Source organism: Streptomyces sp. NBC_01506, assembly GCF_045040295.1.
In the GTDB taxonomy this organism is placed as follows: Bacteria; Actinomycetota; Actinomycetes; order Streptomycetales; family Streptomycetaceae; genus Streptomyces.
This window is the reverse complement of sequence record NZ_CP109422.1, coordinates 6815484-6873154: the sequence shown is the minus strand read 5'-3', so window position 1 is coordinate 6873154 and position 57671 is coordinate 6815484. Positions and strand designations below refer to the sequence as shown.

The 57671-nt window shown below is 70.6% G+C and carries 46 protein-coding genes, 3 tRNA genes and 2 pseudogenes (1 of these 51 only partly in view); 24 read left to right on the top strand and 27 right to left on the bottom strand.

Annotation, left to right across the window (positions count from 1 at the left end; genetic code table 11):
• Window positions 1-832: the 5' end (the start) of a beta-glucosidase gene (locus OG329_RS30860; RefSeq protein ID WP_405799665.1), read on the bottom strand. 1667 nt of this gene lie to the left of the window's left edge; 832 of the gene's 2499 nt are visible here — the first part of the coding sequence; its start codon is at window positions 830-832; its stop codon lies off the left edge, out of view.
• A 158-nt stretch (window positions 833-990) separates the two neighbouring features.
• On the opposite strand from OG329_RS30860, the gene OG329_RS30855 reads away from it, so the two are divergent.
• Window positions 991-1575 carry a TetR/AcrR family transcriptional regulator gene (locus tag OG329_RS30855; RefSeq protein WP_405799664.1) on the top strand — a complete coding sequence of 195 codons (585 nt, stop codon included), beginning with the start codon at window positions 991-993 and terminating at the stop codon, window positions 1573-1575.
• Between the two features lie 52 nt (window positions 1576-1627).
• Entirely contained in the window at window positions 1628-2905 is a 1278-nt protein-coding gene (locus OG329_RS30850; RefSeq protein ID WP_405799663.1) for a pyroglutamyl peptidase, read from the top strand.
• Window positions 2906-3084: 179 nt separating this feature from the next.
• Here OG329_RS30850 and OG329_RS30845 read toward each other — a convergent pair whose 3' ends face one another.
• Entirely contained in the window at window positions 3085-3963 is an 879-nt protein-coding gene (locus OG329_RS30845; RefSeq protein WP_405799662.1) for an EI24 domain-containing protein, read from the bottom strand.
• 176 nt (window positions 3964-4139) lie between these two features.
• On the opposite strand from OG329_RS30845, the gene OG329_RS30840 reads away from it, so the two are divergent.
• A complete protein-coding gene (locus OG329_RS30840) occupies window positions 4140-6707 on the top strand; it encodes a M14 family zinc carboxypeptidase (protein ID WP_405799661.1) in 2568 nt (855 codons plus the stop codon).
• Window positions 6708-6778: 71 nt separating this feature from the next.
• Here the strand turns inward: OG329_RS30840 and OG329_RS30835 are convergent, their stop codons facing one another.
• Window positions 6779-7207, bottom strand: a complete 429-nt coding sequence (locus tag OG329_RS30835) for an organic hydroperoxide resistance protein (RefSeq protein ID WP_405799660.1) — start codon at window positions 7205-7207, stop codon at window positions 6779-6781.
• 88 nt (window positions 7208-7295) lie between these two features.
• Window positions 7296-8315, bottom strand: coding sequence for an NADP-dependent oxidoreductase (locus OG329_RS30830; protein ID WP_405799659.1), 1020 nt, complete (start codon window positions 8313-8315; stop codon window positions 7296-7298).
• Window positions 8316-8407: 92 nt separating this feature from the next.
• Here OG329_RS30830 and OG329_RS30825 point away from each other — a divergent pair, with 92 nt between their 5' ends.
• Window positions 8408-8845: a MarR family winged helix-turn-helix transcriptional regulator gene (locus OG329_RS30825; protein ID WP_405799658.1), complete on the top strand. Its 438-nt coding sequence runs from the start codon at window positions 8408-8410 to the stop codon at window positions 8843-8845.
• A gap of 43 nt (window positions 8846-8888) precedes the next feature.
• Here the strand turns inward: OG329_RS30825 and OG329_RS30820 are convergent, their stop codons facing one another.
• Window positions 8889-9623 (bottom strand): hypothetical protein, encoded by a 735-nt coding sequence (locus OG329_RS30820; RefSeq protein ID WP_405799657.1) that lies wholly within the window; start codon window positions 9621-9623, stop codon window positions 8889-8891.
• 121 nt (window positions 9624-9744) lie between these two features.
• Between OG329_RS30820 and OG329_RS30815 the strand changes: the two genes are divergently transcribed.
• The 4 genes from OG329_RS30815 to OG329_RS30800 all read left to right on the top strand — a co-directional run bounded on the left by OG329_RS30815 (window position 9745) and on the right by OG329_RS30800 (window position 13553).
• Window positions 9745-10338: a hypothetical protein gene (locus OG329_RS30815; RefSeq protein WP_405799656.1), complete on the top strand. Its 594-nt coding sequence runs from the start codon at window positions 9745-9747 to the stop codon at window positions 10336-10338.
• Window positions 10339-10546: 208 nt separating this feature from the next.
• Complete coding sequence (locus tag OG329_RS30810; protein ID WP_405799655.1) at window positions 10547-11590, top strand: rod shape-determining protein; 1044 nt, start codon at window positions 10547-10549, stop codon at window positions 11588-11590.
• Window positions 11591-11702: 112 nt separating this feature from the next.
• A complete protein-coding gene (locus tag OG329_RS30805; RefSeq protein WP_405802105.1) occupies window positions 11703-13169 on the top strand; it encodes a GAF domain-containing protein in 1467 nt (488 codons plus the stop codon).
• A 48-nt stretch (window positions 13170-13217) separates the two neighbouring features.
• Window positions 13218-13553 (top strand): ArsR/SmtB family transcription factor, encoded by a 336-nt coding sequence (locus OG329_RS30800; RefSeq protein ID WP_405799654.1) that lies wholly within the window; start codon window positions 13218-13220, stop codon window positions 13551-13553.
• Window positions 13554-13661: 108 nt separating this feature from the next.
• Here OG329_RS30800 and OG329_RS30795 read toward each other — a convergent pair whose 3' ends face one another.
• From OG329_RS30795 to OG329_RS30785, 3 genes are all read right to left on the bottom strand, one after another.
• Complete coding sequence (locus tag OG329_RS30795) at window positions 13662-15863, bottom strand: ThuA domain-containing protein (RefSeq protein WP_405799653.1); 2202 nt, start codon at window positions 15861-15863, stop codon at window positions 13662-13664.
• Window positions 15860-18355: a PQQ-dependent sugar dehydrogenase gene (locus OG329_RS30790; RefSeq protein ID WP_405799652.1), complete on the bottom strand. Its 2496-nt coding sequence runs from the start codon at window positions 18353-18355 to the stop codon at window positions 15860-15862. The genes OG329_RS30795 and OG329_RS30790 overlap by 4 nt, the downstream gene beginning before the upstream one ends.
• 448 nt (window positions 18356-18803) lie before the next feature.
• Window positions 18804-20423, bottom strand: a complete 1620-nt coding sequence (locus tag OG329_RS30785; protein WP_405799651.1) for an MFS transporter — start codon at window positions 20421-20423, stop codon at window positions 18804-18806.
• Between the two features lie 160 nt (window positions 20424-20583).
• Between OG329_RS30785 and OG329_RS30780 the strand changes: the two genes are divergently transcribed.
• The gene (locus OG329_RS30780) at window positions 20584-21096 is read left to right on the top strand and encodes a MarR family winged helix-turn-helix transcriptional regulator (RefSeq protein ID WP_405799650.1); all 513 of its coding nucleotides are present in this window, start codon (window positions 20584-20586) and stop codon (window positions 21094-21096) included.
• A gap of 15 nt (window positions 21097-21111) precedes the next feature.
• Here OG329_RS30780 and OG329_RS30775 read toward each other — a convergent pair whose 3' ends face one another.
• The gene (locus tag OG329_RS30775; protein WP_405799649.1) at window positions 21112-21498 is read right to left on the bottom strand and encodes a hypothetical protein; all 387 of its coding nucleotides are present in this window, start codon (window positions 21496-21498) and stop codon (window positions 21112-21114) included.
• A gap of 148 nt (window positions 21499-21646) precedes the next feature.
• Here OG329_RS30775 and OG329_RS30770 point away from each other — a divergent pair, with 148 nt between their 5' ends.
• Complete coding sequence (locus tag OG329_RS30770) at window positions 21647-22315, top strand: NAD(P)H oxidoreductase (RefSeq protein ID WP_405799648.1); 669 nt, start codon at window positions 21647-21649, stop codon at window positions 22313-22315.
• Between the two features lie 181 nt (window positions 22316-22496).
• On the top strand, window positions 22497-23621 hold the full coding sequence (locus OG329_RS30765; protein ID WP_405799647.1) for a methyltransferase: 1125 nt from the start codon (window positions 22497-22499) through the stop codon (window positions 23619-23621).
• Here the strand turns inward: OG329_RS30765 and OG329_RS30760 are convergent.
• From OG329_RS30760 to OG329_RS30735, 6 genes are all read right to left on the bottom strand, one after another.
• Window positions 23593-24744, bottom strand: coding sequence for an MFS transporter (locus OG329_RS30760; RefSeq protein ID WP_405799646.1), 1152 nt, complete (start codon window positions 24742-24744; stop codon window positions 23593-23595). The genes OG329_RS30765 and OG329_RS30760 overlap by 29 nt on opposite strands.
• Before the next feature lie 129 nt (window positions 24745-24873).
• Window positions 24874-25740, bottom strand: coding sequence for a hypothetical protein (locus tag OG329_RS30755; RefSeq protein ID WP_405799645.1), 867 nt, complete (start codon window positions 25738-25740; stop codon window positions 24874-24876).
• A 101-nt stretch (window positions 25741-25841) separates the two neighbouring features.
• Complete coding sequence (locus OG329_RS30750) at window positions 25842-27821, bottom strand: ABC transporter permease (protein WP_405799644.1); 1980 nt, start codon at window positions 27819-27821, stop codon at window positions 25842-25844.
• Between the two features lie 113 nt (window positions 27822-27934).
• Window positions 27935-28768: a molybdate ABC transporter substrate-binding protein gene (gene modA, locus OG329_RS30745; protein WP_405799643.1), complete on the bottom strand. Its 834-nt coding sequence runs from the start codon at window positions 28766-28768 to the stop codon at window positions 27935-27937.
• 39 nt (window positions 28769-28807) lie between these two features.
• Window positions 28808-29203 carry a molybdopterin-binding protein gene (locus tag OG329_RS30740; RefSeq protein ID WP_405799642.1) on the bottom strand — a complete coding sequence of 132 codons (396 nt, stop codon included), beginning with the start codon at window positions 29201-29203 and terminating at the stop codon, window positions 28808-28810.
• Between the two features lie 104 nt (window positions 29204-29307).
• Window positions 29308-29811: a molybdopterin-dependent oxidoreductase gene (locus OG329_RS30735; RefSeq protein WP_405799641.1), complete on the bottom strand. Its 504-nt coding sequence runs from the start codon at window positions 29809-29811 to the stop codon at window positions 29308-29310.
• A gap of 208 nt (window positions 29812-30019) precedes the next feature.
• Here OG329_RS30735 and OG329_RS30730 point away from each other — a divergent pair, with 208 nt between their 5' ends.
• From OG329_RS30730 to OG329_RS30720, 3 genes and pseudogenes are all read left to right on the top strand, one after another.
• Complete coding sequence (locus OG329_RS30730; protein ID WP_405799640.1) at window positions 30020-30523, top strand: GNAT family N-acetyltransferase; 504 nt, start codon at window positions 30020-30022, stop codon at window positions 30521-30523.
• 1491 nt (window positions 30524-32014) lie between these two features.
• A complete protein-coding gene (locus OG329_RS30725; RefSeq protein WP_405799639.1) occupies window positions 32015-32236 on the top strand; it encodes a hypothetical protein in 222 nt (73 codons plus the stop codon).
• An 84-nt stretch (window positions 32237-32320) separates the two neighbouring features.
• Window positions 32321-32602, top strand: a pseudogene (locus OG329_RS30720) (tyrosine-type recombinase/integrase); the annotation flags it as partial.
• 163 nt (window positions 32603-32765) lie between these two features.
• Here OG329_RS30720 and OG329_RS30715 read toward each other — a convergent pair.
• The 3 genes from OG329_RS30715 to OG329_RS30705 all read right to left on the bottom strand — a co-directional run bounded on the left by OG329_RS30715 (window position 32766) and on the right by OG329_RS30705 (window position 33238).
• Window positions 32766-32842, bottom strand: a tRNA-Ile gene (locus OG329_RS30715).
• A 245-nt stretch (window positions 32843-33087) separates the two neighbouring features.
• Window positions 33088-33160: transfer RNA gene (locus tag OG329_RS30710), tRNA-Asn, on the bottom strand.
• 5 nt (window positions 33161-33165) lie between these two features.
• Window positions 33166-33238: transfer RNA gene (locus OG329_RS30705), tRNA-Asn, on the bottom strand.
• A 202-nt stretch (window positions 33239-33440) separates the two neighbouring features.
• Here OG329_RS30705 and OG329_RS30700 point away from each other — a divergent pair.
• From OG329_RS30700 to OG329_RS30685, 4 genes are all read left to right on the top strand, one after another.
• Complete coding sequence (locus OG329_RS30700; RefSeq protein WP_405799638.1) at window positions 33441-33725, top strand: YtxH domain-containing protein; 285 nt, start codon at window positions 33441-33443, stop codon at window positions 33723-33725.
• Window positions 33726-33819: 94 nt separating this feature from the next.
• Window positions 33820-35271, top strand: coding sequence for an FGGY-family carbohydrate kinase (locus tag OG329_RS30695; protein ID WP_405799637.1), 1452 nt, complete (start codon window positions 33820-33822; stop codon window positions 35269-35271).
• 124 nt (window positions 35272-35395) lie between these two features.
• Window positions 35396-37129, top strand: a complete 1734-nt coding sequence (locus tag OG329_RS30690; protein WP_405799636.1) for an ABC transporter ATP-binding protein — start codon at window positions 35396-35398, stop codon at window positions 37127-37129.
• On the top strand, window positions 37129-39063 hold the full coding sequence (locus tag OG329_RS30685) for an ABC transporter ATP-binding protein (RefSeq protein WP_405799635.1): 1935 nt from the start codon (window positions 37129-37131) through the stop codon (window positions 39061-39063). Before OG329_RS30690 ends, OG329_RS30685 begins: the two co-directional genes overlap by 1 nt.
• Before the next feature lie 71 nt (window positions 39064-39134).
• On the opposite strand, the gene OG329_RS30680 is transcribed toward OG329_RS30685, so the two are convergent.
• The 5 genes and pseudogenes from OG329_RS30680 to OG329_RS30660 form a co-directional block, all read right to left on the bottom strand.
• Window positions 39135-40460, bottom strand: coding sequence for an RNA polymerase sigma factor (locus OG329_RS30680; protein WP_405799634.1), 1326 nt, complete (start codon window positions 40458-40460; stop codon window positions 39135-39137).
• Window positions 40461-40624: 164 nt separating this feature from the next.
• Complete coding sequence (dnaG, locus tag OG329_RS30675; protein ID WP_405799633.1) at window positions 40625-42547, bottom strand: DNA primase; 1923 nt, start codon at window positions 42545-42547, stop codon at window positions 40625-40627.
• A 100-nt stretch (window positions 42548-42647) separates the two neighbouring features.
• Window positions 42648-43925, bottom strand: coding sequence for an NAD(P)/FAD-dependent oxidoreductase (locus OG329_RS30670; RefSeq protein ID WP_405799632.1), 1278 nt, complete (start codon window positions 43923-43925; stop codon window positions 42648-42650).
• A gap of 233 nt (window positions 43926-44158) precedes the next feature.
• Window positions 44159-45538, bottom strand: coding sequence for a deoxyguanosinetriphosphate triphosphohydrolase (locus tag OG329_RS30665; protein ID WP_405799631.1), 1380 nt, complete (start codon window positions 45536-45538; stop codon window positions 44159-44161).
• A gap of 23 nt (window positions 45539-45561) precedes the next feature.
• Window positions 45562-46287: pseudogene (locus OG329_RS30660) on the bottom strand (sirohydrochlorin chelatase); the annotation flags it as partial.
• Window positions 46288-46427: 140 nt separating this feature from the next.
• Between OG329_RS30660 and OG329_RS30655 the strand changes: the two are divergent.
• From OG329_RS30655 to OG329_RS30645, 3 genes are all read left to right on the top strand, one after another.
• Complete coding sequence (locus OG329_RS30655; protein WP_405799630.1) at window positions 46428-47189, top strand: vancomycin high temperature exclusion protein; 762 nt, start codon at window positions 46428-46430, stop codon at window positions 47187-47189.
• A 101-nt stretch (window positions 47190-47290) separates the two neighbouring features.
• The gene (locus tag OG329_RS30650) at window positions 47291-49390 is read left to right on the top strand and encodes a molybdopterin oxidoreductase family protein (RefSeq protein ID WP_405799629.1); all 2100 of its coding nucleotides are present in this window, start codon (window positions 47291-47293) and stop codon (window positions 49388-49390) included.
• Between the two features lie 100 nt (window positions 49391-49490).
• A complete protein-coding gene (locus OG329_RS30645) occupies window positions 49491-50444 on the top strand; it encodes an IS481 family transposase (RefSeq protein ID WP_405802104.1) in 954 nt (317 codons plus the stop codon).
• Between the two features lie 383 nt (window positions 50445-50827).
• On the opposite strand, the gene cutA is transcribed toward OG329_RS30645, so the two are convergent.
• From cutA to OG329_RS30625, 4 genes are read right to left on the bottom strand one after another with little or no spacing between them, the layout of a single operon-like run.
• A complete protein-coding gene (gene cutA / locus OG329_RS30640; RefSeq protein WP_405799628.1) occupies window positions 50828-51166 on the bottom strand; it encodes a divalent-cation tolerance protein CutA in 339 nt (112 codons plus the stop codon).
• A gap of 20 nt (window positions 51167-51186) precedes the next feature.
• Window positions 51187-53067 (bottom strand): ABC transporter ATP-binding protein, encoded by a 1881-nt coding sequence (locus OG329_RS30635; RefSeq protein ID WP_405799627.1) that lies wholly within the window; start codon window positions 53065-53067, stop codon window positions 51187-51189.
• A complete protein-coding gene (locus OG329_RS30630) occupies window positions 53064-54827 on the bottom strand; it encodes an ABC transporter ATP-binding protein (RefSeq protein WP_405799626.1) in 1764 nt (587 codons plus the stop codon). The genes OG329_RS30635 and OG329_RS30630 overlap by 4 nt, the downstream gene beginning before the upstream one ends.
• Window positions 54828-54839: 12 nt before the next feature.
• Window positions 54840-55523 carry an NADPH-dependent FMN reductase gene (locus OG329_RS30625; protein ID WP_405799625.1) on the bottom strand — a complete coding sequence of 228 codons (684 nt, stop codon included), beginning with the start codon at window positions 55521-55523 and terminating at the stop codon, window positions 54840-54842.
• Window positions 55524-55576: 53 nt separating this feature from the next.
• Here OG329_RS30625 and soxR point away from each other — a divergent pair, with 53 nt between their 5' ends.
• From soxR to OG329_RS30610, 3 genes are all read left to right on the top strand, one after another.
• Window positions 55577-56032, top strand: a complete 456-nt coding sequence (gene soxR / locus OG329_RS30620; protein ID WP_405799624.1) for a redox-sensitive transcriptional activator SoxR — start codon at window positions 55577-55579, stop codon at window positions 56030-56032.
• A gap of 19 nt (window positions 56033-56051) precedes the next feature.
• On the top strand, window positions 56052-56825 hold the full coding sequence (locus OG329_RS30615; RefSeq protein WP_405799623.1) for an aminotransferase class IV: 774 nt from the start codon (window positions 56052-56054) through the stop codon (window positions 56823-56825).
• 300 nt (window positions 56826-57125) lie between these two features.
• Window positions 57126-57647: a hypothetical protein gene (locus OG329_RS30610; RefSeq protein ID WP_405799622.1), complete on the top strand. Its 522-nt coding sequence runs from the start codon at window positions 57126-57128 to the stop codon at window positions 57645-57647.
• Window positions 57648-57671 lie beyond the last annotated feature (24 nt).

Here is a 57671-nt window from a genome sequence, read left to right as displayed (position 1 = left end):
ACGGCGCCACCTCGCCGGCCCGGACGGCGGCGGCGAGAGCGGGGCCGTACACGGTCCTGGGGCCGGGCATCGCGACGTCGAGGCCGCCGAGGAGGGCGCCGGTGGTGGAGCGGGCGGCCAGCCAGTCGGAGACGACAAGGCCGTCGAATCCCCATTCGCCGCGCAGGACTTCGTTCTGGAGCCGGCGGTGCTCGGTCATCGAGGCGCCGTTGACCTGGTTGTAGGCGGCCATGATGCCCCAGGGGTGGGCGTCTTTGACGATGGCCTCGAACGGGGCGAGATACAGCTCGCGCAGCGGGCGCGGGGCGACGATGTTGTCGACGGTGAAGCGGTCGGTCTCGGCGTCGTTGGCGACGAAGTGCTTGACGGTCGTGCCGACGCCGCCGTCCTGTACGCCGAGGACATAGCCGGTGCCGATCTCGCCGGTGAGGTACGGGTCTTCGCTGTACGCCTCGAAGTGCCGCCCGCCGAGCGGGGACCGGTGCAGATTGACGGTCGGCGCGAGCAGGACGTGCACGCCCTTGCGGCGGGCCTCCTGGGCGAGCAACCGGCCTGCCCTGCGGGCCAGTTCGGGGTCCCAGGTGGCGGCGAGCGCGGTGGGCGACGGGAGCGCGACCGACGGGTCGTCGGCGGTCCAGCGCACGCCCCTGACGCCGACCGGGCCGTCGGACATGACGAGCGAGGCAAGACCGATCTCCGGGAGCGGGGGCAGCGACCAGTTGTCCTGGCCCGCCAGGAGCCGCGCCTTGTCGTCCAGATCCAGCTTGCCGAGCGCCGCGTCGACGGCGGCTTCGCGTGCTTGGTCGGCCCGGGTGATGGGTGCGCCGGTCACGGCGGTACCTCCTCGTCAGTGCCCCGCGTCGTGCGGACGGTTACATGGTGACCCGCCATCCTGTAGGCAAGTAGGTTTCGTTATTGGTTTGTTACTCATGTACGGTCCGGACAGACGGTCGGTGAGCGGACAGGTGCGAGGCGAGAGGAACCGGTTGGATGGTCAGGCCCAGAGGCGCGGAGCGCCGGGCGGAGATTCTTCGCGCCACGATCGAGGTGATCGCCGAACGCGGCTACCGCGGCACGACGTTGGGCGCGGTGGCCGAGCGGGTGGGGCTCACCCAGCAGGGACTGCTGCACTACTTCCCCACGAAGGAGGCGCTGCTCCTCGCCGTCATGGACGAGCGCGACCAATGGGACACCGGGGGCGGCAGCCGGGGCGCGGACGGCTGGCGGCTGGAGCTGCTGACCTCGATGGTCGACTACAACGCGATGCGGCCCGGCATCGTACAGACCTTCTCGGCGCTGCTCGGCGAGAGTGTGACGGAGGGTCACCCGGCGGGCGAGTTCTTCACCCGCCGGTATGTCCAGGTGCGGCACAACATGGCGGGGGTGCTGCGCGACGAGTTCGGCGACCGGCTGCCGAGCGGGCTGACCCCCGAGCAGACGGCGCCGCTGCTGGTGGCGGTGATGGACGGGCTCCAGTACCAGTGGCTGCTCGCGCCGGAGTCGGTGGACATGCCCGAGGCGTTCCGGGCGTTCGTGACGCTGCTGCGGGGCGGCGCTCAGGGGCCGGAGCGGTAGCGGCCGGCGGGCGGGGGAGGTGATACTTCCGCCACCCGACGGAAGGACTCCCGTGAGACTCGTGCGCACCACCGGCAACACCGCCGCGGGCCGGTTCGGACTCGTACTGCTCGCGTCGGCCGCCCTGGTCGCCGTGGCGCCTCCCCCACAGGCCACGGCCGCCGCCCCCGCCCCGGCGGTCACCGTCGAGGAGCGGCGCCTGGACGGGGACGTACCGCGGCGGATACTCGACGACAGCGGCTTCGACTCGGTGGCACCGGAGTTCGCGCGGTCGCTGCGCGGCGCCGGCTCGTACGCGCAGGCGGAGCGCGCGGCCGTACGGCATGGCGAACGGCTCTGGCAGCGCGCGGTGGACCGCGCGCAGGGGCGGGGCCCCGCGGGCGGTGAACTGAGCCGCGACGACGACCGGCCGCTGTACTGGGCGCGCCTCGCCATGACGCGTGAACTGCGCGCCTGGCACACGGAGTCGGGGCTCTCCGAGGCGGCGGGCGTACGGCTGCTGGAGCGACTGGAGAGCGCGTCGCGCGGCCAGGACTCGATGACGGTCGGCGGCGATGACCGGGCGAAGGGCGTCAAGCGGGTCGTGGTGAGCGGCTTCGACCCGTTCACGCTCGACCGGGACATCCGCATCAGCAACCCGTCCGGGGCGCTCGCGCTCGCGCTGGACGGCACGGTGATCCGTACGGCCGACGGACCGGCGCGCGTCGAGACCGCCGTGTTCCCGGTCCGCTGGGGGGACTTCGCCGACGGTACGGTCGAACGCGCCCTGAGCCGTGCGCTGCCGCGCGCCGATCTGTTCATGACGGTCAGTCAGGGACGGGTGGGCCGTATCGACGTCGAGCGGTACAACGGCGCGTGGCGCGGCGGCTTCGGCGACAACGAGAACGTGTCCGACACCGGGCTCGTACCGGTGAAGGACCCGGCCACCCAGCCGCAGTGGACGGCCACGACCCTGCCCTACGCGGGCATCGTGGCCGCCGACACGGGGCGCTTCCCGGTGTACGACAACACGTCGGTCACCGAGATCCCGGCGGGCGGCACCGCGCCCGTCGTACGGCCCGAGGGACCGACAGCGGGCTCGGCGGCCCGTGCCGGTGGCGGCGGGGACTATCTGTCGAACGAGATCGCCTACCGGGCGACGCTGCTGCGCGACCGGCTCGGGCTCGACATCCCGGGCGGCCATGTCCACACACCGGTGCTCCAGTTCGGGCCGGGCAACACCGACCCGGCGACGGGGACGGTGTCGGATCCGGTCTTCGTCCAGAACAGACTGGACATCACGGCCCAACTGCGCACGATCGTGCGGGTGGCGGTGGAGGAGTCCCTTTGAGCCCGCCCGGCGGGCCGGTTCGTCCTCAATCGCCGGACGGGCTCTTTTGAGCCCGTCCGGCGATTGAGGACACCACCCACCGGCCCGGCGCCGTGAGGACGACCCCGGCCACATCAAGCCCGTCCGGCGATTGAGGACAAGCGCGGCCCACGACCGCGCGACCCGGCGGGCGACCGCGTTCACCAGTCGCGCGGGACGCCCGCCGCGGGGCCCGAGCCACCGGGCGCCGGAGCCGTACCCCCGGCGGCCGGGGGCGAACCCGGGTCCGCCCCACCGGCACCGGCACCGGAACCCGCACCGGACCCGGCACCCGCACCCGCACCCGCCTCCGTCAGGTCCCGGGCCATCAGCGTCGCCCCCGCCACCGCCCCCGGCATCAGGAACACCGCGACGAACGGCACCAGGAAGGCCAGCGTCAGCGGGACCCCGAAGCCCAGCGTGAGCAGCCGGCGGCCCCGCAACAGCGCGAGGCGTTCCTTCAGTTCGATACCGCGCCGCTGCATCGCGACCGCGTTCAGCTCCTCGGCGAGGAAGAAGCCGGACACACAGAAGCCGAGCACGGGGACGACCGTCTGTCCGACGACGGGGATGAACCCGAGGGCGAACAGCAGCACGCCGTACAGCACCACCCGCGACAGCACCCGCACACTGTCCCGCGCGGAGATCCACAGCTCGCGCCAGAGCGTCAGTCCCGACTCCGGTACGTCCCCGCCCTCCGACCGGTCCACGGCCTCGGACAGCGATTCGTAGAAGGGCTGCCCGACCAGCAGGGTCACGGCCGTGAACATGATCACGGCGAGGAACAGCACGAGCGCCACGAGCAGCGCGGTGAGGAAGCCGCGGAACAGCCCCTGCCACGGCGAGGACCAGTCGTCGGCGAACGGCGTCGCCCAGGCCGTCAGATCGTCGGCGCCGTAGAAGAGGCCGACGAGCGCCGCCGCGTACAGAACGAGGGTCACCAGACCGGGCAGCAGTCCGAAGCCCAGCCATCTGCCGTGCGCGCCGACCCAGCGCTGGCCCTTCACCAAGTACCCGAAGCCCACACCGAGATCACCCATGCGCTCACCCTATCCGGGTTGTTCCACGGCTGTTTCGGGGCCGTTTTCGGCGGGTTCCATGAGGCGGGTGGGACGGACGAGAGTCGATCCACCTCTTGTTGTTGACACGTTCAACCGGTATGACCTGCCTATTGAACCGAACGATCGCCCCCCGCACGACCCGGAGGTACATCCGCATGGGGATGCCCAGACCCGTCCTGCTCGCGACCGCCACCGCCACCGCCGCCCTGATGCTCGCACCGCTGCCCGCGCTCGCCGTTCCCGGCGCCGACGGCGACCGGTCGTCGCACCCGGTCAGGGACGGCGGCACCACGGACTCCCGCGTCGCGTCGGCCGCGCTTCCGTCGGCCGGCGCCGCGGCGCTCTCCTCCGTGGGCACGACCTCGCTCGGTCTGCGCAAGGACGGCGGCTACCCGCGCCGCAACGTCCTTGAGACGCTGCCCGAGAACCCGGCCGACAAGGCCATCAAGCTGGGGCTGGCGCCGTACCATTCACTCGCCCCGCGCCTCAACGCCCTCCAGGAGCTGGGCAATCGGGTCAGCGTCGAGGTCACGGGGCGGTCGGCCGGCGGGCACGATCTGTACCTCGTCACGGTCACGGCGCCGGAGAGCGCGAAGGAGGCCGCCGAGCAGGAGCGGATGCGCGAGCGCATCGAGAACTCCCCCGCGTCGGCCGCCAAGGACAAGCGCATCAAGGAGAGTTACAAGACTCCGGTCTTCATCAACAACAACATCCACGGCAACGAGTGGGAGGGCACCGACGCGGCCCTGAAGCTCATCGAGGAGCTGGCGAAGGCCAAGGACAGCCGTACGAAGGAGCTGCTGTCCACGAGCCGGATCCATCTCAACGTGACGGCCAACCCGGACGGCCGAATAGCCGGAACGCGCGCCAACGGCAACGGAATCGACCTCAACCGGGACTTCATCACCGCCTCGCAGCCGGAGGCGCGCGCGATCCGGCAGATAGCCGTCGACAAGCAGCCCGCGGTCATGCTCGACCTGCACGGTTATGTCAACGGGACGCTGATCGAGCCCACGACGCCGCCGCACGGCGAGAACTACGAGTACGACCTGTTCCTCAAGAACTCCTACGCCAACGCCCTCGGTATGGAGGAGGCGGTCAACGACCTCGGTTACACCGCCGAGAAGGACGGGGTGGAGCCGCCCGTCATCCCCTTCCGTGACCAGGAGGAGGGCTGGGACGACTGGCCGCCGATCTTCACCCCGCAGTACATGGCGTTCCAGGGCGCGGTCGCCTCGCACACCATCGAGATCCCGATGCGGGTCAACAACAACGACTACAACAACCTGCCCGTCGAGGAGTTGCGCCGCAGGTCCGCGATCAACACGGCTGTCGCGGGCGCGACGATGCGCTCCACGCTCGACTTCGCACTCGACAACCGCAAGACCCTGATCGCCGACCAGATCGAGACGTTCCGGCGCGGTGTCGCGGGCGAGGAGCAGCGGGTCATCTCCGAGGAGACGGTGCCCGGTGTGCCCGGCATCGGTCCGGAGGACATCTACACGACCGACTTCCCGCGCGCGTACGTGATCCCGGCCGGTGACGGCCAGCGCTCGGCGTCGGCCGCCGCGCGGCTCGTCGACCACCTCATCGCCAACGACGTGAAGGTCGAGCAGGCGCGTAAGAGCTTCAAGCTGGCGGGGCGTACGTATCCGGCCGGTTCGTACGTGGTGGACATGGAGCAGGCCAAGCGCGGTATCGCCAACGTCATCCTGGACGAGGGCCGGGACATCAGCGCGGACGTGTCCTCGATGTACGACATCTCGGGCTGGAGCCTGGGGCTGCTGTGGGGTGCGAACGTCACCAAGGTCCAGCGGGGCTCCCTGAACTTCTCCGGGCGCGCGGTCAACGCCGCCGCGCCTGTCGGCTCGGTGGCCCGTAGCGGCGATCTGGAGCTGCGGCTGGACGACCCGAAGGAGTTCGCCGCCCTCAACTCGCTTCTCGCGCAGGGCGTTCAGGTGCGCAGGACGGCGGACGGCGCGGCGATCGTGCCGTCGTCGGCGCGTAGGAAGGCCGAGATCCTGGCCGACCGGTACGGGGTCGTCTTCGCCGCCACGAAGGACAAGGGCGTCGCGGCGCTGCGGCGTACGACGGTCGCCGCCGCCGTGAACTCGGGCGAGCTGTTCGCGCTGCGCGAGATGGGCTTCGAGGTGCTGCCGGTGTCGACGGCGACGGCGAACGCGGGCTTCGACTGGTCGAAGGCCGACGCGCTGTACGTGTCGACGGGGCTGAGCCACAAGGCGCTCAACGAGGGCGCCCGCGCGGCGCTCGGTGAATTCCTCGCCGGGGGCGCGCCGGTGGTGGCGCTGGGCTCGGGGGGTGCGACGTTCAACGCGGAGGCCGGTCTCCTGACGGCGACGCCGGTGCGGGGCAACGGGAACGCCAACGGGGTGGTGCGGGTGGTCAACACACCCGGACCGGTCACCGGCGGCACGCAGCCCCATTCGTTCGTCTACTCGCCGATCTGGTTCACCGGGCTCGGCAAGGGCGTACGGACGGAGCAGTCGTACGCGGGCGGCAACCCGCTCGTGTCGGGCCACTGGCGCGCCAACGGCGACGGCTCGGGCGGTCCGCAGGCCGCGGCGGGACAGGCGGCGATCGTCAGCGGTACGGCGGCGGCCGGTGCGCCGGTCACACTGTTCGGTACCGAGCCGCTGTTCCGTGACCACCCGAAGGGCGCGTTCGCCCAGGTGGGCCGGGCGCTGCTGAACCGTCTTCCGTAGGAGGCGCGTTCGCGAAAGGGCCGCACCCCGCTCGCGGGGTGCGGCCCTTCACGTACGTGCGGCGCGGTCGGTCAGACGACGGACAGCTTGACCTCGATGTTGCCGCGCGTGGCGTTGGAGTACGGGCACACCTGGTGCGCCTTCTCCAGGAGGTCCTTCGCGGTGGCCGCGTCCACGTTCGGGATGGACCCCACCAGCTCGACCGCGAGTCCGAAGCCGCCGGCCTCGGTCTTGCCGAAGCTGACCTTGGCGGTCACGGTCGAGCCGGAGATGTCCGCCTTCTCCTTACGGGCGACGACGCCGAGCGCGCCCTGGAAGCAGGCGCTGTAGCCGGCGGCGAAAAGCTGCTCCGGGTTCGTGCCGGCGCCGCTGCCGCCCATCTCCTTGGGCGGGTTGACGACGACGTCGAGCTTGCCGTCGTCCGAGGCGACGCGGCCGTCACGGCCGTTCTCCGCGGTGGCGACGGCGGTGTAGAGGGTGTCGATCTTCTGAATGGCCATTCGGGGGTTCCTTCGTCTTGTACGCCGCGGCTCGCGCCCACGGACCGCGACGGCCTGGGACCGAGCCTAACGGCCCGGCGGGTGGCCGTCAGTTGAGGGTGACGACCATCTTGCCGGTGTTCTCGCCACGCAGCAGGCCGAGGAACGCGTCGAAGCCGTTCTCGATGCCTTCCACGAAGGTCTCCCGGTACTTCAGCTCGCCCGAGGCGAGCCAGCCGGCCACGTCCTTGACGAACTGCGGCTGGAGCGCCTTGTGGTCGTTCACGAGCATGCCCTGAAGGCGCAGCCGCTTGCCGATGACCAGGGCGAGGTTCTGCGGGGCTGGGGTGGGCTCGGTGCTGTTGTAGAGCGAGATCATTCCGCAGATGGTGGCGCGGCCGTGCACGTTGAACGAGGAGATCGCGGCTTCCAGGTGCTCGCCGCCGACGTTGTCGAAGTAGACGTCGATGCCGCCCGGCGCGGCTTCCTTGAGCTGTTCCTTGACCGAGCCGCCGCTCTTGTAGTTGAAGGCGGCGTCGAAGCCGTACTCCTCTTCAAGAAGCTTGACCTTGTCGTCGGATCCCGCAGAGCCGATGACCCTTGAGGCGCCCTTGATACGGGCGAGCTGGCCCACCTGGCTGCCTACGGCGCCCGCGGCGCCGGAGACGAACACGGCGTCGCCCTCTTTGAAGGAGGCGACCTCGAAAAGCCCGGCGTAGGCGGTGAGGCCCGTCATGCCGAGGACTCCGAGGTAGGCGCTGAGCGGCGCGAGCGAGGCGTCGACCTTGACCGCGTACTGGGCCGGGACCTGCGCGTACTCCCGCCAGCCGAGCCCGTGCAGCACATGGTCGCCGACCGTGAACCCTTCGGCGTTCGAGGCGATGACCTCACCGACCGCGGCGCCGTCCATGGGGTGGTCGAGCTTGTACGGCGGGGTGTACGACTTCGCCTCGTTCATCTTGCCGCGCATGTACGGGTCGACCGAGAAGTGCTTGTTGCGGACGAGGATCCGGCCCTCGCCCGGCTCGGTCACCGGGACCTCGCGCAGGGCGACGTCCTCGGCCTTCGGCCAGCCGTGCGGGCGGGCGACGAGATGCCATTCGCGGCCGGACGCGGGAAGAGCGGTCATGGGTGGGGTGCCTCCTCATAAAGCTTCACTACCTGAAACAACCATGCCCCTAGATATTTCATGTTGTCAAGCAACTGGGTACTCTGGTCCGTATGGCCACTGAGCACACGGACCCCCTGACCCTCGAAGTCGTCGAACTCATCGGCACGGTCGTGGCCCGCTACTACGAGGAGTACGACCAGGCCGCCGCCGAGCACTCGCTCACCGGCGCGCAGGCGCGCGTGCTCGGGCTGCTCTCGATTCAACCTATGCCCATGCGCCGGATCGCACAGAAGTTGAAGTGCGAGCCGTCGAACGTCACGGGGATCGTCGACCGGCTGGAGTCACGCGGCCTGGTGGAGCGGCGCCCGGACCCCTCGGACCGGCGGGTGAAGCTCGCGGCGCCCACCGAGAAGGGGCGCGACACGGCGCGCCGGCTCCGGGACGGGCTGACCTTCGCGCGCGAACCGCTCGCGGACCTGTCGGTGGACGAGCGGACGGTGCTGCGGGACCTGCTGCGGCGGATGCTGGGGGACGACGCCGGGCAGTGACCGCCGGGCCCGCCTGCCCTGGCCGCCCCGCCCCGCCCCGCCCTCAGAAGCAGAAGATCAACAGGACGCAGCCGTCGTCTGTCTTTGTGGGAGTCGGCGTCGGCGTCGGGTCGGGCCGCGACGACGGCGGACGCGGCTGGTTCGGGTTGCTCGGCTTCCCCGTCGGGCCGGTGGAGCCCGTGGGGTCGGGCGAGTCGCTGGGGTCCGCGTCGCCGCTCGGCTCGGCCGAGTCGGCCGGAGAAGCCGAGGACTCCTCGTCGGACGCCCCCGCTCCCGTACTCGTGGCCGAAGGATCGGGCGAGCCGCCCCCGCCGGGGTTCGCGGAGCCGGTCGACCTCGAGGGCGTGCCCGTCACGGGGTCCGGATCCGCGGGTTTCTCCGGGCCGGACGAGGGCTGCCCGCCGTCGATCTCGATGGCCCTGTCCTCCTGTACGGAGGTGGCGTCGCCGTCGCCGCCGGATTCCAGCGCCAGCTCGGCCAGGCTCAGCGCGCCGACCGCCAGGACGAGCCCCAGCACGGTGAGCAGGACGACTCGGCCCTTGCGCCGGTGCACACCGCGCTCGGCCCGCCTCTCTCGCCGGGACACCTTGCGCTTGCGCGAGCCGCGCTGACGGCGCGGGCCCGGTGCGGGCTCCTGGCCGTTTTCGCGCGTGGCGAGGACCACCTCCGCCTCGTGCGGGACGGGGTCGTGGAGCCGTAGCTCCTCGGCGGGCGTACCGCACCCGGCGCACGCCAGGGCGCCGTTGAGGTGCCGCCGGCAGTGATGGCAGTAGTCCATGGCGCCCTGAAGATAATCCCACCGGCCTCGGTACGGGCACCCATGACGTGAAGATCCTGTGCGGAATCGGCCTTCCCACGTTTCGTCCGTCCGACCTGCCCCGAAGGGGCACGATGTCGCTATGAATGCCACGACATCAGCCGGAGCCGGTGGAACCTCCCGCCCTTTCGGACCGCGCGACTTCCAGCTCGTACTGCTGCGCCGGATGGCCGACCACCAGCCGGAGTTGGCCGAGGACGCCCGGCGTGAGCTGGGCGCCTCGCTCGCCGAGACGCGGGAGGCCAACCGGCGCTGGCAGGCCATGGTCCGCTCGCCCCGCGCCCGCGGCACACTGTCGCGCTACCGCTCGGTGCTGGGCCCGCCGGAGACGACGTTCCCCCGGCAAGTCGGCGATCTGGCGTGCGAGGTGCTGCTGTGGCCCGTACCGCTCTGGCCCACGCTCCGCTTCGAGGTAACGGCGGCGCCCGGCGGCGGCGTGTGGAACGAGTGGCTGGTGCGCGCGCCGGGCGAGCCGGGTCCCGAGCTGCGTACGGCCGGCAATCTGCGCCCCTGGTCCTGCACGGTGGACGAGGTCGCGCGCGCGTTCGCACCGGCCAGACCGATGGAGGGTACGGCGCCGACCCGCTGGGGTCTCGCGTTCGATGTGCCGGGGACGGGGCCGTGCGTCGCGGAGTTCACGTGGGGCCTGCTCCAGCGCTGGTCGCCGAGGGGCTGAGGCGGGGTGCGCGGGGCGCGCGGGGCGTCAGGGCGGGGCGGCACGGGGCCGGTTCCTGGCGGGGCGTCAGCGCCGTACCCCTGCCCGCCCTCCCTCCCCCCGACCGGCGCATCCCAGCGCGCGCGCAACCCCTCCCGCGCCCACGATACGAAGAGGACCGGCGGCCCGCCGGTGATCCACCTCAGCGCTCCCGGGAGAAGAACCCGCCGTGACCGTCAGCCTTGAGCAGTTGCGCCGTTGCCATGTCGCCGTCGACCTCGGGGCCGCCAGGACCCGGGTCTTTGTGAAGGGAGCCGGGCTCGTCGTGGACGAGCCGAGCGTCGCCGCGGTGAACACCCGCACCGGGGCGCTCATCGCCGTCGGCGCCCTGGCCGAGCAGATGACGGGCCGTACGCCGGACTACATCCGCGTCGCCCGCCCCGTCACCGGCGGCACCGTCGTGGACATCGAGATGGCCCAGCGGATGCTGCGCCATCTCCTCGGTGAGAAGCTGCGCCGCCAGTTGCGCAGGAAGCCGCGGCTGCGGGCTGCGGCGTGCACCCCCCACGACAGCGACCCGCTCGCCCAGCGCGCGGCGATCGAGACCCTGGTCGGTCTCGGGGCCCGCCGGGTCGAGCTGGTCGACACGCTCATCGCCGCGGCGGTCGGCTGCGGGCTGCCGGTGGAGAAGCCGACCGCCACCATGATCATGGTGTGCGGGGCGGCGACCACGCAGGTCGCGGTGTTGTCGCTGGGGTCGATCGTGACGGCCCAGCGGGTCCCGGTCGGCGGCAACGCCATCGACCACGCGGTCATCCAGCATCTGCGCCACCAGCACGAGTTGATGCTGCCGAGCCAGTCCGTCCGGCCGCTCCAGCTCGCGCTGCGCGGCAACGGCATCACCCCGGACGGTCCGACCTCGACGGAGATCCACGGCCGTGATGTGGCGACGGGGCTCGCCCGGTCGGTGTTCGTGGACACCGCCGCCGTACGGCAGGCCATCCACACCCCGCTCACCGCCGTGCTCGACGGCATCGGCAAGGTGCTGCGCGACTGCCCGCCGGACCTGGTGGCCGACCTCGCCGACACCGGGATCATGATGGTCGGCGGCAGCGCGCTGCTGCCCGGCCTCGACCAGATGCTGCGCGACGCGACGGGCATGCCGGTGCATATCGCCGAGCGGCCCGACGTCTGCGCGATCCTCGGGCTCGGGGCGATGCTGGACGGGAAGATCCAGCCCCTGGTGCTCAACCCGCTGGCGCACGTCGAGTGACGTGACGGACGGCGACGACGACAGCGCCAGCGGCAGCGGCAGCGGACGGCAGGACGTCCCGGACAGCGAGCCCACCCCCGGGCGCTCGCGGGTGACGGCCCCTCGGCTGCCCATGCTGCTCGACGCGGTCCTCGACGTCGGGACCGAGGTCGAGCTGGCCGCCACCCTCCAGCACGTCGTGGACAGCGCCACCGACCTCACCGGCGCGCGCTTCGGCGCACTCGCGCTCGCAGGCCCCGCCCAGGGCCTGGGACCCGACCGGGGCCGGAGCCGTATCGCCGAACTCTTCTCCGTCGGGCTCAGCGACGACGAGCGCCGTCGCATCACCCGGCTCCCCACCGGGCACACCGGGCTGCTCGGCCACCCCGGCAGCTCCCTGAGCCTCGGCGTCCCCGTCCGGGTCCACAACGACGTACTCGGCTATCTCTGTCTGGCCCGCAAACGCCACGGACCCTTCACCGAGGAGGACTTGGCCCTGCTGCGGGTGCTCGCCTCACAGGCCGGGATCGCGATCGGCAACGCGCGCCTGTACGGGACCGCCCGCCAGCGCGCCCGGTGGATCGAGGGCGCCGCCGCCGTCACGACCGCGCTGCTCACCGGCGAGAGCGCGGAGGACGCGCTGACGACGCTCGCGAAGGCCGCGCGGATCCTGGCCGGCGCCGCCGCCGGGGTGGTGCTCCAGCCCACCGACGAGGGCGGTATGGAGATCGTCGCCGCCTCCGCGCTGGACGACCCCGGCGACATCGTCGGTACGAGCATCGCGCCCGGCTCGCCCGTACTCGTCCAACTCCTCGGCGGCGAACCGGTGTACATCGACGACTCCTCGACCGACCCCCGGATGACCACGCATGTACGGACCCGCTTCGGGCCCAGCATGATGCTGCCGCTCCAGAGCGGCGGCCGGCTGATCGGCACGCTCGCCCTCCCGCGCAAGCGGGGCGGTCGCCCGTACACCACCGCGGACCGGCTGCTGGCCACGCAGTTCGCCTCCCAGGCCGCGCTCGCGCTGGTCCTGGCCGACGCCCAGCACAACCGGGAGCGGCTGGCGGTCTTCGAGGACCGCGACCGGATCGCCCGCGATCTGCACGATCTGGTCGTACAGCGGCTGTTCGCCACCGAGATGATGCTGGAGTCGACGCGCCGGCGCGCGGGCGAAGGGGAGCTGTCCGACCTGCTGGGCCACGCCGTGGACGAGCTGGACTCCACGATCCAGGAGGTACGGACCACCATCTTCGCCCTCCAGCAGCCACCCGCCGAAGCGCCGACGAGCCTGCGCGGCAAGGTACTCCGCGAGACGGCGGGCGCGGCTGCCCTGCTGGGATTCCAGCCGTCCGTGCACTTCACCGGGGCGGTGGACACCCTGGTGGGCGGCCCGCTGCACGACGACCTGCTGGCGGCACTGCGCCGCGCACTGGCCGCCGCGCACCGCCGCGAGGGTCTGACGTCGATCAACGTGGAGGTCGACGCGACGGCCCGGCTGCCGGACGGCCGGGACGGGGTACGGCTGGTGGTCCGGGACGACGGGGAACGCGAGGACGGCGACGAGGACACGTCGGTGACCTGGGAGGCGGCGCGGTAGAGCGGTGACCCGGGAGCCCTCCTACGGACGCGGCGCGACACCGGCCTCGTGGAGCAGGGTGGCGAGGTCGTCCGGGACCGGCATGGGGGTGGTGAGGCCGGCCCCGACCCGATCCGCTGCCGCGTCCTGCTCGCCCTGCGAGAGGCGCCCGCCTACCCGGCCGATCTCGCCGACGCCCTCGGGATCTCCCGCCCCCGGCTGTCGAATCACCTGGCCTGCCTGCGGGACTGCGGGCTGGTCGTCACCGAGCCCGACGGGCGCCGCACCCGCTATGAGCTGGCCGACGAACGTCTCGGTCACGCGCTGGACGATCTGCGCACCGCCGTCCTGGCCGTCGCCGCCGACCGCACATGCGCCGACGCCGAGACCGAGGGCTGCTGCTGATGCCGGACCCGGACGCAACAGGAGGCCCGGTACGACGAGTTCGTCGTACCGGGCCCGCTGCCTCATCGCCCGGACCGGGGGACCACTGGCACCCGGCTCGGGCCGTTCTCAGCGCAGTTTGGCCGCTCGCGCCGCCTCGAACTGGTTCACCCAGTACCGCGTCCGGTCAAGATACGCCGTCTCGGCCTCGGCCCCGGTCTTCCCGTACGCGCCCGAGAAGGTCTGGTAGTCGTGGCCAGCCGGCGGGGTGCTCGACGCGGGTTCGATCGAGCTTCCCTCGTGCCATTCGTTGAAGGAGGTGACGGAGACCCAGGTGGGCGATCCGCCGATGGCCGGGTCCAGCGCGTTGTTCCACTGGTTGTCGTACGCCGCACCGTCGTCCCTGGTCACGGTGGGCGTGGTGTTGCCGGGTACGGCCCGGTCGTCGATGTAGCCCGGTGCGACCGACGGCGCCCAGACCAGATCGTTCGCCGCCGCGTAGTCCCCCGCGTTCTTCCAGCCGGGAGCGGTGGCGCCGGCGATGCCGTCGTAGGTGTAGAGGCCGTTGAAGTGCGCGATCTTCGAGGTGTCGGTGGTCTGGGCCAGCACGATGTTGTTGTCGGTCACCTGGTCCAGGGCCGACCAGTCGGGCACGTTGAGGCTCTGGAAGACGTAGAACGCGTTGCTGTTGTTGCGTTCCGCGTCGCGGAAGTACGCCGGGTGGTCGCCGTACCGCTCGTTGATGTAGTTGATGTCGTCCACCGTCGACGCGCCGGTACGACCGTTGTACGGCTCCAGGTGCCAGGCGACCTTGACGCCGTGGCGCTGGGCCGCGTCCATGACGCCGTCGACCAGGGAGTCCTCGTAACTGCCCTGTCCCCACCAGCTATAGACCAGGACGTTCGCGCCGGACTGTTTGATCCACTTCATGTGTTGTTCGACGGCGCCGGTGAAATCGCCGGAGTCGTACGCGCCGAGCTTGGGGTACAGGTCGGCGCCGATGTCCTCGGGCGGGTTCTGGCCGCCCTGCTGCCAGTGCCGCCAACTGCCGTTGACCTCGGGGCTGCCGTACCAGGGGTAGTAGAACAGGTGCACGTTGGACGAGCCCTCGGCCTTGGGCTCCTCGGGCGCGCCGGAGAGGGTGAAGCTGTCGATGTCGAACAGCGCGCCCGCTCCCCCGGTGAAGCGCAGGAACAGCGCGCCCGTGCCGGTGGCGGTCAGTGTCGTGGAGACCTCGGTGAAGGTGTCCCAACTGCCGGTCGGGGCGATGTCGACCGACCCGAGGAGCGTGCCGGTGGCCGAGCCCGAGCGGATCTCGACCGTGCCGCCCGCTCCCGCCGACGAGACGTCGGCGGTGAACTTCGTGGCGCCGGCGGTCTCGACCTGGGAGTAGCCGGCCCAGTCACCGTTCTCGATATGGCCGAGGGTCTGGCCGCCGCTCGCCGAGCCGTGGTTCGCGCGCTCCACACCCGAGCCCGAGGTGTACGCCTCACCCTCCACGGTCGCGGGCCCCGGCCCCGGGTCCTCGCCGCCGCCCGACGAGCAGTCGGCGTCGACGGCGCCAGCCGCGTACTGGATGCCGCCGAGCAGTACCTGCCGGAAGGCGGGATCGGCGTACGACTCCTGGGTGTGGCCGAGCCCGGTGTAGAAGGACCGGCCCGCGGCCTGCTCGTCGCACCAGGTGATCGGGTGGTCGCCGCCCATCTCCCCACCGTTGTAGGTGGATTCGTCCAGGCTCTGGAGCACGTGCACGCTGTTCCGCGGATTGGTGCGGTAGTTGTACCACTCGTCGGTCCTGGTCCACGTCGGGTCCAGGTGCGAGGTGGCGGGGTTGGTCCGGTCCTCGTTCTTGAGCGTCGCCTGCTGGATCGCGGGGTGGCTCTTGAACCAGGCGCCGACCAGACCCTCGTACGCCGGCCACTCGTACTCGGTGTCGGCCGCCGCGTGGACGCCGACATAGCCGCCGCCCCCGTCGACGTACGACTTCAGCGCGGTCTGCTGCGCGTCGTTGAGGACGTCACCGGTGGTGCTGAGGAAGACCACCGCCTCGTAGTTCGCGAGGTTGGCCGTGGTGAAGGCGCCGCTGTCCTCGGTCGCCGTGACGGTGAACTCGTTGGCCGCGCCCAGACCTTGGATCGTCTGGATGCCGACGGGAATCGAATCGTGCCGGAATCCCGCCGTCTTGGAGAAGACCAGCACCTCGTACGGGGCGGCTTCGGCCTGTGCGGCGGCACCGGTGGGCGCCAGAAACGCGGCGCCGAGCGTGGCGGCCACTACGCAGGTCAAGTGCCGCATGCGTCGGGCGATATGGCCCTTCTTCAGGCGTCTCATCGTTCAACTCCCTTGTCGGGCTTGGCCGCCTTGGCCGCCCCACCGGTCGAGAAGGTGAAGGCGTCCACGTCGAAGAGGTTGCCCTGGCCGGTCACGCCCTTGAAGACGAGGAACAACTCCGTTGTCCCGGCAGGGGCGTTGGTGATGTTCGCCGATACGTCGACGAAGTTCTCCCAGCCGCCGGTCGGGGCCACGGCCAGCGAGCCGAGCAGCGTGCCCGTCGCGGATCCGGCCCGTACCTCCAGCGTGCCGCCGACGCCGCCGGACGCGACGCGCGCCGAGACGCTGGTCGCGTTGTCGAGCGCGTACGGCTTGAAGGAGACCCAGTCACCGTTGTCGGTGAAGCCGACCGTGGCACCGCCCTCGGCGTTGCCGTGGTTCGCGACCTCGATGCCGGACTGGGCGCCGAAGTGCTCGCCCTGCCGGTGGCGGGGCTGGAGGATGCTGTCGCTGTGCGTGGTCAGACCGCCCGCGTCGGTGTACTCGGCGTCGAAGACCCCGTAGATGTTGGCGGCGGTGTCGTGCTCACCGTCGACGGGGACGTCGATGGTGCCGGTGCAGCCGTTCTTCGAGGTGATCTGGTGCCGGTGCTCGTCGTGGCCCAGCAGATACGTCACCTTGACCTTGGCACAGTCGATGGCGCCGTCCTCGGGGTCGCTGGCCGTCACGGTGAACGGGACGCTGTCACCCCAGGAGAACAACTCGCCGTCGGTGGGCGTCGTCAGCGTGACGGTGGGCGCGGTGTTGCCGGCGGTCACCACGAGGCTGGCTGAGCCGGTCAGTCCCTCGGGGTCGGTGACGGTGAGTGTCGGCCGGAATGTCCCGGCCTGGGTGTAGGTGTGGCTCGGGTTGGCGTCGGTGGACTTCGTACCGTCACCGAAGTCCCAGGCGTAGCTGAGCGCTCCGCCCTCGGGGTCGGCGCTGCCCGCGGACGAGAAGGAGACCGCGAGCGGGGTGGGTCCTGACGTCTTGTCGGCGGCGGCCTTGGCGACGGGGCTGCGGTTGCTGCCGGCGAGGTATTCGACGCGGTACAGCGCCTGGTTGTTGGAGCCGGTGCCGTAGTCCAGGACGTACAGCGCGCCGTCCGGGCCGAACGCCTGGTCCATCACCTGGGTGCCGGTCCACGGAAAGTTCTCGATGACGCCGGGGGAACCGTCCGCCTTGACCTCGATGGCCTTGATCCACTTGCGGCCGTACTCACCGGCGAAGAAGCGGCCGTCGAGGGACTGCGGGAACTTCACGGCGGAGTCGAGACCCGCGTCGTAGTTGTAGACCGGCCCGCCCATGGGCGATTCGGAGCCGCTGCCGAACTCGGGCGGGGAGCCCGCGTCGCCGGAGTAGCGGATCCAGGCGGCCTTGGCGGGCGGGAGCTTGTTCTGGCCGGTGTTGTGGAGCGAGTTGTTGGTGGCGCCGCCCCCGCAGTCGTACTTGCCGGCGGAGGGGCCGTTGGGGAACGCCCACTCGCCGTACGTCTCCGTGGCGGTGTTGGTCCCGGTGCAGTACGGCCAGCCGTAGTTGCCGGGAGCGGTGATGCGGTTGAACTCGACTTGGCCGCTGGGTCCTCGGTCCGCGCTCGTGGAGCCGGAGTCGGGGCCGTAGTCGCCGAGGTAGACGATGCCGGTGGCCTTGTCGACGGACATGCGGAACGGGTTGCGGAAGCCCATCGCGTAGATCTCGGGGCGCGTCTGCGCCGTGCCCGGTGCGAAGAGGTTGCCGGACGGGACGGTGTAGCCGCCGGCCGCGGTGGGCTTGATCCGCAGGACCTTGCCGCGCAGGTCGTTGGTGTTGCCCGAGGAGCGCTGGGCGTCGAACTGCGGGTTGCGGTCGGCGCGTTCGTCGATCGGCGAGTAACCGGCGGACTCGAACGGGTTCGTGTCGTCGCCCGTCGTCAGATAGAGATTCCCCGCCGCGTCGAAGTCGATGTCACCGCCGACATGGCAGCACTGGCCACGGTCGTTGGGGACCTCCAGCACGACCTTCTCGCTCGCGGTGTCGAGGGTGCCGTCCGCCTTGAGCGTGAAGCGCGAGAGGTTCAGGTGCCCCTTCCACGGCTCGAAGTCGGCGGCGCTGCCCGTCACCGGGGCGTCGCCGCCGGGGGTGTTGAGCTTGGGCGAGTAGTAGAGGTACAGGTACCGGTTCGTGGCGAAGTCCGGGTCCGCCGCGACTCCTTGGAGACCTTCCTCGTCATGCGTGTAGACGTCGAGCTTGCCCGCCGACTTCGTGTTGCCGGCGGCGTCCGTGAGGCGGACCGTGCCGTCCCTCGCGGTGTGCACGACCGAGCGGTCGGGCAGTACGGCCAGCGACATGGCCTCGCCCAATTCGGATCCACCGAGGGCGAGTTGTACCTGCTGGTAGTCCGATGCGGGTATCTCGGCGGCATGCTCCGGGTGACCGGGGTGCGCGACGGCCGCGGGAGCGGCGGTGAGACCGGCCGAGAGTACGAGGGTGAGCGCCGCGAAGATTCTGGACCACGGTGGTGGGCGTCGTGACATGGAGTTCCTTCCTGACCAGAGGTGGGGTGTGTCAGGCAAGGCGCGCGCCGTCGCGCTTTGCTGCCGAGCGGATGGTGCGGGGGTGGTTCGGGGTGACGCCGGGGTCGTACGGAGTGGTGCGTGGAGCTGGTTCATGAGCGGTGCGGGAGATGACGCGGTGGTACGCGGGGGGATGCCGTGCGTTCGACCGGGAGCCATGTCCGCAGTCCGAGCGTGTTGCATGCTGGCAACGCCGAATTAATTTGTCAAGGTCGTGTCAAAATAGAGTCCGGCCACCCACGCGCGACCTCGCGTACGCGCGTGGGTGCCAACTCGCCCCGCGTAGACCGGCCTTGGCCTGCCCCGTTCCACGGTCGATCTTCAAGCGCGAAGTACCGGCAACTGCCTACGTTTCGGACAGTGTTGTGTGACTGAACAAATTCCACGGAGGTTACGTGAAACGTCACCGTCACACACGGGAGTCCGCCTCCTTCCGTGGCGCGACGAACACCGTGGCCGCGAGCGCCAGGACCAGCAGCGCGGCGCAGACGTAACTGGAGATCGCCAGCCCGCTCGTCATCGCCTCGCGAGCGGCGTCCGCCACCGACGCGGTCCGCGGATCGGCCGACAGCGGCCCGATCGCCGAACCCGCGCTGTGCGTCACCGCGTCACCGAGCCGCTCCGCCTCCTCGCCCCGGATCCCCAGGTCCGCGAGCCGGTCGCGCAGGCCGGAGTTGAGCGTGCTGAGGAACAGCGTGGTGAGTACGGCGATTCCGAGCGCCGATCCAAGTTCGCGCGCCGCGCTCTGGATGCCCGATCCCTGGCCCGCGCTCCCGGCGGGCACGTCCACCAGAACAACGTTGGTGACCTGCGCCGTCGCGAACCCGACGCCCACGCCGTAGACGAACAGCGCGAGCGCGATCAGCCACCAGGCGCTGTCGGTGGCGGCGATCAGCCCCAGCGTCACCAGCCCGACGGCCTCCAGGACCAGACCGATCCGGACCTGCCCCAGCGCCGGGACCGACGCGGCCATCGAAAAGCTCGCGCCGCTCGCCGTGAAGCTGCCCACGGCGAGCGCGACCAGCGCGAGGCCCGCCTGGAACGCGCTGTAGTCCAGGGCGAATTGAAGCCAGAGCGGCAGCACGGCGATGATGCCGAACTCGCCGAGGCCGACAAGCACCGTCACGACATTGCCGCCCCGGAACGAGGCGACGGAGAACAGCCGCACGTCCATCAGCGGCTCGACACCCGCACCGGCGCCCGCACCGGCGCCCAGGCCCACCCGCCCCAGCGCCGCCTGCCTGCGCCAGAACGCGCGCAGGACCAGCGCCGACACGAGAAAGGCGACGAGCACGGGCGAGGGGCCGGCGCTCCACGAGAGTCCGCCGACGTTCAGCGGCTCGACGGTCAACAGCCAGCCGTACGTACGCCCTTCGATCATCGCGAACGCCAGGAGACCGAGCCCGACCGCCGACAGCACGGCCCCGACAAGGTCGACACTCCCTCGGGTACGGGGCGACGAGGGCAGAAACAGCAGGGCGCCGGCCATGATCAGGGCGACGAGCGGGATGTTGACGCCGAAGGCCCAGCGCCAGGAGAAGTCGGCGAGCCAGCCGCCCAGCAGCGGCCCGACGGCTGCGGCGGCGCCGATGGTCGACCCCCAGACGGCGAACGCCTGACCACGGGCCTTACCGGTGAACGTCGCGTTCACCAGCGCCAGCGAGGTCGGCAGGATCATGGCGCCGCCGATGCCTTGCAGGAAGCGCGCGACGATCAGCAGGCCACCGTTGGGGGCGACGGCGGCGAGCAGGCTGGTCACGCCGAAGACGGCGAGCCCGATGAGGAAGATCTTCCGCGCGCCGTGCAGGTCGGCGAGGCGTCCGGTGAGCAGGAGCAGGGCGGCGAAGACGATCGCGTACGACTCCTGCACCCACTGGGCCTCGACCGAGCCGATCGACAGGTCCTCGATGATCGGGGCGACGATCACGTTGACGATGGTCAGGTCCACAACGATCAGGGCCACACCGAGGGCTACGGCGACGAGGCCGAACCACTGGCGGGGGGAGGGGGGTTGGGCTGCGCCGTCCAACAGGACTCCATTCCGGTTCCGGTTCCGATTCCGGGTATGATTGCTTTCCCACAAAGCTAGTTAGCTTTGCGGCAAAGGTAAATTGGTCACGGTAGGTTGTCAAACAGCACGCGGACGGCCGTGCGCTGGGACGCGAGTCCAGGAGTTCGGGAAGTGGAGCATGTCGATGGAACAGCCGAAGGCGGAGCCGGCGTCCGGTGACCTGGAGGCCCAGCGCGACCGCCTCATGGACGGACTGCGCGCCTTCGGCGCCAACTACACCGAGTTCACGCACCGTTTCGCGACCTGGCTGGGACTGCACTCCACCGACGCGGCGGCGCTGACCGAGATCCTGTACGCGGAGGACACCGGCACTCCCCTGTCCCCCGCCCGGCTGAGCGAGCGCGTCTCCCTGTCGTCCGGGGCGACGACCATCCTGCTGAACCGTCTCGAACAGGCCGGACACATCGTCCGTACGCGCGAGAACACCGACCGCCGGGTCGTCACGCTACGCAGCAGCCCCGAGATCCGGCCGCGCGCCATCGAGTTCTTCGGCCCCTACTCGGCGCGCATGGCGGCGGAGATGTCGCGGTACACACCGCAGGAGCTGCGCCACTTCGAGGACTTCATCGGCAAGCTGCGCGGGACCATGAACTCACTGCTCGCGAACGAGTACCGCCCACCCGGCCCCTGATCGGGTCAGCTCAGATCAGGTCCTCGTTCCCAGCACGGCGCGCACCGTCCGCTCCGCCGCAGGCGGGTCGAGGGCCCGGCCCCGCGCGTACGCCGCCTCGAACTCCCCCTGCCCCAGCGCCTGTTGGACGCTCTCCGCGATTCGGTCCACATCACCGCGTTCCGCCGGCGGCAGCGGCGCTCCGGTCGCCGCGCGGGCGGTCGCCGCCGCGCCCAGCAGCACCGCCGCCGGTTCCGCGCGGCCCCCGGCCGCGAGCGCGCCCGCCAGCCCTTCCAGGCCGAGGGCGACGGCCCGTGGGTCGCCGGTGCCCAGGGCCGTCGTCCAGCCTTCGATGTGCAGGGCGAGCGACGCGCGGGCGTCGCCGCGCAGTTCGGCGATGAAGCCCAGCTCGGCGAGGATCAATGGCTCCGAACAGGGCCGTAACGCCGTCCGAGCCGTACCGTAGCCGCCGCGCCGCAAGGTGAGAACCGCTGACACGCCGACCGAAGCCCCGCATCAGGCCCAGCGCCAGCCCCAGCGCCAGCCCCAGCGTCAGAAGGAGACCGGCCCCATGCCCCACACCCTGCTCGTCCTCGCCCATCCCCGGTCCGACTCGCTCACCGCGCAGGTCGCCGGCCGCGTACACACCCGCCGCCGGGCGGCCGGCGGCAGCGTCGACCTGCTGGACCTGTGCGCCGAGGACTTCGACCCGCGTCTGACGCCCGCCGACGAACCGGACTGGGACAACCGCGACAAGGTCTACTCCCCCAAGGTCCGCGCCCATATGGACCGCGTCCTGGCCGCGGACGAAATCGTCGCCGTCTTCCCGGTCTGGTGGTTCGCCCCGCCCGCCGTGCTCAAGGGCTGGATCGACCGGGTGTGGAACTACGGCTTCGCCTACGGCCACAGCACCCTGCGCCTGGCGGCCAAGCGGATGCTCTGGCTGGGGCTGGCGGGCGGCACGGCTGCCGAGTACGAGGAGTTGGGCCTGGGCGCCTCGCTCGAACACCAACTACGCGCCGGTGTATCGGAGTTCTGCGGCGTCACGGACACCGCCGTCCGGTTGCTGTACGGGACGGAGCTCAGTGGCGTACAGGAGCCGCTGCGCCCGGCCAGGGTCGAGGAGATCCTGGCGGCGACGGACGACGTGCTGACCGCGTTCGACGTATCCACCGAAACGCGTTTGCCGGACCGGGAGAATCTGTGCGACTCTCCGATGTCATCTCTCCGAAAGGGCTGACCGTGACACTCGGCATGGTTCTCGGCGACATCTCCTCTCGCGCTTCGACGCGGGAGCGGTAGACCGGCCACACCTGCCCTCTCATTCGCGCCTGTGCCGTAGCACGCGGTACAGGCCGTTTCTCACGCTCCTCGTCGAAGTGCTCTTCGTGCCCCGCACGTTCGATCACGAGGAGTATGTGATGCCCACGATCCGCTGGACCGAAGACGGCCGCACCGACCGCACCGACCGCACCGCCGACTGGCACTCCGAGAGCGGGTCGCCGCCCCCGGAACGCGTCGTCGTCGCCGACGACCGGATGAAGGCGGACACCGCCTATCGACTGGCCCGCAAGGGCACCGCCCTGCTCTGGCGCGGCGACTTCCACAACGCGCGGCAACTGCTGTCGGCGATGAGCCGCCGCGTCGAACGCGAACCGACTCGGCCACGTGCGGACCCGGCCGAGTCGTTCCGTACGCACCGCCGCGCCCGTGGCCATCGGGCGCGAGTGCTCGGCAAGTTGCTCGTGACGCTGGAGGCCGACCACTCCCTCGCGCTGCGCCGAGCGCCCGATGTCCGCCTGGCGTGCGCGGAGGCGTACGGCCCGCCGTCCGGCGTCCGCGTGGTCGCGCTCAGCGAACTGCTCGGCGTCATCGGCGCACGGCAGTGGCGCGCCAAGGGAGTTGAGGTACCGGCGCTCGGCGCCCGCGTGCATCCCCACTACGGCGTGTTCTCCCCGGTCAGAGGGGAGTACGTCGACCTCGTCGCGCAGGCGCGGCTCAGCGCCCGGCCCCGTACCGCCTTCGATCTCGGCACGGGCACCGGCGTGCTCGCCGCCGTCCTGGCCGGACGCGGATTCGACCGTGTCGTGGCCACCGACATCAGCCCGCGCGCCCTCACCTGCGCCGACGACAACGTGCGCGCGCTGGGCCTCGCCGGGAAGGTCGAGATCGTGGGCCCGTGCCTGTACCCGCAGGGCCGCGCCGATCTGATCGTCTGCAACCCGCCGTGGCTTCCGGCGCGCCCGACCTCCACCGTCGAGCAGGGTGTGTACGACCCCGACAGCGCCATGCTCCACGCCTTCCTGGACGGGCTCACGAGCCATCTCGAACCGGGCGGTGAGGGCTGGCTCGTCCTGTCCGACCTGGCCGAACACCTCGGTCTGCGGACCCGGCCCGAACTGCTGTCGCGCATCGAGGCGGCGGGGCTGCGCGTGGTCGACAGGACCGACACGAAGCCCCGCCATCCCCGGGCGACGGACCTCACCGACCCCCTGCACGCGGCACGCGCCGCCGAGGTCACGTCGCTGTGGCGTCTGATGCGTTGACCGGTCCGTCCTCGATCGCCGGGACGTCCCGCAGCAGCACGACCACCAGCACCGCCGTCACCAGCGCGAACGCCACACTGACGAGGGCCGCCGCATGGAACCCGGCGGTGAACGCGTCCCGCGCGACCGCCAGCAGCTCGTCCCCCACCGTGTCCGGCAGCTTCTCCGCCGAGGCCACCGCCCCGCCGAGGGTGTCCCGCGCCGGCTCGGGCGCGGACGCGGGGATGTCTCCCCGGTAGACGGCGACGGAGAGGCTTCCGGTGACGGCGATGCCGAGCGCGAGCCCGAGGTCGTACGCCGTCTGCCCGGTGGCCGCCGCCGCGCCCGCCTTCTCGGGCGGGGCCGAGCCCACGGCGAGCGCCGTGCCGAGCACACTGACCGGCGCGACCCCGAACATGATCACGGCGGATCCGGCGGACAGCACCGGGGCGCCGGTGCCCGCCGCCGTCATCGCGTACCCGATCACCGAGATGAGCATGCCGCCGAGGAGCACGTACGCGGGCCTGATCCGCCGCGCCAGAACCGGCGTCAGTTGCGAGCCGAGGATCAGCCCCACCGCACCGGGCAGCAGCCACAGTCCGGCGGTCAGCGGCGACAGCCCGAGCACCGCCTGGAGATACCGCGGCAGCAGATACCCCACGCCGTTGAGCGCCGTCATCCCGAGCAGCAGCGTCAGCAAGGCCCCGGTGAACGCCCGGTTCCTGAACAGCCGCAGATCCAGCAGCGGGGTCGCGAGCACGGACTGCCTGCGCACGAACACCGTCCCGAAGACCGCCCCGGCCGCGAAGGCCAGGCCGGGCTCCGGGCCGAGCCCGACGCCGACGGACAGCGCCGTGACCCACATCGCGATCGCCGTCGCGCGCTGCCGGGTGTCGGCGAACATATGGCTGATCAGGGAGAGCGTGGACGGCACTACGGCGGCTCCCGACACGCCCAGCACGGCGCGCGCCACGATCAGCAGCTCGGCGCTCGGGGCGTACGCGGCGAGCAGCGAGGCGGCGACGAATCCGGCCGAGCCGAACATGAGGAGTCTGCGGCGGCCGATGCGGTCGCCGAACGTGCCCATGATCACGAGGGTGCCGGCGGTGAAGGGCGAGGCCGAGCCACTGGCGGGGACCGGCACGTCGGGCGCCGCCTTGAGCGCCCGTCATCGACTTCGTGGATACGGATGAGTTCATGGCTGGACAGTGCGACGCGCCGTCTCGGATCCGGCTCGGACGGTGTCGCGGTCCGGTTCGGACCCCGGATTCGCTCAGCTCAGCAGCGCGCGCAGCGAGACCACCGTCCGCGCGACGAACGCGTCGCGGGTCGTCTCGTCCAGCAGATGCAGCGACAGGAACGGGTTGAGGTCTTCCAACTCCATGAGCAGCAGCTCCCCGTCCGGCGTACGGCACGCGTCGACGCGCTGGATGCCGTGGTCCAGGGTGTTCCAGTCGATGAACTTCCGCGCGAAGTCCAGGTCCACGGCCTTGGCTTCGTACGGTACGAGTTCCCACCGCCGGTCCGGGTCGGGGGCGTGCAGCGCGTACTGGAAATCGTGGTCGACGAAATAGAAGGAGACCTCGTACCGGAAGGGGATACGCGGCTGTACGAGTACGTCTCCGAGTCCGAGTCCGAGTCCGGGTCCGGGTCCGAGACCGCCGGGTAGGTCGGCGATCCCGTCGCGCGCCACGAACCGCATGCCGATGGAGTCCGCCCCGTCCTTCGGCTTGACGACGTAATCGTCGGCCTCCGGCAGCCGCCCCAGGTCCTCGGCCCTGTCGACGGTCGGTATGACGGGAAACCCCTCGGCGCTCAGCTCCACCAGGTACTGCTTGCCCGCCATGTCCCCGCGCCCGGTCAACGGGTTGTAGACGCGCACGCCGTACGCCAGCGCCTGGTCACGGAAGGCTTCGTATCCCTCCCGGTAGTGGATCACCGGGCCGCTGTTGCGTACGACGACAGCGTCGAAATCGCCCATGAGCCGGGCGGCGTCGGCCGGATGGCAGGTGGCGACGGTGAAGTCACGCCGTAGCCGGGCGGAGAACATGATGTCCTCGTCGCAGTAGCGGCGTCCCTTCGCCTCGTAGGAGAAGTCGGTGACGTAGAGGATCCGGGGACGTACGGTGGCGGCGGACATGGTGCTCCTGAGAGAAACGGAGGGGGTGCCCGCAGATTACGCGGCGTGCGCGAGTGATCGACGGGCGGCCGGTAGAGCGCTCCGCTCGCCTCGCGCACACCTCACACAGCCACGACCGTCGCTTCCGTCGCCTTCACGCTCGTCCAGACCGGCACCCCGTCGGCCAGAGCGAGTTCGACGGCTGCCTGTGGCGTGATCTCGGCGACCAGGTCCGGTGCCTCGGGCGAGGTGATCAGTACGCGCAGCCGGCTGCCGCTGGAGGTGATCTCGCGTACGGTGCCGGGCCAGACGTTACGGGGGCTGCCGCTGGGACGTTCGCGGTGCACGGACACGGCCTCCGGCGCGATGATCGCCAGCGCGCGGGTGCCGGGATCCGGTGCCTCGGCGGTGACCAGCAGACCACCGCCGGTGAGCGCGAGCCCGTCCGCGGTCGCGGTGCCGGGCCAGGCGTTGCGGCCGAGCATCCGGGCCACCCACGGCGAGCGGGGGTGGCGGGTGACATCGGCGGGCGGTGCGTCCTGGACGACACGGCCCTCGTCCAGCACGAGGACCCGATCGGCCAACGACACGGCCTCCACCGGGTCATGAGTGACCATCAGACAGACTCCGCCGAAGCCGTCGAGGTGGGTACGCAGGGTGTGCCGTACGCGCGCGCGGGTCGTCTGGTCGAGCGCGGCCAGCGGTTCGTCCAGCAGCAGCAGCCGGGGGCGGGTCGCCAACGCCCGTGCCAGCGCGACCCGTTGGGCCTGTCCGCCGGAGACCTGGGCGGGCTTGCGGTGCGCGAGATGGCCCACGTCCAGTTGGTCGAGCCACAGTTGAGCGGCCCGGCGGGCCTCGGTGCGGGTGACTCCCTGGGCGCGGAGCCCGTACGCCGTGTTGCTCAGGGCGCTCAAGTGCGGAAAGAGCGCGCCGTCCTGGGGCACCCAGGCGACGCCCCGGCGGTGCGGCGGCAGCGCGGTGACGTCGAGCGCGCCGAGGCGCAGCTCGGCGTGGGCGCGTGGGGTCAGTCCGAGGAGCGCGCGCAGGAGGGTGGTCTTGCCGGCGCCGTTGGGGCCGACGACGGCGATGGTGGTGCCGGGTTCGGCGTCGAGGACGAGACGGGTGAAACCGGTGACGTCGGCGTGCAGGGCCCAGCGCTCGTCGACGGTCGTCGGCTCGCGGTCTTTCAAGAGAACGACGGGCGGGGCCCCGACCTCGTCGCCGCCGCCGTCGCCGCCGGGCGAAGTGTCCCGGCCCCGGCCTCTGTTGGGGTCATGGCTCGCGTCCCGTGGCGTACCGGTCCAGCGCCCGCGCAGCGCGATGAGCACGGCCATGGCGATGACGAGCAGCAGCAGTGAGACGGAGGTCGCGGCCTCGGGTGAGTTCTGGAGCAGCAGATACACCTGGAGCGGCAGCGTCTGGGTGGTGCCGGGCAGATTCCCCGCGAAGGTGATGGTCGCGCCGAACTCGCCCAGCGCCCGCGCCCAGGTCAGCGCGGCCCCGGCGAGCAGCCCGGGGGCGACCATGGGCAGGGTGACGGTGGCGAACACCCGTACCGGCGAGGCCCCGAGGGACGCGGCGGTCTCCTCGTAACTGGGTCGCAGTCCGCCCAGCGCGCCTTCGAGGCTGATGACGAGGAACGGCATGGCGACGAATGTCGCCGCCAGGACGGCTCCCGAGGTGTGGAAGGGCAGCGTGATGCCGAACGTGTCCTCCAGCCAGGGGCCGAGCAGCCCGCGCCGCCCGAAGGCGAGGAGCAGCGCGACGCCGCCCACGGTGGGCGGCAGCACCATCGGCAGCAGGACCAGGGACCGTACGAACGCCTTGCCGGGGAAGCGCACCCGCGCCAGCAGCCAGGCCAGCGGCACCCCGAGGACCAGGGAGAACGCGAGGGCCCAGAAGGAGACGAGGAGCGACAGCTCCAGCGCCTCGACGACTCCGGGGCTGGTCAGATGCGTACCGACCTCGCCCCAGGAGGTGCGGGCGAGGATCCCGACGAGCGGCAGCAGCAGGAAGGCGACGGCGAGCAGCGCGGGGACGGCGAGCGCGAAGGGCGTACGGGTACGGCCCGGGGCCCGGCGGGGGAAGCTGAGACGGCTCATCGGGCTCCTGCGACGGCGACTGCGGCTGCGACTGCGATTCCTGGACTCCGCCGCACGCGAGTTGGCGAACCCCATATCTGACGGCTCGTCAACTCACGTGCGGTTGGGTGGGGTTACGGCTGCTGGAAGCCGGCGTCCTGGAGGAGCTTCTGCGCCTCGGGGGTGCTGAGCCACGCGACGAACGCGGCTGCCGCTTCGGCGTGTTCGGACGTCTTGAGTGTGGCGGCCGGGTACTCGGCGACGGCGTTCTGCGCGTCGGGGATCTCGATCGCGTCCACCTTGTCCGTGGCGGTGGCGGCGTCCGTCTTGTAGACGATCCCGGCGTCTGCCTCGCCGAGTTCGACCTTGCTGAGGACGGCGCGGACGTTGGGCTCCTGCGAGACCGGCTTGACCTCGATCTTCTGCGCGTCCAGGACCTGTTCGCTGTAGCGGCCGACCGGGACCTCGGGCGCCGCGAGGACGACCTTGAGCTTGGTGTCGGCGAGGTCCTTCAGGTTCTCGATCTTCTCCGGGTTGCCCTCGCCGGTGGCGATGACGAGACGGTTCTTGGCGATGACGGTCGGCGTCCCGGTGTCGCCCTTGAGACCGTCCATGGTCTTGGTGTCGGCGGTGACCAACGCGTCGGCGGGGGCGCCCTGTTGGACCTGCGCGGCGAGTTCCTGGGAACCGGCGAAGGAGAACGTCACCTTGGTGCCCGGGTTCTCCTTCTCGTACGCGGCACCCGCCGTCGTGAAGACGTCGGTGAGCGACGAAGCGGCAAGTACGGTCAGTGCGGCTTTCGGGGCGCCGGTCGCCGACGCGGAAGGCTTGGCGCCGGAGTCGCTGTCGCTGTCGCCGCCATCGCCGTCACTGTCGCTGCCGCAGGCGGTCAACGAGACGAGCAGGGCCGCGGCGAGCGCGGTGGCGGCCGTGCGGCGTACGGCGGCGGAGCTGAGGGTGAAAGACATGAGGTTGAGGCTCCCTGGACGACTGAAGGACTTGAAGGATCAGACGCGGTCGATGTGCACGCTGGTCGACTTCACACGGGCGGTGGCCCGCATACCGACCTCGAGGCCCAACTCCTCGACGGCCTCCCTGGTCAGGAGCGAGACCAGCCGGTGCGGGCCGGCCTGGATCTCGACCTGGGCGGCCACGTCGCCGAGCTTGACGGCGGTGACGATGCCCGGGAAGGCGTTGCGGGCGGAGGTGTACGAGACGTCCTCCTCACCGCTGCCGCCCTGGCCGACCTCGATCGAGAACGCGGCGAGGTCACTGCCGTCGATGAGCCGCCGGCCGCCTTCGTCGCGATGGGTGGCGACCCGGCCGGCGTCGGCCCAGCGACGGGCTGTGTCGGTGCTGACGCCCAGCAGGCGGGCCGCCTGACCGATTGTGTAGGACTGCATGCGCGGAAAGATAGGCCGCCGACCCTCGCATCTGCAAGGTTTGAGTTGATTATCCATAGCAGATGCACGGCCCCTCGGAGGAACGCCCAAAGGCGACGGACGGCTCACACGACGCCGGGGCCGGCGCCGGGGCCGAAGCCGGCACCGACCCACACGCTCGTGATCGCGCTGATGTAGCGCGCCCCGCACCGGTCGGTCGGCACGACGAGCTGACTGCCCACCAGATCCAGCGGCACCCCGTCGAGCGAGGTCGCGAGCAGCGCGGGCACATCGCCGAAGTCGGGGTCGATCTCACCCCAGGACAGCACCGTGTGATGCCCGTCCCCGCCGGTGACGGCCAGCAGGAAACGGGATCGGTCCCGCCGGCGCCGTACGTCGAAGGCCGGCCGCGCGTCGCCCACGACCTCCCGGAGCAAGGGCCCTTCGAACCGGTGGCGCCGGGGCCCGCTGCTCGCACATTCGAAGACCACGTCGGCGCTGTGCTGCTCCCACCCCTGCCGCAGATCGGCAACGCTCAACGTCCCGGGCCTGCCCACCTCACCACGCAGTTCGAAGGCCCCCGTACGTACGGAAGGAGGGCTCCCGGGTGGCGTCTTGAGTCGGCCCATCGAATTTCCCCCTTCGAACGGCACACACGAAATCCGCGACGAGGTGATGCCCGGCAAACAGCAGCCGGAATCATATCTGCACCCCTTGAGGCCGCTTTCCCCTCGCTTCTGCGCCCGCGAAACGCGAAATACCCCGCGTATGCGCCACTATGCCGACCGCGCCGTCCACTCTCCCGAAGACCACCCCTCAGACGGCAGACTTGTGGACATGGTGCGTCTGCGGGTAGTCACGGCGAACGACTGGCCTCTGTGGCGCGAGGCACGCCTCGCCGCGCTGACCGACGCGCCGCACGCGTTCAAGTCCCTGCTCAGCGACTGGCACCGGGGCGGCGAGGAACAGTGGCGGACGCGCCTGGAGACCCCGGGCACGTACAACATCCTCGCGTCGGTCGACGGCCGAACCGCCGGCATGGCACGCGGCGTGCCCGTGGACACCGGTGTGTGTGAGCTGCGGTCGGTGTGGGTGGCTCCCGACGCGCGAGGTCTCGGTGTCGCGGACCGACTGATCGCCGCTGTCGAGACATGGGCACGGCGGTCGGGCGCCACGACGCTGAAGCTCGCGGTGTTCCCGGGCAACGAACCGGCCGTCGCGCTGTACCGCCGTCATGGCTTCGCCCTCACCGAACAACGAGGGGACGTGCTTCCAGACGGCGTGACCAGGGAGCGCGTGATGACGCTGCTCCTGCCCTCCAGGTATCTCTCAGGCACGTGAAGCCACCAGATCCGGGACCCTTCGGCAGCTCGGCGCCCGGTCCAGGATCGGAAGGTCGCGCCATTCGGGGTGAGTGTGGGCCAGGACCAGTAGGGACTGCCGGCCGCAGGTCAGGCCGACGCCACCGGGAACCGATCCGACGGCGGTGACCTGCAAGGAGACCGGGGAGATGTTGCAGGGTGCGGCTGGACAGATCAATGGCAGAAGGGTAGCCGAGCACGCGAAAGCTCCTGACAGACTGGCGATCTTGGTCGTGAACCCGTCTACCAGGAGCTTTGTGACAGAGGCTCGGGGCGCAACCTACCGAGGGAACCGTCAGGAAAGAGCAACTGCCCGCCGTCTATGGTGCTTGGAGGCGGACAGTCGGAGTCCCCGGTGCCGCCTATCCGAGCGACGCCTGAGTGCACTTTCCTGTGCTCTAACGGGTTTATTCACTAACCGGTGGCCAAGCTCGCGTGTCTAGATCCTCGATCATCGCGGTACTGAACAGAGTTGATGCCAGCCATGATTTGTCGAGAGGCCCATCCGGAAGAATGATCCTACGGCGAAAGGTCCACGGAGCATCAATTCCCTGCAGTTGCACTTCAGCCTCCGCCCATAGTCCTTGGTCATCCTCGCTAAATCTCAGCGAATTGAGGAACCCGTACCCCTCCGAAGCCAGGGAATCAATGACCCCTTGTCTCGCGTCGAGTTCGAATTTCTTGAGGTACTCCTCGTAGTGCTCCCGTAGTGACATGTTCCTCCACTAGCAACCACAGATGGAATAGTACGCCGTGATTATACCTACGGGGCGGCCGTCTCTGGAGTCCGAGTCCACTCGGTGCGCGAAGACGACCTTCATCTGCCGTGCTCGCGTGTTGTAGAAGGTGCTGCTGTTCAGGACGCATGTAGTTTTGCGATTACCTGAGGCGCCGGCAGTTGTACAGCTACCCCTGTCCAGGGTCTTGTCGATATCCCTCTTCATGTTGGACCAGCTCGACATTTGGTTCGCGTGCTTGTCTTCGATATGTAGCTTCCCGAAGCCCGCTGAACCCGCCACATCGCCACGTCCGTGACGGAGAGGAGCATCCTCCCCGTTAGGGCCAAAGTGAGTGGAGTAAACGTTCCAGTTCGTCAGAGCCGTGATCGTCGCCGTCTGCGCTTGCGCTGTCGACGTGATTCCGGCCACGAGCGCAACGCTCATTGCGGCGACTAATGCTCCACGCAGACGCGTGACAGTATTCCTGGACATGTTTCCCCCATGCTTTTCTGCCAATGCCACACTCTGCGGCATGCACTTAGACATCCAACACATGAGCGCGAAGTGACGTCAATCGAATTGTCAAATTCCGCATGCACGACTGCCTACTCGACGACTCCTATGAGCCACGTTCGGCCTGTATAGCAAATGCAAAGAATGCTCTGAACTGGTGTTTCCTTGTCGCTGCTGCGCAAATCAGCCGTTTGTCTTGAAGTTGGCGCTGGCGGGCTACGCCTCCGGTGCCGTTGGTCATGACACTCCGGGAGGGGCGCGGCGGTGCCGCGCCCCTGTCGAGTCGTGACCTCCGGCTGCGCCACGTCGAGGCGATGTACGACGCGATCGAGCGGGAGAACGCCGAGCGACTGCTCCACCACGCCAAGGTTGTCGAATTGCAGCGGCATCAGCGGCATGTGGCACGGCTTCATCTTCCGTGGCCCTCGGCGCGGCGAGATGTGCGCTCTGCCCTCGACTGAGGTGAGCTTGTCCGAGCCGCTGCACCCCGACCGGATCAGCCGACGGTTCAACCGGCTCGTGGAGCTGTCCGGGCTTCCGCCTATCCGCCTATCCGTCTGCACGACACACGGCATCTGTCGGCCACGCCGGCGCTTCTGGGCAAGGCAGACATCAAGGTGGTCCAGGAGCGGCTTGGACACAGCTCCCGACAGATCACCTCGGACACGTACACGAGCGTGCTGCCTCAACTCATGACCGCTGAGGCAGAGTCGACGAACGCGGTCGTGCCCCGTTCCCCGTTCCCCGCAGAAGGAGACCCCTGCGAACGGGAAGCTCAACAAGCCCGGGAGCGAGGACCGGGACACCGAACAGGTGCCCGACGCTGAGGAAGATGGGCCAGACGAGGGATTGTGTCCCGCCGCGTGACCCGCGTCCTCAATTTGTCCTCACGATCATGAAACTATGATCTCGAAGGGCCCCCAAGACCCTGCCGTGCTCGCTCCTGACGGGCTAAGACCGTGGTCAGAACGTTTCCTCAACCACTTGAAGTGGTGGGGCGGGTGGGACTCGAACCCACGGCCGACGGATTATGAGTCCGCTGCTCTAACCGGCTGAGCTACCGCCCCTAACGGCGCGTCGCGCACATTTGTGCGCGCCGTCTGCCGCAGCATAGCCGCTCATACGATCTCCTGCTTCGGATGGTCGGCAACGCCTGACCATGAGGACTTCGTCCTACGCCGGCCGGTTCCAGCAAGCCCGAAGATCACCCGGAAGGACGGTCGGCGACCGCGCCGACGGGCCGTCAGCGCGGTGGTGGGGAGCGTCGGCGGGCACAAGAAAAAGGACCCCGAAGGGTCCTCTTCCGTGCTTGCTCTCCCGGCTGGACTCGAACCAGCAACCCTCCGGTTAACAGCCGAATGCTCTGCCAATTGAGCTACAGGAGACCGCGCTCCCCCGACTGGACTCGAACCAGTAACCTGCCGGTTAACAGCCGGCTGCTCTGCCAATTGAGCTACAGGGGATTGCTGCGTATGCACCGAACGCACCCACCCCGGGTCTCCCGGGCGGCGGACGTCCGCTGCGACACATACATTAGCGCAAGCAGGGGGGTGCTCCGCCAATCGGTATCCCGCCGGGTCACACTGGGTGATCTCGGGCCTCGGGGGTAGGCGGACGTCACGGCTCAAGGTCCGATGCCAACGAACTAACGAAGGGTGGCAGGCCATGCGGCGCCTCACGTTCATCGCGGGACTGGCTGTCGGTTACGTACTCGGAACCAGGGCCGGGCGCGAGCGCTACGAGCAGCTCAAGAAGTCGGCCGGCCGGATCTCGCAGAACCCGGCCGTGCGCAACGCCGCCGAGACGGCGGCGATGTCCGGGCGTGAGTACGCGGGCAAGGCGTACCACTCGGTGAGCGAGAAGGTCCCCGGGTCCGTCGCCGAGCGGGTGCGGTCGCTGCGCTCGCGGAACCACAACGGTGAGGACGACTGGGGGACCACCAACACCTGATCCGCCCGGCGGCGGCGGGCTTCCGGCGGTCGCGGGCGGCTCCCGGGCGGTCCCGGGAGCCGCCGCAGCTTCGCGCGTGCGGCAGAATCGTGCCATGGGAATAGTCGCCGGGTTGGACAGTTCGTCGGGTTCCACGCGCATCGTCGTGTGTGACGCGGACACGGGTGCCGTGCTGCGGCAGGGATACGCGGTACATCCCGTCGAGGCCAAGGCCACCGAGGTCGATCCGCAGGCCTGGCTGCTGTCGCTCGGCGAGGCCGCGGGCGGCGGGGTGTTGGAGGGCGTGGAGGCCATCGGTGTCTCCGCGCAGCAGCACGGGCTCGTACCGCTGGACCGGTCGGGCAATCTCGTACGCCCCGCGCTGCTCGGCAACGACAAGCGCGCGCAGGTCGCCGCCGCCGATCTGATCGACGCGCTGGGCGGGCGACAGGCCTGGGCCGAGGCCGTCGGGTCGGTGCCGCAGTCCGGTCAGCCCCTGGCGAAGCTGCGCTGGCTGGCGCGGCACGAGCCGGACGCGGCGCGGCGTACGGCGATGATCCTCCAGCCGCACGACTGGCTGGTGTGGCAGTTGCTCGGCCGGCCCGCGCGGCGGACGACGGACCGGGGCGCGGCGTCCGGTTCCGGTTTCTGGTCGGCCCGTACGGGTGCGTACCGGCCGGATCTGATGGAGCTGGCGCTGGGGCACCAGGCGGCGCTGCCGGAGGTGCTCGGCCCGGCCGAGGCCGCCGGGACCACTCCCGAGGGGCTGCTGATCTCCGCGGGGACGGGCGAGACCATGGCCGCCGCCTTCGGGCTCGGGGTCGGGGTCGGGGACGCGGTCGTGTCGCTCGGGGCCTCAGGGTCGGTGATGGCCGTGCACCACGAGGCGCTGGCGGACCCCTCCGGGATGATCACGTCGTTCGCCGACGCCACGGGGATGCATCTGCCGGTCGTCCACACGCTCAATGCCGTACGGGCGCTGCGCGGGACGGCGGAGCTGTTGGGGACCGAGGATCTGGGCGAGCTGTCGGCGCTGGCGCTCAAGTCCACGCCGGGCGCCTCCGGTCTGGTGTTCCTGCCGTATCTGGAGGGCGAGAAGACGCCCCATCTGCCGCACACGGCGGGCACGTTGAGCGGGCTGCGGCGGGAGTCGATGAAGCCGGAGCATCTGGCGCGGGCCGCGTTCGAGGGGATGCTCTGCTCGCTGGCCGACGCGATGGACGTGGTGCGCGGGCGCGGGGTCGAGGTGCGCCGGGTGTTCCTGCTGGGGGCGGCGGCCGGGCTGCCCGCCGTACAGGCGGCGGCGCCGGGGATCTTCGGGGCGCAGGTCGTCGTTCCGGAGCCGGCCGAGTACGCGGCGCTGGGGGCGGCGCGACAGGCCGCGTGGGCGCTGGGGGTCTCGAAGAACACGCTGTCCCCGCACAGCCCGCCCGACTGGGGCGGCGCGGCGGGGCAGGTCTTCGAGCCGGGCGAGGACGCGGCGGTGGGGGCGGCGGTGCGCCAGCAGTACCGGGCCAGCCGCGACAACATCCACCCGGGCGCCTTCCCGCCGGCTCCGGAGGGGTAGGCGGCGGGGGCCGGGATGGTAATCGTTCTTGACCGGTCCTTTGTGGAAAACCCTTGGGTTCCTGCCGTCGGAGTGTCGCAGGATGGACGCGACCCCCGATCTTGCCGAGCCCGAGAGACAGTAAGTGCTGCTACGACTACTGAGAACGCATCTGGCCCCCTACCGAAAAGCCATCGGCCTGCTGGTGGTTCTCCAACTGCTCCAGACCTGCGCCAGCCTCTATCTGCCCACCCTCAACGCCGACATCATCGACAACGGTGTCGTGAAGGGGGACACGGGCTACATCATGGAGTTCGGCGGTCTCATGATCGCCGTCAGCGTCGCCCAGGTCCTCGGCCAGATAGGCGCGGTCTACTACGGTGCCCGCACCGCCTCGGCGCTCGGCCGTGACGTGCGGGCCGCGATCTTCGACCGGGTGCAGAGCTTCTCCGCCCGCGAGGTCGGCCAGTTCGGCGCTCCGTCGCTGATCACGCGTACGACCAACGACGTCCAGCAGGTCCAGATGCTGGTGCTCATGTCGTTCACGCTGATGGTGTCCGCCCCGATCATGTGTGTCGGCGGCATCGTCATGGCGCTCGGCCAGGACGTGCCGCTGTCGGGGGTGCTGCTGGCCGTGGTGCCGGTGCTCGGCATTTCCGTGAGCCTGATCGTGAAGCGGATGCGCCCGCTGTTCCGCACCATGCAGGAGCGGCTGGACACGGTGAACCGGGTGCTGCGTGAGCAGATCACCGGCAACCGCGTCATCCGGGCCTTCGTGCGCGACGAGTACGAGAAGGAGCGGTTCAAGGGCGCCAACACCGATCTCACCGAGATGCAGTTGGCGACGGGCCGGCTGATGGCGCTGATGTTCCCGGTCGTGATGACGGTCGTGAACGTGTCGTCCGTCGCCGTCGTCTGGTTCGGCGCGCACCGGATCGACAGCGGTGGCATGCAGATCGGCGCGCTGACCGCGTTCCTCGCGTATCTGATGCAGATCGTGATGGCTGTGATGATGGCCACCTTCATGTTCATGATGGTGCCGCGTGCCGAGGTGTGTGCCGAGCGCATCGAGGAGGTGCTGGACACCAGGTCGAGCGTCGTGCCGCCGAAGGATCCGGTGCGGATGCTGCGCCGGCACGGTCATCTGGAGGTGCGAGGCGCGGAGTTCCGCTACCCGGGGGCCGAGGAGCCGGTGCTGCGCGAGGTGTCGCTGACCGCGAGACCGGGTGAGACGACCGCCGTCATCGGCTCGACCGGCAGCGGGAAGTCGACGCTGCTGGGGCTGGTGCCCCGGCTGGTCGACGCGACGGCCGGCGAGGTGCTGGTGGACGGTGAGAACGTACGCGGGCTCGATCCGGCGCTGCTGGCCAGGACCGTCAGTCTGGTGCCGCAGAAGCCGTATCTGTTCTCGGGGACGGTGGCGACGAATCTGCGGTACGGGAATCCGGACGCGACCGACGACGAGCTGTGGCACGCGCTGGATGTCGCGCAGGCCAAGGAGTTCGTCACCGGCCTGGAGGGCGGGCTGAACGCGCCGATCTCGCAGGGCGGTACGAACGTCTCCGGCGGGCAGCGCCAGCGTCTGGCGATCGCGCGCACGCTGGTGCAGCGCCCGGAGATCTATCTGTTCGACGACTCGTTCTCCGCGCTGGACTACGCGACGGACGCGGCGCTGCGCGCCGCCCTGGCGCGGGAGACCGCCGAGGCGACGGTGGTGATCGTCGCCCAGCGGGTGTCGACCATCCGCGAGGCCGACCGGATCATCGTCATGGACGAGGGCCGGGTGGTCGGTGAGGGGCGTCATCACGAGCTGATGGCCGGGAATGAGACGTACCGGGAGATCGTGCTCTCCCAGTTGACCGAGGCGGAGGCGGCCTGATGAGCGGTCCTGGTGGACGCATGATGGCGGCCGGCGCGGGTTCCCCTTCGCAGCGGTCGATGGATTTCAAGGGGTCGAGCAAACGGCTCCTGCGGCAACTGGCGCGCGAGAAGATCACCCTGTGGTGGATGCTCGCCGCAGGTGTGCTGAGCGTGGCCGCGTCGGTGGTCGGCCCGAAGATACTCGGCGCCGCGACCGACCTGATCTTCGCGGGGGTCGTCGGTCATCAGACGCAGGCGGGTGTCAGCAAGGCGGAGACCGTCTCGCGGCTGCGGGAGGCGGGCGACAACGGGGTCGCCGACCTGCTCTCCGGGGTGGACTTCACTCCGGGGCAGGGCATCGACTTCGACGCGGTCGGCCGGGTCCTGCTGATGGCGCTGGCGGTGTATGTCGCCGCCGGGCTGCTGATGCTGGTCTCGACGCGGCTGTCGATCCGGGTCATCAACCTCACCATCTACCGGATGCGTGAGGACGTACAGGCCAAGCTGTCGCGGCTGCCGCTGTCGTACTTCGACCGTCAGCAGCGCGGTGAGGTCCTGAGCCGGGCGACGAACGATGTCGACAACATCTCGCAGACGCTCCAGCAGACGATGGGGCAGCTCATCAACTCCCTGCTGACGATCGTCGGCGTCCTGGGGATGATGCTGTGGATCTCGCCGCTGCTGGCGCTGGTCGCGCTGGTGACGGTGCCGCTGTCGGTGCTGGTGGCGACGAGGATAGGCAAGCGCTCCCAGCCGCACTTCGTGCAGCAGTGGAAGTCGACGGGCACGCTCAACGCCCATGTCGAGGAGATGTACACGGGGCACGCGCTGGTGAAGGTCTTCGGGCGGCAGGACGAGTCGGCGAAGGCGTTCAAGGAGCAGAACGAGGCGCTGTACGACGCGGGCTTCAAGGCGCAGTTCAACAGCGGGATCATGCAGCCGCTGATGTTCTTCGTCTCGAACCTCAACTATGTGCTGGTGGCGGTCGTCGGCGGGCTGCGTGTCGCGTCGGGCACGCTGTCGATCGGTGACGTGCAGGCGTTCATCCAGTACTCGCGGCAGTTCTCGATGCCGCTGACGCAGGTGGCGTCGATGGCCAACCTGGTCCAGTCCGGGGTCGCGTCCGCCGAGCGGATCTTCGAGCTGCTGGACGCGCAGGAGCAGGAGAAGGACGCTCCCTCGGCCGGGCGCCCGCACGAGTTGCGGGGGCGGGTGGCGCTGGACGGTGTGGCGTTCCGCTACGAGCCGGACAAGCCCCTCATCGAGGACCTGTCGCTGTCGGTCGAGCCGGGCCAGACGGTCGCGATCGTCGGCCCGACGGGCGCGGGCAAGACGACGCTGGTCAATCTGCTGATGCGGTTCTACGAGGTGACGGCCGGCCGGATCAGTCTGGACGACATCGACATCGCCACCATGTCGCGGGAGGACCTGCGGTCCCGAATAGGCATGGTCCTCCAGGACACCTGGCTGTTCGGGGGCACGATCGCGGAGAACATCGCGTACGGCGCGGCGCGCGAGGTCGGCCGGGAGGAGATCGAGGAGGCGGCACGGGCGGCCCACGCGGACCGTTTCATCCGTACGCTGCCCGACGGCTACGAGACCGTGATCGACGACGAGGGGTCGGGGGTCAGCGCGGGCGAGAAGCAGCTCATCACGATCGCGCGGGCGTTTCTGTCGGACCCGGTGATCCTCGTGCTGGACGAGGCGACCAGCTCGGTGGACACCCGTACCGAGGTGCTGATCCAGAAGGCGATGGCCCAACTGGCGCACGGGCGGACGAGTTTCGTGATCGCCCACCGGCTGTCCACGATCAGGGACGCGGATGTGATCCTGGTGATGGAGAACGGCTCGATCGTCGAACAGGGCACGCACGAGGGGCTGTTGGCGGCGGGCGGCGCGTACGCCCGGCTGTACGCGGCGCAGTTCGCGCAGGCCGTGGCGGAGGTGGACTGACGGCGTTGTCGAAGCGGCGGCGGCGCCACGCCCGGCCGGCCGGCGAGCCGGGCGTGGTCGCACCGGGCCGGTCAGTCGAGGTAGCCACGCAGTTGGTCCGCGAACGCGTGGTCGCGGAGTTTGTTCAGGGTCTTGGACTCGATCTGCCGGATCCGCTCGCGTGTCACACCGAAGATCCGGCCGATCTCCTCCAGGGTGCGCGGGCGGCCGTCCGCCAGGCCGTAACGGAGCTGCACGACCTTGCGTTCGCGCTCGCCGAGCGTGGACAGGACCGCCTCCAGATGCTCGCGGAGCAGCAGGAACGCGGCCGACTCGACGGGTGAGGCGGCGTCGCCGTCCTCGATGAGGTCACCGAAGGCGACATCGTCCTCCTCGCCGACCGGCGCGTGCAGCGAGACGGGTTCCAGGGCGAGGCGCAGGACCTCGCCGACCCGCTCGGGGGTCAACTCCAGTTGGCCGGCGACCTCTTCGTGGGTCGGTTCGTAGCCGCGCTCCTGGAGCAGGCGGCGCTGGACGCGGACGACACGGTTGATCAGCTCGACCACATGGACGGGGACGCGGATCGTACGGGCCTGGTCGGCCAGCGCGCGGGACATCGCCTGGCGGATCCACCACGTCGCGTACGTGGAGAACTTGTAGCCGCGCGCGTAGTCGAACTTCTCCACGGCCCGGATGAGGCCGAGGTTTCCCTCCTGGACAAGGTCGAGCATCGTCAGTCCGCGGCCGACGTAGCGCTTGGCGACGGACACGACGAGCCGCAGATTCGCCTCGATGAGCCGTCGCTTGGCCATCCGGCCGAGCACGACGAGCCGGTCGAGGTCGACGGCGAGCTGCGAGTCCAGATCGGGCGTGGAGCCCAGCTTCTCCTCGGCGAAGAGTCCGGCCTCGACGCGGCGCGCGAGGTCCACCTCCTCGACGGCGGTGAGCAGCCGGATCCGTCCGATCTCCCGCAGATACTGCCGGAAGAGGTCGGACGAGGGCCCGCCGCTGTCGGCCTTGCCGCGCGGGCCGACGCGCTCGGGGACCTCGGGGATGTCCACGGGGTCCTCGGTGACGGTCTCCGGGGGCGACGCGGGGGCCGCAGCCCCGGAGGCGGTCTCCGGGGCGGTTTCCCGGGCTGTCTCCGGGGCCCTGTCGGGGGCCGTCCCGGAGGTCGCCTCGGGGTGGTGCGCGGCGCGGCTCTGCGGTGGCACCGCCGGCGCCAGGTCGGTCTCGGTCAGGGTCGGGGTCCGGGTCTGCACGGGCGCGGCCTCCAGGGTGATCGCTGCCGGATCGGGGGCGTGCGGCAGCGGGACGTGGGCGGCCGGGCCGCCGTCAGTCCCGTACACGATGAGCGGATCCGCGGGGTCGAGTGGCCCACCGTGGGTGGACCGGCCGCGCTCCGGGAACACAGGCACCGCTGCCCAGTGTGGGGTACAGCACAGGGCCGCCACGAGAGGTGTGCGAGGACTTTCTGAGTCCCGTGCGTAACCGGGCAGTTACCGAAGGATGTTTAGAACGGCGGGAGTTGGTGCGGGTGGGGGTGGAGTGGCGGGAGAGGGCGGCGGGAGGAAGCGGCGGATCAGAGCGCCGCCGCGCCGCTGTTGCGCAGCGACTGGCGGTACTGCTGGAGCACCCACAGCTCGTTCTGCACGGCCTGGTGCCGCTCGTGGTCCGCGCCCGTGCCGAGGCGGGCCAGCGTGCCGGTGACGTCGTGGATGCGGATGTCGACGGCGCGCAGCCGGACCCGTACCAACTGCTCCCCCGCGTACGCCTCGTCGATCGTCTTGCCGTGGAACACCTCCACCGCCAGCTCCGTGACCAGCGCGCGCACCGCGTCGTTCGGCGCGGCTTCGCGGACCCGGGCCAGATACTCGGGCGCGGAGGCGATGCCCTGCTCGGCGCCGCCCGCGTCCTCGACGGCCCGGCGCACGGCCGCGTACGGCGGGGCGGTGAACTCGTCGACCCCGTACGCGTCGAAGGCCGGGGAGACCAGCTCCGGGCGCTGGAGGGCGAGTTTCAGCAGCTCGCGCTCGGTGCGGTGGGCGGGGCTGCGGAGATTGAGCGCGGGGCCGGAGAGGACCGGGGAGCGGCCGGAGTCGTACGAGGACGGCGAGCCGGCCGGCCGGGCGCCGCGGCCGTCCGCCGGGCCCGCCGGACCGCGCCCGCCCCGGTCGCGGGCCCAACGGGCCATCTGTGCCACGCGCTTGACCACGAACTGGGTGTCGAGGATGCCGAGGATGCCGGCGAGCTGGACGGCGACCTCGTGCTGCGACGCGCCGTTCTTGATACGGGCCACGATGGGGCCCGCCTCGTCCAGCGCGGACGCGCGGCCCGCCGGGGTCTCCAGGTCGTAGCGGGACACGATCTGGCGGATCGCGAACTCGAACAGCGGCGTGCGTGGTTCCACCAGGTCCTGCACCGCCGCGTCGCCCTTGCTGAGCCGCAGCTCGCACGGGTCCATGCCGTCGGGCGCGATCGCGATGTACGTCTCGGCGGCGAACTTCTGGTCGTCCTCGAAGGCGCGCAGCGCGGCCTTCTGGCCCGCCGCGTCTCCGTCGAAGGTGAAGATCACCCGCGCGCTGCCGTTGTCCATCAGCAGCCGGCGCAGGATCTTGATGTGGTCGGTGCCGAACGCCGTGCCGCAGGTGGCGATCGCGGTGGTGATCCCCGCGAGATGGCAGGCCATCACGTCCGTGTAGCCCTCGACCACCACCGCGCGGCTGGCCTTGGCGATGTCCTTCTTGGCCAGATCCACCCCGTACAGCACCTGCGACTTCTTGTAGATCGCGGTGTCGGGGGTGTTCAGATACTTCGGTCCGTTGTCGTCGTCGCGCAGCTTGCGCGCGCCGAAGCCGACGACCTCGCCCGAGATGTCCCGGATCGGCCACATCAGCCGGCCCCGGAACCGGTCGATCGGGCCCCGGCGGCCGTCCTGGGAGAGCCCGGCGAGGAGCAGTTCCTTGTCGCTGAAGCCCTTCCCGCGCAGGAAGCGGGTCAGATGGTCCCAGCCCGCCGGGCTGTAACCCACCCCGAAGTGCTCGGCCGCCGCCTGGTCGAAGCCCCGCTCGGCCAGGAACTTGCGGCCGATCTCGGCCTCTTCGCCGCCGAGGCGCTCCACATAGAACTCGGCCGCCGCCTTGTGCGCCTCCACCAGCCGGATGCGCTCGCCGCGCTGGTTGGTGGGGTTGTAGCCGCCTTCCTCGTACCGCAGTGTGATGCCCGCCTTGGCGGCGAGGCGTTCGACCGTCTCGGAGAACGAGAGATGGTCGATCTTCATCACGAAGGCGATGGTGTCCCCGCCCTCCTGGCAGCCGAAGCAGTGGAAGAGACCCTTGCTCGGACTGACCTGGAAGGAGGGGGACTTCTCGTCGTGGAAGGGGCACAGGCCCTTCATGTTGCCGCCGCCGGCCGGGCGCAGTTGCAGGTACTCGGACACGACGGTGTCGATCGGGACCGCGTCCCGAACCACCTTCACGTCGTCGTCGTTGATCCTGCCTGCCACGCGAGAATTCTACGTGCGCGCACCGACAGTCCGTTACGCCCGGTCCTCGGACCGGCGCGGGGCGGGGCCTGGCAGGGCCTGACGGGGCGGGGCGGGGCGGTCAGGTGCCGAGCGCGTCCAGCGGGACCGTCGGGTCGGCGAGCGCGTCGAGATCCTGCTGGGCGCCGGAGCGGATGAGCCGCTGGATGTCGCCGGTGACGTCCCACACGTTGACGTTCATCCCGGCGAGCACCCGGCGGTCCTTGAGCCAGTACGCGACGAACTCCCGCTTTCCCGCGTCGCCGCGCACCACCACCTGGTCGTAGCTGCCGGGCGGCGCCCAGCCCGAGTACTCCAGGCCCAGGTCGTACTGGTCGGAGAAGAAGTACGGAAGGCGGTCGTACGTCACGTCCTGGCCGAGCATCGAGCGGGCGGCGGCCGGGCCGCCGTTGAGCGCGTTGGCCCAGTGCTCGACGCGCAGCCGGTCCGTCGGCAGCTCGGTGCCGGGCAGCGAGAACGGCACGGAGGCCACGTCGCCCGCCGCGTAGATGTCCGGGTCGCAGGTGCGCAGCGCCAGGTCGACGGCGATGCCGCCGCCGTGCTCGCGCCCCACCAGGTCGAGTCCGGCCGCCTCGGCGAGAGACGTACGGGGCGCGGCGCCGATCGCGGCGAGCACGTCGTGCGCCAGGTGCTCCTGGCCGTCGTCCGTACGGACGGACAGGACCATGCCGTCCTGGCCGACGATCTCGGTGAGCCGGGCGCCGAAGTGGAACCGTACGCCGTGCTCGCTGTGCAGTTCGGTGAAGAGTTGTCCCAGCTCCGGGCCGATGACCTGGTGGAGCGGCGTGGGGTGCGGCTCCACGACGGTGACCTCGGCGCCGTAACCCCGGGCCGCCGCGGCGACCTCCAGGCCGATCCAGCCGCCGCCCGCGATGACCAGATGGCCGTTGTCGCGGCCCAGCGCGGTCAGGACATGGCGCAGCCGGTCGGCGTGGGCGAGCCTGCGCAGATGGTGGACGCCCGCGAGGTCGGTGCCGGGGATGTCGAGTCGGCGCGGTTCGGAGCCGGTGGTCAGGAGCAGCTTGTCGTAGCGCACGGAGGTGCCGTCGCCGAGGTGGACGCAGCGGGTGTCGCGGTCGATCCCGGTGACCGTCTGGCCCAGGTGCAGCTCCACCTGGTGCTGGGCGTACCAGGCGGGCTCGTGGACGAAGACGCTGTCGCGCTCCTCCTTGCCCGTGAGGAAGCCCTTGGACAGCGGGGGGCGTTCGTAGGGGTGGTCTCCCTCGTCCCCGATGACGATCACTCGGCCGGTGAATCCGTCGGAACGCAGGGTTTCCGCGGCCTTCGCCCCGGCCAGCCCACCACCGACGATGACGAATGTCCGATGTGCGTCGACCACTTGATGCCTCCTCGTTACGCTGCCGCCATCTGTGAGCGTCCCGCACGGAGCGTGATGGCGAAAGAGGGGAGGCTCCACGGGCATGGTTCCGGCTTGATGTGGCTACCTTGCTACACGCGTCACCCCTTGGCGGGGCGGCTCGGCCCGCTTAGGCCGTTGGCTGAATATGACGGGTGCCCCGTGCGGGGCGTACATGTCGTGCACCACGGTGCGCCTCCAGTGCACCACCGCGCTCAGGTACGGCCCGTCAGCGCCGTATGGAGAGAGCGCGCCGCGGCGTCTGTAAGAGAGGCGATCTGGTCGACGATCACGCGCTTGCGGGCGCGGTCGTCCGACGCCGTCTCGAACAGAGCGCGGAACTGCGGGTCCAGCCCTTCGGGCGCGCGGGCCGTCAGTGTCCGGGCGAGTTCGGCGAGGACGACGCGCTGGTCCGCGCGGAGCGATTCCTGGTCGGCGCGCTGCATCACGTAGCGGTAGGCGACGGACTTCAGTACGGCGCACTCGTCGCGCGCCTCGCGCGGCACGACCAGGGAGGCGCCGTAGCGGGTGAGCCGGCCGCTGCCGTACTCCGCCCGGGTCGCGCCCTCGGCGGCGAGAGCGAACCGGCCGATGAGCTGGCTGGTGGCGTCCTTGAGCCTGGCCTGGGCGACGGCCGTGCCGTCGTAGCCGTGCGGCCACCACTCCTGGGCCATCAGCCGGTCGAGCGCGGCGGCCAACTGCGCCGGGGCGGTGTCGTGCGGTACGTAGCGGCCGATCGCGACCGCCCAGATCTCGTCGCGTTCGGGACCGGAGAGCAGCGCGTTCGGGTCGACGTGGCCGGCGTGCAGGCCGTCCTCGAAGTCGTGCACCGAGTACGCGACATCGTCGGCCCAGTCCATGACCTGCGCCTCGAAGCAGGTGCGGTTCGGCGGGGCGCCACACCTGGCCCATTCGAAGACCGGCAGGTCGTCCTCGTACACGCCGAACTTCACCGAGCCCGGATCGGTGGGGTGGGCGCCCTGCGGCCAGGGGTACTTCGTCGCGGCGTCCAGGACGGCGCGGGTGAGGTTGAGGCCGACGCTGACGAGACGGGCGCCGCCGCCGGCCGCCGCCTCGGCCTCGGCCGCCGCCGCCGCGCGCGGTGCGGCGGCCTCGGGGGTCACCGAGTCCGCGCGGACGAAGCGCTTCGGCTCGATGCGGGTGAGCAGCCGCAGCGACTGGGCGTTGCCCTCGAAGCCGCCGCAGTCCTTGGCGAAGTCGTTCAGCACCTGTTCGCCGTTGTGGCCGAACGGCGGATGGCCCATGTCGTGCGAGAGGCACGCCGTCTCCACGAGGTCCGGGTCGCAGCCGAGCGCGGCGCCGAGTTCGCGGCCGACCTGCGCGCACTCCAGGGAGTGCGTGAGCCGGGTGCGCGGGCTGGCGTCCCACTCCTGGCTCTGCGAGCCGGGTGTCACCACCTGGGTCTTGCCGGCGAGACGGCGCAGGGCGGAGGAGTGCAGGACGCGTGCGCGGTCGCGCTGGAAGGCGGTGCGGCCGGGGCGCTTGTCCGGCTCGGCCGAGAAGCGCCGGGTGTCCGCCTCGTCGTAGGCGCTGCCGTCGTGAGGTGCGGTGATGCCTTCAGTGAAGCCTTCCATGCACCGAAGGTAACCGGCTCGGTGGCCGGGTGTGCCGCCGCCTCCTCGTCACACTCGTCGTAACGGAACAGGAGGAGCCGCGCCAGGTCCGGATGGTCGCCGAGCGGGGCGGCGGCGATCCACGGCGCGTGGGCGGCCGAGCGGGTGGCGAAGTGGCCGGGCGCGGTGAAGTACGACGCGAGCGCGATACGGCTCCGGCCGCGCGCGGCCAGCTCCCGTACGGCGTCGGGGACGGTGGGCGCGGCGGCCGACGCGTACGCGGGGACGACCGGGACTCCCCCGAGCCGCGCGCCGAGCAGCGCGGCCGTACGGCGGGTGGCGGCGGCCGAGCGGGCGTCGCGCGATCCGGCGGCGGCGAGGACGACGCCGCTCTCGTACGCGCGGTGCGGTTCGTCGCGCCATCCCGCCTCTACGAGGCGGGCGTACAGCGTCTCGACCAGCAGCGGGTGCGGGCCGAGCGGCGCGGCGATCGTGGTGCGCAGTCGGGGCGCGGCAGCCGCGAGGCGCGGCAGGTCGTACGTGACGTGGTGCCCGGGTCCGAGCAGCAGCGGTACGAGGACGGCCCGGCCGTCTCCCAAGGAGGCGAGCGTGTCGGCGAGCGACGGCTGCTCGATCTCGATGTGCCCGAGCCGGACGGTGATCGAGGGCCGCTGCTCCGCGACCCGTCGCAGCAGGGCCCTGATGGTGCGTAGCGCACGCGGATCACGGCTGCCGTGGGCGACGACGACGAGAGTGGGCTGCTCATCCATGGGGCGATCCTGCGGGGCGGACGTTGCCGGGTGGTTGCGGCGTGTGTCGCGGCGGTTTTCGGGGTGCTCACAGGCGGGCGCGGGCCGCCGCGAACTCTTCGGCGGCGCCGAACGTCGTACCGAGTGCGGAGTACGTACGGATGATCGATGGAACGACGGGGGCTCAGTACATGCCGAAGATGCCACGGCTGCGGTTGCGGTTGCGGTTGCGCCAAGTACGGCTGCCCGCCGTACGGCTGCCCGCCGTACGGCTGCCGAGGACACGGCGCGGGCAGCGGCGCGCGGCACAGGCCCTCATGCTCGGGTGCGTGCTGGCGCTGACGCCCGCCACGTGGCTGTACATGAGCGCCGACGCGTACACCCGTTCCATCGCGGACGTGCCCGCGCGGGACGTCGCCGTCGTGTTCGGGGCCGGTCTGCGCGACGGCGCGCCGACGCCGTATCTGGCGCACCGCCTCGACGCCGCCGCCGAGCTGTACGAGGGCGGAAAGGTGAAGGTCGTGCTCGTGACCGGGGACAACAGCCGCGAGGAGTACGACGAACCGGACGCCATGCGGGCGTATCTGACGGCGCGTGGAGTGCCGGACGGCCGGATCGTCAGCGACTACGCGGGCTTTGACACCTGGGATTCCTGCGTCCGGGCCAAGAAGATCTTCGGGGTGGAGCGGGCGGTGCTGGTGACGCAGGACTTCCACGTACGGCGCGCGGTCGCGCTCTGCTGGGCGGCGGGCATCGATTCGTACGGTGTCGGAGTCGCCGAACGGCGTGACGCGACCTGGTACTACGGCGGGGTCCGGGAGTTGGCGGCGGCGGGAAAGGCGGTGCTCGACGTGGTGACCCGGCCCGATCCGCGCTTCCTGGGGCCGGTGGAGACGGGCGTGAGCGAGGCGCTGGCCGGGTGAGCGCGTCCTCACAGCGCGGGAGCGGGGCGCGGGAGGTGCGCGTGTCGGGGGCGTAACCGCGTACGGGCGGGGGCGTAACACCGTCAACGCACGCTGTGGCCATGACGCCCGATGCCGCCGTGGCCCCTGACGCCGTCCCGACCCACTGTCCGTACTGCGCGTTGCAGTGCGGGATGAGTCTGCGGCGTACGGCGGACGAGCCCGGTGTCGAGGTCGTGGAGCGCGCCGACTTCCCCGTCAACCGGGGCGCGCTGTGCGGCAAGGGGCGTACGGCGCCGGCCGTGCTGTCCTCGCGGGTACGGCTCACCGAACCGCTCGTGCGGCGGTCGGCCGGCGGCCCGCTCGAAGCCGCCACCTGGGACGAGGCACTGGGTGCCGTCGCCGCCGGGCTCGCGCGGACGCGGGCGGGCCATGGGCCGGACGCGGTGGGCGTGTTCGGCGGGGGCGGGCTGACCAACGAGAAGGCGTACACGCTCGGCAAGTTCGCCCGCGTCGTGCTCGGGACCTCGCAGATCGACTACAACGGGCGGTTCTGCATGTCGTCGGCGGCTGCCGCGCATCAGCGGGCGTTCGGGCTGGACCGTGGGCTGCCGTTCCCGCTGGCGGACATCCCGCGTACGGGGTGCGTGATCCTCGTCGGTTCGAATCTCGCCGAGACCATGCCGCCCGCGCTGCGCTATCTGACCGAACTGCGCGAGAACGGCGGCACGTTGATCGTCGTCGACCCGCGCAGGACCCGGACCGCCGAGCAGGCGGATCTCCATCTGGCGCCCAGGCCCGGCACCGATCTGGCCCTGGCGCTGGGCCTGTCGCACCTGGTGGTCGCGCAGGGTCGGACGGACGACGAGTTCATCCGCGGGCGTACGACCGGCTGGCCGCAGGCCAGGGCGGCGGCGATGGCGCACTGGCCGGAGCACGTCGAACGGATCACGGGGATCCCGGTGCCCCAACTCCGCGATGCCGTAAGGCTGTTCTGCGACGCGCCGACCGGCATGGTGCTCACCGCGCGCGGGCCCGAGCAGCAGTCGAAGGGCACCGACACCGTGGGCGCCTGGATCAACTTCTGTCTGGCGACGGGGCGCGCGGGCCGGCCGCTGTCCGGCTACGGCTGTCTCACCGGCCAGGGCAACGGTCAGGGCGGACGCGAACACGGCCAGAAGGCCGACCAGTTGCCCGGCTACCGGAAACTGACCGACCCGGCCGCGCGCGAGCATGTGGCGCGGGTGTGGGGGGTGGCTCCCGACTCGCTGCCGGGTCCGGGGCGCAGCGCGTACGAACTGCTCGACGCGCTCGGCGGTGACGTGAAGGCGCTGCTGCTGATGGGGTCGAACCCGGTCGTCTCGGCGCCGCGCGCCTCCCATATCGAGGGACGGCTGAGGTCGTTGGACTTCCTGGCCGTGGCGGACGTGGTGCTCTCGGAGACGGCGGCGCTCGCGGACGTCGTGCTGCCGGTGGCCCAGTGGGCGGAGGAGACGGGGACCACGACGAGCCTGGAGGGGCGGGTTCTGCTGCGGCGCCGGGCGCTCACCGCTCCGGCGGGCGTACGGAGCGATCTTCAGGTGCTGCACGGGCTCGCGGGGCTGCTCGGCCACGAGAAGGGGTTTCCGGCGGACCCGGAGGAGGTCTTCGAGGAGCTGCGCCGGGCGTCGGCGGGCGGTCCGGCCGACTACTCGGGGATCACCTACCGACGGATCGCGGCGGAGGACGGGGTGTTCTGGCCCTGCTCCGGGGAGAGCCACCCCGGCACGCCCCGGCTCTTTCTCGACCGGTTCGCGACCGACGACGGGCGGGCCCGCTTCGTACCCGTCGTCCACCGGCCGGCCGCGGAGGAGACGGACGCGGAGTATCCGGTGCTGCTGACGACGGGGCGGGTCGTCTCGCAGTACCAGTCGGGCGCCCAGACCCGGCGCGTGGACGAGCTGAACGCCGCCGCGCCGGGGTCCTTCGTGGAGCTGCACCCACGGCTCGCGGAGCGGGTGGGGGTGGCCGAGGGCGACCGGCTCGCCGTGGTCTCACGGCGTGGCCGCGCGGTCGCGCCGGCGCGGATCACGACGGCGATCCGCGCGGACACGGTCTTCATGCCGTTCCACTGGCCGGGCGAGGGCCGGGCGAACAACGTGACCAACCCGGCGCTGGATCCGACGTCGGGGATGCCGGAGTTCAAGGTGTGCGCGGTGCGGGTGGAGCGCGCGGGTGGCTAGGTGTATTGCTCATGAGCGTTGTTAACGGTGGGTGGGCTTGATCATGGCGAAGACCTCCGGTGTGGTGGAGGTGTCGAGTCTTCACCGCACGGAGGTCTTCGTGTCTCACCGTAATGCCCGGCTGACTGTTCATGGCAGGCGGTTGCTGGTCGAGCGTGTCCGTTCCGGGCGGCCGGTGGCGCATGTCGCAGCCGAGATGGGTGTTTCACGGCCCACCGCGCACAAGTGGGTGCGCCGGTGGCGGGCCGAGGGCGAAGCGGGCCTGGCAGACCGCTCCAGCCGGCCGCACACGACGCCGCACCGCACCGCGGCCGATATCGAGGCCCGGGTGTGTGACCTGCGCCGGGCCCGCAAACTGGGCCCCGCCCGGATCGGCCCCGTCCTCGGCCTGCCCGCCTCGACCGTGCACCGGATCCTCACCCGCCACCGGCTGAACCGCCTGACCTGGATGGACCGTCCGACCGGCACCGTGATCCGCCGCTACGAACGCGAACGCCCCGGCGAACTCGTCCACGTGGACGTGAAGAAACTCGGCCGGATTCCCGACGGCGGCGGCCACCGCGTCCTGGGCCGCGACGCCGGCCGCCCGATCCGCGGCATGGGCTTCGACTACGTCCACTCCGCCGTGGACGACCACACCCGCCTCGCCTACAGCGAGATCCACCCGGACGAAAAAGTCGCGACCTGCGCCGGTTTCCTCACCCGCGCCGCGGCGTTCTTCCACACCCACGGCATCACCCGCATCGAACGCGTCCTGACCGACAACGCCTGGGCCTACCGCAAAGGCCTGGCCTGGAAGAACGCCCTGGCCGACCTCGGCGCGACCGGCAAGCTCACCCGCCCCTACCGCCCCCAGACCAACGGCAAAGTCGAACGCTTTAACCGCACCCTGCTCGACGAATGGGCCTACCAGCGCCCCTACACCAGCAACACCGAACGCACCGCGGCCCTGGCAGACTTCCTCCACACCTACAACCACCACCGCAGCCACACCGCACTCGGAGGAAAGCCACCCATCACCCGTGTCAACAACCCTGCGGGTCAATACAGCTAGGCCCTGTCCGGGGCGGTGGGGACGGCCGGTTCCGCCCGGCGGACGGTTCGTCCTCAAGCGCCGGACGGGCTGAAATGGTACGGCTCGGTGGTGGGTTGTCCTCAATCGCCGGACGGGCTTGAGTTGCCCGCCGGGCGGCTGACATCCCCGCGCCCGGTGGTAGGTGTGTCCTCAAACGCCGGACAGGCTTGAGTTGCCCGCCGGGCGGCTGACATCCCCGCGCCCGGTGGTAGGTGTGTCCTCAAACGCCGGACGGGCTGAAATTGGTTCCGCCCGGCAGTCAGGTCGTCCCCAAGCGCCGGACAGGCTGGATCGGTCCCGGCCCGTGGTCAAGTCGTCCTCAAACGCCGGACGGGGTTGAGAGGCCCGTCCGGCGAGCGTCCCTAGGGGGTGTCGTCAGGTGTCGTCTCGTCCGTCAGCCAGGACAGGTACGGCGCGTTGCCCCGTACCACCGGGACCGCCAGGATCTCCGGCACGTCGTAGTCGTGGGCGGCCGTCAGATGCGCCTCAAGTGCCTCGTAGCAGGCGGCGGTTGTCTTGAAGAGCACCTGCCACTCCTCCGTCGTCTCGATCGCGCCCTGCCAGTGGTAGACGGACGTGACCGGCGCCGAGATCTGCGCGCACGCGGCGAGCCGCGCCTCCACCGCGCCCCGCGCCAGTGCATCCGCCTTCGCGGGGCTGTCGGTGGTGGTCAGTACGGTCAGAAACTCAGGCCCGGTCATGTGTGATGCCACTCCTTCGGTCAGGCCACCGCCGCCGCGAACTGCGAGGCGTAGAGGCGGGCGTAGGCGCCCCCGGACGCCAGGAGTCCGTCGTGGGTGCCCTGTTCCACGATATGGCCCGCCTCCATCACCAGGATCACGTCCGCGTCCCTGATCGTGGACAGCCGGTGCGCGATGACGAAGCTTGTGCGGCCCTCGCGCAGCGAGGACATGGCGCGCTGGATGAGGACTTCGGTACGGGTGTCGACGGAGCTGGTCGCCTCGTCCAGCACCAGGATGGCCGGTTCGACCAGGAACGCCCGTGCGATGGTGAGCAGTTGCTTCTCGCCCGCGCTGAGCCCGCCGCCGTCCTCGTCCATGACGGTGTCGTAGCCGTCGGGCAGCGTACGGATGAAACGGTCGGCGTGGGTCGCCATCGCCGCCTCGACCACGCGTTCGCGCGGTACGTCGCCGGGGACGCCGTACGCGATGTTGTCGGCGATCGTGCCGCCGAACAGCCAGGTGTCCTGGAGGACCATGCCGATCCCCGAACGCAGCTCCTGCCGGGACATCGTGGCGATGTCGACGCCGTCGAGGGTGATCCGGCCGCCGGTGACCTCGTAGAAGCGCATCAGCAGGTTGACGAGGGTGGTCTTGCCCGCGCCGGTGGGGCCGACGATCGCGACGGTCTGGCCGGGTTCGACGGACAGCGACAGGTCCTCGATGAGCGGTTCCGCCTTCTCGTAGCTGAAGGCGACCTTCTCGAACGAGACCCGGCCCGAGGTCTTGGCGGAGGTCTTGGCGGGCCCGGTGGTCCTTCCCACCGGCTCCGCCGACTCCTCCTCCGCGTCCAGCAGATCGAAGACACGCTCCGCCGACGCGACACCCGACTGGAGGAGGTTCGCCATGGACGCGATCTGGGTGACCGGGCCGTTGAATTCGTACGAGTACTGGACGAACGCCTGCACGTCACCGATGGACAGTGTCCCCGACGCGACGCGCAGCCCGCCGACGACCGCGATGAGCACGTAGTTGAGATTCCCGACGAAGGTCAGGGCCGGCTGGATGAAGCCGGAGATGAACTGGGCCCGGAAACTCGACGCGTACAGCGCCTCGTTGTGCTCCTCGAAGGTGCGTACGGCGTCGTCCTTGCGGCCGAACACCACCACCTCCGCGTGGCCCGTGTACATCTCCTCGACGTGCCCGTTGAGCCTGCCGGTCTCGGCCCACTGTCTGACGAACTGCGGCTGTGCCCGCTTCCCGATCAGTACGGCTCCGAGTACCGAGAACGGCACCGTCACCAGCACCACGAGGGCCAGCAGCGGCGAGATCCACACCATCATCGCCAGCACGCCGACGAGGGTGAGCAGCGCTCGCATGATCTGGGCGAGGGCCTGTTGCAGGGTCTGGGTGATGTTGTCGATGTCGTTGGTGGTGCGGGAGAGGACTTCGCCGCGCGGCTGCTTGTCGAAGTACGCCAGGGGCAGCCGCGAGAGTTTGCGCTGCGCCCGTTCGCGCAGTTGGTGGCCGGCCCGCTGGACGAGTTCGGCGGTGAGCCGGATCTGTAGCCAGGTGAGCCCGGCGGAGCCGGTGATCAGGGCGAGTACGAGACCGAGGCTGCGGGCCACCTCGCGGAAGTCGACGCCCTCGGGCGTCCGCGCGCCGGAGACGACGAGGTCGGTGGCGTGGCCGAGGATCTTCGGGAGGACGACGGAGAGGCCCACCGCTGCCGTACCGGCGGCGAGGATCGCGAGGAGCAGGGTGCGTTCGGCGGCTCCCGGAGTGACCGTGCGCAGCAGCCGCACACCGGAGCGGCGGAAGTCCAGGGAGCGTTCGAGGGAAGGTGTGGCGGTCATGCCGGGACCGCGCTGCGCGGCGGGGCCCCGGCGTTCGGGAGCCTGGCGTTCTCGGGCGGCACTCATGCGGCTTCCTCCTCGCTGAGCTGGGAGAGGACGATCTCCCGGTAGGTGTGGTTGTCCCGCATGAGCTGTTCGTGGCCGCCGGTGCCGACGACCCGCCCCTGGTCGAGGACGACGATCCGGTCCGCGCCACGGATGGTGGACACCCGCTGCGCGACGATCACCACGGTCGCGCCGGTGGCCCGGGTCTCCTCGGCCAGCGCGACGCGCAGCGCCGCGTCGGTCGTGTAGTCGAGCGCGGAGAAGGAGTCGTCGAACAGATACAGGGCCGGTTTCGCCACCAACACCCGTGCGATGGCGAGGCGTTGGCGCTGTCCGCCGGAGAGGTTGCCGCCGCCCTGCGAGACGGGGGCGTCGAGCCCTTCGGGCAGCGCGGCGACGAACTCCCGTGCCTGCGCGGTCTCCAGGGCCTGCCACAGCTCGTCGTCGGTCGCGTTCGGCTTCCCGTAACGGAGGTTGGAGGCGACGGTGCCGGAGAAGAGGTATGGCTTCTGCGGGACGAGGCCGACGGTGCGGGCGAGCGCCGCCGGGTCCATGTCCCGTACGTCGACTCCCCCGATCCGTACGTCGCCGGCCGTGGCGTCGAAGAGTCTCGGCACCAGATTGAGCAGGGTCGTCTTGCCGCTGCCCGTGGAGCCGATGACGGCGGTGGTACGCCCCGCGGCCGCCGTCAGGTCGATGCCGGTCAGTACCGGTTCCTCGGCACCGGGGTAGCTGAAACCGGCTCCCCGTATCTCGAGTCGGCCGGGTTCGCCGCGAGGGCCGTGCAGCGCCGTCACGGACGCGGACACCGAGGGGGACGGCGGGACGACGCTCGACTCGGTGTCCAGGACCTCCTGGATGCGTTCGGCGCTCACGGCGGCACGCGGCACCTGCATCATCAGGAACAGCGTCATCATCACGGCCATCAGGATCTGCATCAGATAGCTCAGGAAGGCGATCAGCGAACCGGCTTGCAGATCACCGGAGTTGATCCGGTGTCCGCCGAACCAGATGATCGTGACGGTCGCCAGCTCCCAGACGAGGATGACGGACGGCATCACCAGCGCCATCAGCCTGCCGACGCGCAGCGCGACGGTCATCAGCTCCCGGTTCGCACCGCCGTACCGCTCCTGCTCGTGCTCGTCCCGGACGAAGGCCCTGATCACCCGGATGCCGGTGATCTGCTCGCGCATCATCCGGTTGACGTTGTCGATGCGCTCCTGCATCCCTCGGAAGAGCGTCGGCATACGCAGCAGGATCAGTCCGACCACTCCGCCGAGGAGGGGAATGAAGACCAGCAGGAGCAGTGCGAGCGGCGGGTCCTGGTTGACGGCCATCACGATGCCGCCCACCCAGGTCAGCGGCGCGGCGACGAGCACGGTCAGGGCGATGACGGTGAGCGTCTGCACCTGCTGCACGTCGTTGGTGGTGCGGGTGATCAGCGAGGCGGTGCCGAAGTGGCTCATCTCCCGTGCGGAGAAGTCCTGTACGCGGGAGAAGACGGCGGACCGCAGATCACGGCCGACGCCCATGGCGACGCGGGCGCCGACGTAGACGGCGGCTCCGGCGCTGGTGATCTGGAGCACGGTGACGGCGATCATCACGACTCCGGAGGACAGGATGTGGCCCGTCTCGCCGCGCAGGACGCCGTTGTTGATGATGTCGGCGTTGAGGGTGGGCAGATAGAGGGTGGCCAGGGTCTGGATCAGTTGCAGCACGACGGCGAGGGCGAGCAGCCCTCTGTACGGGCGCAGTTGGGCGCCGAGCAGTCGGATCAGCATGTCGCTCCCCCATCAACCGGCGTACGCGCGGACGGATTTGGCGTCCCGCAGGGCCAGGCCCCACCAGGCGAGCTGGTCGAGCATCGAGGTGGCGGCGGAGTCGGCGCCGTCCGGGTCCCGGTGCCGGCCGTCGGTGTCGAAGAGGGCGCCGGCGTTGTGGAAGGAGACGGTGTCGCGTACGGCCACGGCGTGCAGTTCGGCGAAGACCTGGCGCAGATGTTCGACGGCGCGCAGACCGCCGGAGATCCCGCCGTAGGAGACGAAGCCGATGGGCTTGGCCTGCCACTCGTCGAAGTGCCAGTCGATGAGGCTTTTGAGGGACGCGGGGTAGGAGTGGTTGTACTCGGGGGTGACGACCACGAAGGCGTCGGCCTCGGCCAGCCGGTGGGTGACCTTGGCGAGCTGGCCCCGGACCGAGACCGGCGGATTGAAGGAGAGCGCGGTCGGCAGATCGGTGTCGGCGAGGTCGATCAGGTCGACGGTGAAGTCGGCGCGCCCGGTGGCGCGGGAGACGAACCAGTCGGAGACGACGGGGCCGAACCGCCCCTCACGGTTGCTGCCCATGATGACGGCGAGGTTGAGGGGCGGCGGCGGGGATGCCGGTGTTGCCGAGGTCTCGGGAGTCTGGGGAGTCTCCGGGGTCCGGGGAGTCTCGGGGGTCGTCAGGGTCGCGGAATCGTTCGTCGTGATGTCCATGCGGACGAGCTTGATACTTAAACCATGGTTCAGGTCAAGCTACTCTGGTCCGCATGACCCAACTCGCTTGGAACGCCAAGGAAGCCACCGTCGGTGAACTGGCCGAACGCAGTGGTGTCTCCGCCTCCGCCCTTCGCTTCTACGAGCGCGAGGGGCTGATCACCAGCCGCCGCACCACGGGCAACCAGCGGCGCTACAGCCGCGACACCCTCCGGCGTGTCGCCTTCATCCGCACCTCGCAGCGCCTGGGCATCCCGCTCGCCCTGATCGGCGGCGTACTGGGGCTGCTGCCGGACGACCGTACGCCCACCGAGGAGGACTGGGCCCGGATCTCCGAGTGCTGGCAGCAGGACCTGGAGACCAGGATCCGCACCCTCCAGCGGCTGCGCGACAATCTCGCCGACTGCATCGGCTGCGGCTGCCTCTCGCTGGACCGCTGCGCCCTGTCCAACCCCGGCGACGAGCTGGCGGCGCACGGCCCCGGACCCCGCAGGCTGATAGAGGACTGACCGGTCCTACGGTGGGCTCATGGCACCTACCGAGGCTATCGAGGTCATTGAGGTCAACGGCGAGCCCGCCACTCAGGCGGCGCTGCGGGTCCCCGCGCTCAGCGCGTACGGGCACTTCACCGCCATGCAGATCAGGGGCGGCCGGGTGCGCGGACGCGATCTGCATCTCGCCCGGCTCGACGCGGCGACCCGCGAGCTGTTCGGCGAGGGCCTGGACGGGGAGCGCGTACGGGAACTGCTGCGGCACGCGCTCGGTGACGTGTCCGACGCGTCGGCCCGCGTCTATGTGCACTGGCCGCAGGGCGACAAGGAGGCGCGGGTGATGATCACCGTCAGGCCGCCGCAGACCAAGGCGGACCGGCCGCACAGCCTGATGTCGGTGCCGTTCGCCCGCGAGGTCCCGCACATCAAGCATCTGGGCGGCTTCGGGCAGTTGTACTACCTGCGGCAGGCCGAGCGCGCCGGGTACGACGAGGCGCTGCTGACCGATTCCGGCGGGCTGGTGACGGAGGGGGCCATCACCAACATCGCGTTCTGGGACGGCACGTCCGTGGTCTGGCCCGAGGCGCCCTCGCTGCGGGGGATCACCATGGCGCTGCTGGAGCCTCGGCTGCCTTCCGTACGGCGCCCGGTGACGCTGGCCGACCTGCCCTCGTACACGTCGGCCTTCATCACGAACTCGCAGGGGCTCGCGCCGGTGGACCGGATCGACGAGGTGGAGTTCACGGTCGACGCGGAGCTGATGGGGACGGTGACGGCGGCGTACGAGGCGGTGGAGTGGGACGTGATCTGAGCCGGCGCACCACGGGCGAAGGGCCGCACGCTCCCGAACCGCGCCGCCGCCCGCGGCCGAACCGCGCCGTCACCCCTCGCCCCTCGCCCCTCGGCCCTCGCCCCTCACCCATTCAGCACGACAGGTCACCCGGCGTGTCCCCCACCCGATCACGCACCGCTGACCTGCACAAACACTGACTGGCAAGTGCGACACGCCGTAGCGAACCGACCAATCTGATCCTCCATCAGCAGGCGTACGCGCCGGGCTGCGCCTTATCTCGGAAGAGACGAGAACCGCGCGCCGCCACGGAGGAACACCATGCGCACCACCGCCCGCCTGCTGACCGGTACCGCGCTGGCGGCTGCCTCGCTCGGAGTCTCCCTCGCGGCCTCCACCGCCGCCTTCGCCGGCGACCGGGGTGAGCTGGAGCTGTATCCCTCGACGTCCGCGCCCGGCGCGACCGTCACGGTCAACACCACCGCCTGCGGGAAGGGCGGCCACGGCAAGGGGGACGCCAGCTCCGTGGGAGGCGGCGAGTTCCATCTGCGGCCCGGCGACTACAAGGACATCGTCGTCGGCCAGTTCCGGGTGTCGGAGAACACCCGGGCCGGCACCTACGGCATCTTCGTACGCTGCGAGAACGGCCGGGAGGCCCGCGGCGACGTGACGATCGAGCACCGCCGTGAACAGCAGCCGTCCGGCCACGTCCGCACGGGGGTCGGCGGCAGTGTCGGACCCGACACCACCCAGATCGCGGCGGGGGCGGCCGTACTGGCCGCTGCCGCCGTCGGCGGGACCTGGCTCCTGCGCCGCCGGGCGAGCGGCGCGCAGGGAAGCTGACGGGGCGGGGCCCGCCGTCCGGCC

Excerpts from the sequence above, each read along its gene's own strand:
- cutA (WP_405799628.1), bottom strand. The coding sequence starts at position 51,166 with ATGACCGGGCCTGAGTTTCTGACCGTACTGACCACCACCGACAGCCCC.
- OG329_RS30700 (WP_405799638.1), top strand. The coding sequence starts at position 33,441 with ATGCGGCGCCTCACGTTCATCGCGGGACTGGCTGTCGGTTACGTACTC.
- OG329_RS30665 (WP_405799631.1), bottom strand. The coding sequence starts at position 45,538 with ATGGAAGGCTTCACTGAAGGCATCACCGCACCTCACGACGGCAGCGCC.
- OG329_RS30630 (WP_405799626.1), bottom strand. The coding sequence starts at position 54,827 with ATGCTGATCCGACTGCTCGGCGCCCAACTGCGCCCGTACAGAGGGCTG.
- soxR (WP_405799624.1), top strand. The coding sequence starts at position 55,577 with ATGACCCAACTCGCTTGGAACGCCAAGGAAGCCACCGTCGGTGAACTG.
- OG329_RS30820 (WP_405799657.1), bottom strand. The coding sequence starts at position 9,623 with ATGGACTACTGCCATCACTGCCGGCGGCACCTCAACGGCGCCCTGGCG.
- OG329_RS30790 (WP_405799652.1), bottom strand. The coding sequence starts at position 18,355 with ATGTCACGACGCCCACCACCGTGGTCCAGAATCTTCGCGGCGCTCACC.
- OG329_RS30855 (WP_405799664.1), top strand. The coding sequence starts at position 991 with ATGGTCAGGCCCAGAGGCGCGGAGCGCCGGGCGGAGATTCTTCGCGCC.
- OG329_RS30695 (WP_405799637.1), top strand. The coding sequence starts at position 33,820 with ATGGGAATAGTCGCCGGGTTGGACAGTTCGTCGGGTTCCACGCGCATC.
- OG329_RS30840 (WP_405799661.1), top strand. The coding sequence starts at position 4,140 with ATGGGGATGCCCAGACCCGTCCTGCTCGCGACCGCCACCGCCACCGCC.
- OG329_RS30655 (WP_405799630.1), top strand. The coding sequence starts at position 46,428 with ATGATCGATGGAACGACGGGGGCTCAGTACATGCCGAAGATGCCACGG.
- OG329_RS30755 (WP_405799645.1), bottom strand. The coding sequence starts at position 25,740 with ATGTCCGCCGCCACCGTACGTCCCCGGATCCTCTACGTCACCGACTTC.
- OG329_RS30740 (WP_405799642.1), bottom strand. The coding sequence starts at position 29,203 with ATGCAGTCCTACACAATCGGTCAGGCGGCCCGCCTGCTGGGCGTCAGC.
- OG329_RS30750 (WP_405799644.1), bottom strand. The coding sequence starts at position 27,821 with ATGAGCCGTCTCAGCTTCCCCCGCCGGGCCCCGGGCCGTACCCGTACG.
- OG329_RS30625 (WP_405799625.1), bottom strand. The coding sequence starts at position 55,523 with ATGGACATCACGACGAACGATTCCGCGACCCTGACGACCCCCGAGACT.
- OG329_RS30610 (WP_405799622.1), top strand. The coding sequence starts at position 57,126 with ATGCGCACCACCGCCCGCCTGCTGACCGGTACCGCGCTGGCGGCTGCC.
- OG329_RS30845 (WP_405799662.1), bottom strand. The coding sequence starts at position 3,963 with ATGGGTGATCTCGGTGTGGGCTTCGGGTACTTGGTGAAGGGCCAGCGC.
- OG329_RS30770 (WP_405799648.1), top strand. The coding sequence starts at position 21,647 with ATGCCCCACACCCTGCTCGTCCTCGCCCATCCCCGGTCCGACTCGCTC.
- OG329_RS30650 (WP_405799629.1), top strand. The coding sequence starts at position 47,291 with ATGACGCCCGATGCCGCCGTGGCCCCTGACGCCGTCCCGACCCACTGT.
- OG329_RS30825 (WP_405799658.1), top strand. The coding sequence starts at position 8,408 with ATGGCCACTGAGCACACGGACCCCCTGACCCTCGAAGTCGTCGAACTC.
- OG329_RS30635 (WP_405799627.1), bottom strand. The coding sequence starts at position 53,067 with ATGAGTGCCGCCCGAGAACGCCAGGCTCCCGAACGCCGGGGCCCCGCC.
- OG329_RS30685 (WP_405799635.1), top strand. The coding sequence starts at position 37,129 with ATGAGCGGTCCTGGTGGACGCATGATGGCGGCCGGCGCGGGTTCCCCT.
- modA (WP_405799643.1), bottom strand. The coding sequence starts at position 28,768 with ATGTCTTTCACCCTCAGCTCCGCCGCCGTACGCCGCACGGCCGCCACC.
- OG329_RS30730 (WP_405799640.1), top strand. The coding sequence starts at position 30,020 with ATGGTGCGTCTGCGGGTAGTCACGGCGAACGACTGGCCTCTGTGGCGC.
- OG329_RS30725 (WP_405799639.1), top strand. The coding sequence starts at position 32,015 with ATGACACTCCGGGAGGGGCGCGGCGGTGCCGCGCCCCTGTCGAGTCGT.
- OG329_RS30615 (WP_405799623.1), top strand. The coding sequence starts at position 56,052 with ATGGCACCTACCGAGGCTATCGAGGTCATTGAGGTCAACGGCGAGCCC.
- OG329_RS30780 (WP_405799650.1), top strand. The coding sequence starts at position 20,584 with ATGTCGATGGAACAGCCGAAGGCGGAGCCGGCGTCCGGTGACCTGGAG.
- OG329_RS30805 (WP_405802105.1), top strand. The coding sequence starts at position 11,703 with ATGCTGCTCGACGCGGTCCTCGACGTCGGGACCGAGGTCGAGCTGGCC.
- OG329_RS30735 (WP_405799641.1), bottom strand. The coding sequence starts at position 29,811 with ATGGGCCGACTCAAGACGCCACCCGGGAGCCCTCCTTCCGTACGTACG.
- OG329_RS30835 (WP_405799660.1), bottom strand. The coding sequence starts at position 7,207 with ATGGCCATTCAGAAGATCGACACCCTCTACACCGCCGTCGCCACCGCG.
- OG329_RS30815 (WP_405799656.1), top strand. The coding sequence starts at position 9,745 with ATGAATGCCACGACATCAGCCGGAGCCGGTGGAACCTCCCGCCCTTTC.
- OG329_RS30830 (WP_405799659.1), bottom strand. The coding sequence starts at position 8,315 with ATGACCGCTCTTCCCGCGTCCGGCCGCGAATGGCATCTCGTCGCCCGC.
- OG329_RS30795 (WP_405799653.1), bottom strand. The coding sequence starts at position 15,863 with ATGAGACGCCTGAAGAAGGGCCATATCGCCCGACGCATGCGGCACTTG.
- OG329_RS30765 (WP_405799647.1), top strand. The coding sequence starts at position 22,497 with ATGCCCACGATCCGCTGGACCGAAGACGGCCGCACCGACCGCACCGAC.